Below are 57,671 nucleotides of genomic sequence, written 5' to 3' on the forward strand. Positions count from 1 at the left end.
ACGTTTTTGAGCAAAAGGTAAATCTCTAGAAATACATAATACTGTAGTATTCTCAAGATTACTTGCATTTTCGTTAAATTTTCTAACTGAGGTTGCGCAAGTTCCAGTATCGATACTTGGGAATATATTTAAAACCAATTTTTTTCCTGCAAAATTGCTCAATGTAGCAACCGAAAGGTCGTTTTGTACTAATTTAAAATCAGCTAGTTGCGAACCAACTTTTGGTAATTCGCCTGAAGTATGAATTGGATTTCCTCCTAATGTTATTGAAGCCATGATGTTCGTTTTTTTTGTGAGGTTCAAAAGTAATGATTAAAATTTGAATCTAAAAGAATTTGTTATCGGTTTAAGGATTGTTTCCTATCGTGAGTTTGTCTATACAAAGGGACATTTTTTTCAAAGTTTTTTCTCTTTGCGTGAAGATACCTTCCTCAAAGTTTTGAACCAAGCGTGAAAGGAACTACGATAAAAACTCAAGTTTAAAGTTGGTGTGCACATTTTTGTCATTTCGAGGGACGAGAAATCTTCACTAGTAGCTCGATAATTTAAGAAAAAAACCGAAAGTTAGTTTCTTGCGGAGATTTACTTCGTCTGTTCGCTTTCGCTCGAGTCTCGTCCCTCGAAATGACAAGTTTGGGATTATTTTGTGTAAAACTAAAGTTCCTTACAGCCTTGGTTTTGAACTTTGACAAAGGTTGTACTGAAGCTTTGTAGATTATGATTGTGGAGACGCACTGCGGTGCGCCTCTACAGTTACAATATCATTACTAATTTTATTTAACCGTATATCCTCAATTCTAGATGTAGCCTATACTCTATTCTCTCTCTTCTATCCTCTTTCTCCCCTGCGAGAGGGATGGACGCTGGCTACCGAAGTAGCGCAAACAGCCCGACAGCCTTAAGGAAAGGGGCGTATGTAGATTTGCATGATTTGCCCCTTTTTTTAATGGTGGCTCGCCCAAAGCTTAGTTATATCCATAAAAAAAACGCACCCCGTAAAGAATGCGTTTTTAGATAACCATTGTTTTTCTAACTATTTAAGCTAAATCAACTATTTATCGATTGACCCCAAAACACGTTTCATAAACGTATTTAAAGCTTCTTTTTTATCAGTTCCCTGAACTACCATTTTATGCACTTCTAATGCACCGTACATATTAGAAATTAATTCACCAATTACATCTAATTCTTCATCTTTTAAAGATGGAATTTCGGTCATTGCTTCCAAAACCTCAATAGTTTCAATGATGTAATCCTGATCATTTTCTTCTATAAACTGCGTTAATTGTTTTATTACTGGTAATTTCATATTTTAGACTTCTTAGATTTTTAGACATTCTTAGACCTTTTAGACTTTCTTGAAAATTTTAGACAACTTTATCAGAGGTCTAAAAGTATAAGCCAGTCTAACCCATCTTATTTAAGCAATTTCGTTTACTAACTCGATTAAAACTTCTTGTTTATTAGTTTGTGTCTCATTAACCAGTTTACCATTTACGAAAGTGGCAAATGTTGGTAAATTAGTAACATTTGCTAATTTTCTTGATTCTGGTGAATTTTCAGCATCAACTAAAACAAAAGTCAAATCTTCTTTTTCTGTCGCAAGTTTTTTGAATTTCGGCTTCATTATACGACAATTTCCACACCATGAAGCTGAATATTGCACGACAACTTTCTCATTTTTAGCAACTAAATCTGCTAAAGTATCTTCATTTAATTCGATTAACATATCTTTTGTTTTTTAAAGGTTCTAAGTCGCAAAGGCTCAAAGTGACAAAGTTTTGAAACTCTGCATTTGTTTGCCTTGTAACTTTTATTTTTTAAGGTTCAAAGTAGCAAAGGCTCAAAGGGACAAAGTTTTGAAACTCTGCATTTGTTTACCTTGTAACTTTTTTATTTTTTAAGTAGTAAAGTAGTAAAGGTTCAAAGTGACAAATTTTTAAAAATTTTGTAATTAGACGCAACAAAACTTTGTTGCTCTACACCTTTGAACCTTTGTACCTTTATTTTAAATTAGTTTGCGCTTAAGTACTCAGCTGTACTTAATCTGTCTGCGCTCATTGCTTCTTTTCCAGCTTCCCAGTTTGCAGGACAAACTTCTCCTTTTTCTTGGATATGTGTGTAAGCATCAACCATACGTAAGTATTCGTTTACGTTACGTCCTAATGGCATATCGTTTACACTTTCGTGGAAAATTTTTCCAGTTTCATCAATTAGGTAAGTAGCTCTGAAAGTTACATTAGAACCTTCGATGATAACTGAATCTGTTTCTTCGCTGTACTCTGTAGAATCAATATCTAAAATTCCTAAAATGTTAGATAAGTTACGGTTTGTATCAGCTAAGATTGGGTAAGTTACACCTTCGATTCCACCATTGTTTTTTGGAGTGTTTAACCAAGCAAAGTGTACTTCGTTTGTATCACATGAAGCTCCTATTACAATTGTATTTCTTTTTTCAAATTCTGGTAATGCAGCTTGAAAAGCATGTAATTCTGTTGGACATACAAAAGTAAAATCTTTTGGATACCAAAACAAAAGTACTTTTTTGTTATTGTTTACTGCTTCTTCAAAAATATTGATTTTCAAATTATCTCCCATTTCTGAGATGGCATCTACTGCAATACTTGGGAATTTTTTTCCTACTAAAGACATATCTTTCGCTTTTTAAGTTAATTATTTATTTGGTGCAAAAATAGTGCATAAATCAACCTAGAAGCAATAGGATGTGATTATAAAAATTTATCGATCAATAACCTTTACCTATACAAAACTTTTTAAAACCCGTAACTTATTGTAAGTCAATATTTACAGGTAATTCTCCGACACAGTTTTTATTTTCAATAATTTGAATTGCTGCATTTTTTTGAAATTCTACAAAATCCTGATACACCTCTACAAGCCCTAAAGCATGTTTCGCATTTGGAATAATTGGTAAAACATATGGATTACCAAAAACATACAGGATACATTTTTTTGACTTTAATAATTTACCTAATAGCTCTAAAACCGACTCTTCGATATCGAAATTATTAAGTGGCTTTGCTTTTGGCACAAACAAAGAAATGATGATTGTATCAAAGGGATCCAAATCCTTTTCGACTGTAGTAATAACAGTAGTATCTCCAGCTTTAATTGCAAACTCTGGACTTGCTAATTGTGTATTTAGTGCTTTGAAGAAATCATTATCTTCTGTTTTATACAAACTTAATTTTACAAGTGTATTATTTTTATGTGCCTCAAAAACAATTTCAGAATTGGAGTTATCAATTAGTTTGGTGATACTCTTTTGAGCAATTTTATCATTTAATAGCGCAGTTCTTTCAAAGTCTAAAACTCCTGAACTTATTGCTGCTTGATTAAGAATTCCTGCTTTTTCTTTACATTTCCATATTCTATTAAAGCTCTCTTCTATACGTGCTGGCGATGCCTTTTCTATAATCGCCTGAATTCCTTCTGGTACATTTTCTGCAAAACACAATACATCATTTCCTGCATTAAAAGCTTCCCATTCTAATTGCCCTTTTACATCATACAGTTTAGATACGCTATGCATATTTAAGGCATCCGAAATAACTAAACCATCATAACCTAATTGCTCACGCAACAAAGTTTGAATAATTGATTTTGATAAGGTAGCTGAAGTATCTTTTCCTGAATTTAAAGCTGGAACTGCTAGGTGACCAATCATAATCGAATCGACATTATCTTCGATACCTTTTATAAATGGGTATAATTCGTTTTCTAGTAATTCTTCCAGAGTTTCTTTTAAAACGGGTAATCCTAAATGCGAATCGACATTGGTATTTCCGTGTCCCGGAAAATGTTTCAAACAACCTAAAACACCTACATCCGACATTCCTCTTAAATATTCTAATGCAAAATGCGCTACCTTTTCTTTATTCTCTCCAAAAGAACGGTAACCAATAACTGGATTGTTAGGATTATTATTAATATCCGCCAATGGCGAAAGATTATATTGAATTCCAGCCGATTTTAAATCCAAACCTATTTGTTTCCCTACTTCGTAAACCAAATGTGATTCACTTTCTGGTAAAGCACCTAGTGTAATTGCATAAGGATATTGTGGCGTTTTTTCAACACGCATTGCTAATCCCCATTCCGCATCGATACTAATTAAAAGCGGAGTTGTCGCACATTTCTGGAATCGTTCGATACGCTCTTTTAACTGTTTGTAACTATCATCATTGAATACAATTTTTTTATTGCCTTCGTAATTTGTGGCTGCACTTGCACGACTATGAAAAAAAGTAAGTCCGCCAATATTATATTCTCGAATTAAACGTTCGGTTTCCTGAATGTTTTCTTCGGTATCGTTTATAAAAACTGCAGGAAAAAAAAATTGTCCTACTTTTTGTTGTACTGTTTGTGGTATTTTGTTCATTTGGTTATAGCTTTTTTTTCATGCATACACTATTATCCATCACATCATAAGGTGGATAATTTGGAATTATAACATATTCTTGTTTTTGATATAAAGCAATTGCTTCTGGCTGGTTAACTCCTGTTTCTAAAATGGTATATTTATATTTTACTTCAGCTGCCCATAATTCTAACTCCTTTAAAACAGCTGATGCGATTCCTCTTTTACGATAATCAGGATGCACAAACATACGTTTGATTTCGGCAACATCATTTTCCTTTTCTCTAAAAGCGCCACACCCAATTGCTACTTCGCCTTCATAAAGTACTATTGCATGCTTTATTGTGTCTATACCATTAAACTGATTATAAAAATCATGATCGGCTCCATCTCTAATTTTTAAATCCTGATTTAATAAAACTACCAAGTTTATAAAGTCGATATCTTCTGAATTTGTTCTTTTTAATGTAATCATAATACCAGATACTATAAAAAATTATTTTTACTTAAGTTTAGCCTTCTTTTGCTTGGCTAGCTGACTTTTAGTATGCAAGGCTTTTTCAAGTCTGTTTTTAAATCGAAAGAGTTTAGGCATTCCTTCAATTCTATCTTCAAGTGTAATTACTTCGTAAATTAAAATTGCTTTTTCTAATATTCGAATTTCATTATCGACATCATTTTGATTTTTATAAATAGTAGCCAGTCGGTCATAAGAGTGATTTCCTTTAAAACCTTCATTACTATTTTCTTCGTATAACGCAATTGCTTTCTCAATCTCTCCTGCTTTTTCAAATTCAATTGCTTTCAGGTTTCGTTCAACCTGGATGTTTTCATTGATTTCCATGGGCGTTATATTCTAATTAAATCTTATTCTATCTTCTTACCGAAATCTTGTGGGAAAATTAAAAATCTGGAAAGAATTACTCCTGGAATTGTGGCTAAAAATACCCAAATAAAGAAATTTCCATATCCTAAATATTCCTGAATATATCCACTTACCATTCCAGGCAACATCATTCCCAAAGCCATAAATCCTGTAGCAATGGCATAATGTGACGTTTTTGATTCCCCTTCGGCAACATAAATTAAATACATCATAAAGGCTGCAAAACCAAAACCATAACCAAACTGCTCTACAATTACCACTGCATAAATATAAAATACTGATGAAGGGTGAAAGTAAGACAACAAGATAAATCCAATAATTGGCAAGTGCATGGTTAGAATCATCGGAAGCATCCATTTAGTAAGACCATGTCTCGATATTGCAATTCCTCCTAAAACTCCTCCAAGCATTAAAGCAATTAATCCGAAGGTTCCATAAATTAGACCAATATCTTCTGTATCAAGTCCCATTCCTCCTTTTAGAACCTCTTTTTGAGTTCCTTTAGTTGAAACCAATTGATTTACAAAGTTTATTCTAGCTTTGTTTAGATTCTTATATTCTTTTGGGTCTTTATTTTCAACTTCTAGCAAAGGTTTTTTAGCATTTGCCATTTCTGCCGATATTGGCAATTTTGAATACAGTAATTGTAACTCTGAATCAGATAATTTATCTCCTTTGGCAACTTTTGAATTATAAACCGCTAATGCTTTCGCCTGACTTTCATCAGAACCTGATTCGACTAATTCATATTTTATCGGATCTACTAAAAATGGAGTTAGCATTTTCATCAATTGTGATTCTCCTAATCGAAATAACAAGATAAAAGCAAGTACTAAAACAATTTGTTTCTTTCTAAAGAAACTTGCAAAAACGGAAGCAAAACTTTGATTTGCAATTTCTTTGGCTGTTCCTGGAGTAGTATTTTCTGTTTTAGGTGTAGAAAAATAATTATATGCTGTAATAAGAGCCATTAGCAATCCCACAAAAATCATGGTATATGACCAGGCTTTGCGATTATCTCCAAATTTATGCTCCAGATATCCTGCCAAAAGCACGATTAATCCATTTCCGGCAAGCATTGAGATTCTATAAAAAGTACTTCTAATTCCTAAGAAAAAAGATTGTTGCTCTTTTGGTAAAACTAACAAATAGAATCCATCACTGGCAATATCATTAGATGCTGAAGCAAAAGCGGCAACCCAAAATATAGCTAAAGTTAGTATGAAGAAATTATTCAGCGGAATAGTTAGTCCTACTATTAAAAAAGCAATTGAAATAACGAATTGCATTGCCAAAAACCATTTTCGTTTCGTGCCATGTAAGTCGATAAAAGGGCTCCACAAAGGTTTAATAACCCAAGGCAGATATAATAAACTAGTATAAAGACCAATGTCTTCATTGGTAATTCCTAGATTTTTGTACATCAGTACCGAAACTGAAATAATTACTATATAAGGAAATCCTGACGCAAAATTCAATAATGGAATCCACAACCAAGGTTTATTATTTTCTGTTTTCATCTGTTATTTCAGCTACGTTTACTTTAAATCCTTTTTTTAAATCAATACTAGTTGGAGTGCTTTCGTTTGCATAGTAATCAATAAAAGTGATTGCACACGCTTTGTATTTTTTCATTGTTTTTTCTGAAAGAACAAAGTAAATAGAACCATCTATTTCATGAACTGTCAATTTATCAATAATCTGAGATGGATCATTAATATCAATTTTCGCCTCACTTTCTGCACCATAAACAACAACGTAACGCACCTTAGTATTCAACGGGTATTTAACATTAAATGAATAATTGATACTGTCTTTTGCAAATTCATTTACCACAGGAACATCAACAACAATCTTTTTAAGATTAGGAACTGCAGATGGAAGTGCTGGATATTTATATTGGTTTTCGGCTAAAAGACGTACGACATCTTGATTTTTATTAATCAATAATTTGGCACTAAAATAAGCACTTCCTGTTACATTCTTAAAACTTCTGGCATAATCAACCTGATTTGGTATTTCGGTTGCAAGATTCCAGCTTTTATCACTATCAGCTCTAATCTTATATGGACTGTGCCCAATATAGATAGCTGTGTTATTAGAATTCTCAGACCACCATTTTACCAGTTTCGAATAATTAGCTCTCGGATTATTCATACTCCAATACAATTGAGGTATAATGTAATCAATCCATTTTTGATCCATCCATAAAATAGGATCTGCATATAAATCATCATAATTAGATGTCGATTGAGTATCTGAACCTTTAGGGTCCTTTGATTTATTACGCCAAACGCCAAAAGGGCTAATACCAAATTGTACCCAAGGTTTACAGCTTTTTATTGTAGTCGAAATAGTTTGAACAAAATTGCTCACGTTTGCTCTACGCCAATCGGGTAAACTAAGTCCGTTGCCATATTTTTTATAAGAGGCTGTATCGTTAAATTGTTTTCCTGGTATAGTATATGGATAAAAATAATCATCAAAATGTATCGCATCGATATCGTAATTCTCTACAACTTCTTCTACGATAGTTGTTAAATGCTCCTGTACTTCTGGCAAAGCAGGATCGTAATATAATTTACCTCCATATTCAATCATCCATTCTGGATGTTTAATAACATCATGGTTAGAGTATAAACTATCTTTTTTTAAGTCAAACGTTGCTCTGTATGGATTCATCCAAGCATGAAACTCAAATCCTCTGTTATGCGCTTGCTCGATCATCCAAGCTAAAACATCATAATATGGTTTTGGTTCCTGTCCTTCTTTTCCAGTCAAATAACGCGACCAAGGAGCTAACTTTGTAGGGTAAATAGCGTCACCAACACTTCGAATCTGTACAATTACAGCATTAAAATTCAATTTTTTATAGGTATCTAAAATCTCAAGATAATCTGCTTTTTGCTTTTCAACATTATCAATTTTACTTTTTGGCCAGTCAATATTAACAACGGTAGCAATCCAAACTCCTCTAAATTCGTTTTTAGGATATCGCGATTTTTCTTGAGCACTTCCACTCCATCCTAAAAAAATAAAAAATAAAAAAAATAGTATTATGTGCTGATTTTTATGCATTTCAATCTTAATTTATACAGAATCCAAAAATAGTTTTTTTAGTGAAGTATAAATGATAATTTATTAATAAAAATTTATAACTCACAGAAATTTAAGCTTTAATATACACAAATAGCATTCGAAAATCATTAAACAACTATATATGAACCAGATATACTATTCTTGATTTTAGAATCTAATTTTAAAAACGCAGTTCCATTATTGTAAACTCTTGCCCCGATTTAAAAAAAGTATTCTCTGTATCTACTAATCCAAATTTCTCATAAAAAGATTTTTTGTTTACTCTAGCATTGCACCAAATACGCTTTACTCCTTTATCCTTAGCTTGTTGAAAAACATAATTTAGCAGTATTGTTGCAAAACCTTTTCCTTGCTCTTCAGTCAAAGTAGCTAATTTTCTAAATTGCATTTCGTTATTATCTTCAAAACAAGAAACAATCGCAACTAGTTTGGATTCATTATATACTCCAAAATGAATACCTAAATCATCTTCTTTTAATTGTACAAATTCTAAAGACATTGCTGGCCACATTACTTTATGCCGAATTGCCCATGTTTCAGAGGCAGGAATTTCTTTGATTGTCATAATTACTTTTTTAATTGGCTAAGGATTCAAATTTAGAATTAATTATTTTAACCCTCTCATAACAATACACCCCCTCAAGTAAACCTATTCTTTTGCTTATTTTTTTTACAGAATTAACCTATACTAAAATCCGATTCCATAATATATTTCTCTTTTTAAAATCCACCTAAAGAAATCTTATTCTATTAAAATTCAAAGAAATAATGCCAATACCAATAAAATCAATAAAAAAATAAAGAAGATATGTCTTTCGATTCTGACATATAATAATTAATTTTAATTGTTAAATAGTATACCCCCAAATAACCCTCCCTATGAAAAAGCTTTTTTTAATCACACTATTATGTATCAGTGCAAATTCATTTGCCCAATTACTACAATTCGGTCCTATCGTTTCTTCTAACATAACTTCAATCTCAACAAATGATTACAATTCTGATAGTTCAGGTAATTCAATAGGTTTTGGAGGTTTTGCAAGAGTAAATTTATTAATGCTTTATGGACAAGCTGAATTTGGATACGCACAATCTAAATTTACTGTATCTGAATCTGGTATCGCTAATACAGATTATAAATTATCTGGAACTGAAGCGACATTAATTGTAGGTTACAAAATTGTTCCTTTAGGTAAACTCGGAAATGTTAGAATATTTGGCGGTTACAACTGGAAAAACTACTCAAATATAGACAGAAACAACAATTTAAACTATATCGACGTTGTAAAAAACAACAACAGTCTCCTTGGTGGAGTTGGTGTTGATTTATGGAAATTCACACTAGACTATAGATATTTAGCAGGTGTTACAGATATTGATGCTTCTAATTTAAAAGTAAAAACTGCTGTTTCAAATATTAGCTTAGGATTTAAATTCTAGAAAACAATTTTATCATATAAAAAACGAGAACCTAATTAAAAATTAAGTTCTCGTTTTTTTTTTAATTATTTATTTAAAAATTTTACTGTTTCCCACTATCTTCTAATATTTTTCTTTTGTATTTTTATGAAATAAAACAACTATTAAAAACTATTTTTAACCTTAACCAATATTTAGAATGGGAAAATTTGTTATCACAAAAAGAACAAACGGAGAGTTTCAATTTAATTTAAAAGCTAACAACGGACAAACAATTCTTGCAAGCGAAGGATATTCAGCAAAAGCAGGCTGTTTAAACGGAATCGAATCGGTAAGAACCAATTCGCAAGATGATTCAAAATTTGACAGAAAAACATCAACTAACGGAAAGCCTTATTTTAATCTAAAAGCTACCAATGGTCAGATTATTGGAACTAGCGAAATGTATGAAAGCGTCTCAGCAAGAGATAACGGAATCGAATCGGTAAAAACCAATGCACCTACCGCAACAATAGATGACCAAACTGTTTAATAAAATATTTCTTAGAAGATCAAAACCACTCATTTCGGGTGGTTTTATTTTTTGGAGCATTTTCCAGCTCTCCGCTTTATCTTTTTATCTCCAAAAAAAGGAAGATAAAAAGGATGCCACTACAATCTCGGCTAGATCTCTCTCTTATATTATCGCATAACTAACCAAATTAGACACTAACTTTATCAATCCTTAACAAAACGTTAAAATATATAGAATTATTTTTTAAAATAAAAACTAATAATCAATAAGTTAAATTTATTTTTCGACTACATTTACTAATAAATTTAATATAAATTATGAAAACAGGAGTAGTAAAATTTTACAATGAAGCAAAAGGATTTGGATTCATTACAGAAGAAGGTACAGGACAAGACGTATTTGTTCATGCATCAGGCTTAAAAGAGCAAATTAGTGAAAATGACTCTGTTCAATTTGAAATAGTTGACGGAAAGAAAGGCAAAAATGCAGTTGAAGTTACAGTAGTTTAATACTAACAACATCAAAAATTGCATTAATTACGATTGCCTATTGGTTTAAATATGAAGATAAAGAATACTATTCGATACACTCCTCAATAATAAAACCCTACAAATCACTCACGACATTAGCAAAACAAAAAAATCCTGTAAACATTGTTTACAGGATTTTTTGTTAATAATAAAAACTTCCTCATATATTACCTACCCAAAACCAACTGTTTGCTTATAAATATTATATCCTTTTTTAGTTTTCCAACAAATAAATAATGTACAAACAACTACTACTCACAAAGCAAATCTTACAGATTGGTGTATACTATTTTATAACTATCTTTTTCTCTTGAATAAATTTTCAAATAAAATTGCTGTTATTTGCACCGCAAAGTTTATTAAAAATTGAATAAGCTAACCTTAATGGTCAAATTTAGAACTCAATATTTTTTTGAAAATTGAACTAAAATCAGTCATCATATTTACGTTATGGACAATAAAAAGTTTATATTAAGTTTAAAAAAAGGTAATGAAGCTTCTTTTAAGGAAGCTTATCTAAATTACTACGATAAACTAATAAACATTGCCAAGCGATTTAATTTTACTGTTCTTAGCCCACAGGATTTCGTTCAGGAGACTTTTTTACGATTATATAATAAAAGAGAATTACTCAATGAAGATGTTTTATTTGATAAACAATTGTTTACAATATGCAAAAACATCATTATAAATCATCTTAATAGAGAAAACAAACTAATTCAGCTTGATCCTCTGGAGTTTCAAATGGAGCAAGAAGATACTGAAACAGATATTTTTGAAGAAAGAAGAGAAAAATTATACAACTTCATAAATCTACTTCCCGAACAACAACAAAAAATATTCACTTTACACAAACTGGAAAACCTTAGTTATAAAGAGATTGCATCAATTACAGATCTTTCTGAAAAAACGATTGCCAATCATATTTATCTTGCCAGTAAATTTATTCGAAAAAAAATAGAAGAGCATTAGGAACTTTTATGTTCTCGTTTGTTATAGATATAAACGGAAACATAAAATGCGTACTGAATCTTATAAAACAGATGTTACAACCAAAGAAGATGCAAGCTTCATTGTAGTACTTCTGCAGTTTATCATTTCTGATTGTATAATGAATTTTGATTTGGATAATAGTGACCATATTCTAAGAATTGAAACTAATAGAGATATTAAAGAAATGGTTTATGGTGTTTTTAACAAACAAGGATTTTATTGCCAAAAACTTTAACGCACAAAAGATATGGACGAAAAGAAATTAGAAGAAGAATTAAAAAAATTATGGAATGAAACTCCCATTTCTCATTCTGACTCTGAAAAAGAGGCTTCTTGGGAACAATTCCAATCGAAGACATTCCCATCCAAAAAACAAAAATTTGGTTCATGGCGCCATTATGCAGCCGCAGCCGCTATTTTAATTTTTACTCTTATCGGGGTAGGTCTGTACTTTACTAATGACCCAATAAGTAACAATATTGAAATTGTGGAAAATACGATAGAAAACACCACTTCTATAATTAAAATTGTAGCCTTACCAGATAGTACAAAAGTAGAGTTGAGTCCAAATTCCAAAATTATGTATGCTACTAATTTTGCTGTTAATAGAAAAGTAGAAATTAATGGAGAAGCTTATTTTAAAGTAAAAAAAGACAAAAAACATCCTTTTCAGGTGTTTTGTAACGAAACCACAACTACAGTATTAGGTACCGCTTTTACAGTTAAAGGCTATCCTAAAAAAGAAGTGGCGGTAGAACTTTATGAAGGAAGTGTTGAGATGAGTGTAAAAAACCAAGATAAAAAATGGATACTTAAACCTGGTGAAAAATTCATCTACGGAAACGAAATCGCTTCTGTAACTGAATTTAATAGATTTTTAGATTTTGATAATGAAAAACTGAGCACAATCAGCACCTATATCGAGTCAAATTATGGTTATAAAGTAACCATTCCACAGGAATATTATAATCAAAGAATTACAGTTCGAATCAATAAAAAAGAAGATTTAAAAACAATTGTCCAATTAATATCAGAAATGTATAACCTAAACTTTGAAGTAAATGAAAAATTAAAACAGATTACTTTTCAGTAGAAAAGAAAAGGATGTCCTAGCCGCGAAACTAAACATCCTTCCCATAGTTCAGATAGCATAAAACTATCCATTTAATAATATTCAAAAATACAAAAATTCATGAAGCATATAATTTCAACATGCTTTTTTTTATTCAGTTGGTGTGTGTTCTCCCAAAACATAAACGTGACTGTAGACCAAACTGTGACCTTAAAAGATTTTTTTAAGCAAATTGAGAATCAAACCGATTTTAAATTCGCCTATACTGATCAAATTAATATCAGTCAAAAATATTTTACACATAAAAAGACTTATAAAAATATTGAGATAAAACAACTCATAAATGAACTTAATAAGACTGGTACAATTCAGTTTTCAGTAGTGGGTAATAATATTTTTGTAAAACAAAAAGTTACAAAAGGAGCCCAAAAAAATAAGCTAACAGGGCAACTTATTGATGAGAACAGGGAACCTGTTATTGGCGCAAATGTTTATATCTCAGAAATCGAAACAGGCGCTACAACTGATAAAAATGGAAAGTACACTATCGATTTAGACAACGGAACTTATACTGTTTTAGTTAGTTATGTAGGCTACAAGAATAAAAAAAAGCAAGTCACAGTTTCTGATGATACTAAAATTGATTTCAGCATGGAATCAGACAGTCACGAATTAGAACAGATAGTCATAACTACAAGTAAGGCAGTTGATGTGAAAAACACTCAGATGAGCGTTAATAAGCTTTCGATGGCCGAGATTAAAAGATTGCCTACGGCAATGGGTGAACCAGATCCTTTAAAATCATTATTGACTTTACCTGGTGTTACAAATGCTGGTGAAGCTTCGTCTGGTTTTAATGTTCGCGGTGGTGCCGCTGATCAGAATTTGATTCTTTTAGATGGTGCTCCAGTATACGGAGATTCTCATATGTTTGGTTTCTTTTCTATTTTTAATGCAGACGTTGTTAGCGGATTAGATTTATACAAAGGAGGAATTCCGTCTAAATTTGGAGGGCGTGTTTCCTCTGTTCTGGATGTAACACAGCAAACGGGAGATCTTAATGAGTATAAAATAAACGGAGGTATTGGTCTTATATCAAGTCGGCTTTTAGTACAAGGCCCTTTAAAAAAAGATGTTGGTTCATTTATTGTTGCTGGGCGCGCTTCTTATGCACATTTATTCCTGAAACTTACTGATATTAAGAGTTCTGTAATGTTTTATGATATTAATGCCAAACTTAATTATCGTTTAGGAGCCAATAATACAATTGCTTTTTCTGGTTACTTAGGGAATGATATATTTGATATTAATAACTTTTTTGCCAGTACCTACGGTAATACTATGGGAACGTTTAGCTGGAAACATAAATTTTCTGAAAAGTTAAATACAAACCTTTCTGTTTTTTACAGTGATTATAAATTTAATCTGCAAATACCATTTCAAAAATTTGAATGGGACAGTAAGATTACCAACTACGGGCTTAAATACAATTGGAATCACACCATATCAGACAATTTTAAACTTAACTATGGTATTGATGGTTTATATTATAATTTTAATCCAGGAACTGTACGCCCGTATGGTGTTAATTCGCAGTATAATTACAATCAATTAGATAAAAAATATGCTTTAGAAACGTCTGCATATTTGGATGTCGAGAATCAGATCACAGAAAAGCTGAATCTTCGTTATGGACTTCGTTACAGTACCTTTTATCGTTTAGGAGGCGAAAGTATCAGTACGTACGAAAATGGAGAAGCAGTAGTATACAATCCGTTATATCATATTTATGAAGAAGCAACTCCAACTGGAAGTACATACTACGGAAAAGGAAAAACCATTAGTAAGTTTAATAACCTTGAACCAAGATTGGCATTATCATATGCTTTTAATGACGAAACCTCAGTAAAGGCAAGTTACAACAGAATGGCGCAATATATTCATATGTTGTCTAATACCCGAGCTCCGTTGCCTATGACTATCTGGACACCAAGCGGTCCTTTTACAAAACCACAAATGCTGGATCAATATGCAGTAGGATTTTTCAAAAATTTTAAGGAACGTGAGTACTCCTTTGAGGGGGAATTATTTTATAAAAAAATTAAAAACCGTATCGATTATATTGATGGTGCAAATTTATTGGGTAACAATAATATAGAGCAGGATATCCTGAATGGAGAAGCAAGATCGTATGGTATGGAACTATTATACAGAAAAAATACAGGCCGCTTTACAGGATGGGTTGCTTATACTTTGTCTAAGGCAGAACAAAAAACGCCTGGCAGAACTCCTCAAGAACCAGGTATTGCTAATGGTGATTGGTATTTATCAGGATATGATAAATTACATAATCTGAATATTACTGCAAATTATGAATTCAACGCTAAATGGTCCTTTAATGCTAATTTTACTTTACAATCAGGTCAGCCAGTAACATATCCTAACGGGTATTATGAATTTGGGGAAAGATATGTACCTAATTATACGTTGAGAAATTCAAGCAGACTCCCTGCATATCATCATTTGGATATTGGCGCAACCTACACCCCTAAACCAGATAAAAAGAAAGGATGGCAAAGCTATTGGGTATTTAGTATTTATAATCTTTATAACAGACAAAATGCCGCATCGATGATGTTTTCACAAAATAATAATACAGGAGTTAATGAGTCCAAACAACTCTCTATTTACGGATTAGTACCTGGTGTTTCTTATAATTTTAAATTTTAATAGCATGCTAAGATTAAAAAAATACAATTTTAAAAGTAAAGGATTTACTTTATTTAGCTTTCTTTTTGTTTTACTTTTTCTGTCTTGTGACAAGGTTGTTGAGCTTGAATTAGAAACTGGAGAACCTAAAATAGTAATCGATGCTGAGATAATTTGGGAAAAAGGAACTAGCGGCAGTAAACAGACAATAAAAATAAGCAGAATGGCTCCTTATTACAGTGCCACTACACCAAAGGTTTCAGGAGCACAAGTAAGGGTCGAAAATAGTGATGGAGTTGTTTTTACATTTAATGAATCTGAGCCAGGAATATATATCTGTACTAATTTTGTTCCTGTAATTAATATGGAATATAAATTATTTGCACAAGTCGATGGACAAAGTTTAACAGCTATTGAAAAATTAGTTTCTGTGCCGCCAATTGACAGAATAGAACAGGAATTTATGCCAGATATAACAGGGCCTGATCTTATTGTAGTAGCATTTTATTATAAAGACCCAGCTGATCAGACTAATTACTATCTAACAGATTATAAAAGTGTTTTATCTCCTTTTCCAGAATACACATCAACAAGTGATGAATTTACTAATGGAAATGAATTAGCTGAAAAATTTTCAGATTCAGATTTAAAACCGGGAATAACACTTAATATAACACATCGTGGTATTACTAAGAACTTTTATAATTATATGAATCTAATTTTAGAGGTTACAAATTCAAACCCTTTTGCTGCAATACCTGGTAATATTAGAGGAAATATAATCAATACAACTGATTCTAATAATTTTGCTTTAGGCTATTTCAGGCTTTGTGAAGCAAACCGTATGACGTATACAGTAAAATAAAATTTTAATTGAAGGTTGATTTGTAACGGCATCTGGCATATATAAATCTATGTCAGATGCATATTTTAATTAAAAACAGGACAAAAAATTAAATTTTTGAATCCCTATGAAAAACAAAAAAGCCTGTAAACATTAAGTTTACAGGCTTTTTTTGTGGAGTCGCCGAGAATCGAACTCGGGTCCAAACAAGCAACTAAAGAGCTTTCTACACGCTTATTTCCTGATTAGATTTTCGATATTGTGCTCGGCCAGGAACAGCCACACAATACTTATCTTCTTAATTTCGAAATCCACCCGAAGCTCATGGAAATCTAGGTTTATTTTTACGGTTCCCCTGTATTGACCGCCACAAACCAAGGCTTTCAAGGAGAATCCAGCTTTCCTATCTGATAGGAACGTGGCTTAATCGTACTATAATTCGGATTATGCAGCTAAAGCGTAGTTATTTTCGCCGTGTAAAAGTGTTGAGATCTTATATTTACGAGCAAGGTCTCAATGCTCGACGTGCTTACTGTTCAATTCGACTTGCTGTCAAAACCAGTCGACCCCATTTCTTTTCAATAAAAAATTGAGATTGCAAAATTACGCTTTTTGAGCCATCAATCGAAATTAATTTCAAAAAAATATTCGATTTAATTTTAGCTCCTCAATTTATAACCCATATATTAGTCGAGATCTTTAAAAACAAAAGGATAATCTCCAAAGATCGGTGCCAATTTACGAACCGCATATGTTTTACGGGTAAATTTATTAGACAACGCAATGATAGTAACATTTTCTTTTTGAAGCGTTATATAAGATGACGTATTTCCATGCCACCATCCGTTATGGAAATAAAAATGTTGTCCCGAATACCAATTAATCATTCGAATACCAAGTCCATAATTTTTTTCTCCCTTGCGCTCATTACTATATCCTTCATAAACTTGTTTTAGTAATTCAGGTTTTAAAAAATTAGGAGCATTTCTTGCTCTATCAAATTTTAATAAATCACGAGGAGTTGAATAAACATTTTTATCCCCATAAACAGCATCCAGATAATCTATTCCAATTTCAACATTATTTCCTTTATATGATGGAACAGCTGTTTTTCTGTCTTTATCGATATCAAAAACATAAGTATGCGTCATTCCCAAAGGCTTAAAAATCATTTGAGTCATTGCCTCTTTATAACTAAGTCCTGTTATTTTCTCTATAATTAATGCTAACATCGCATAATTAGTATTACAATAGGTAAAACGAGTATTGGGTTTATACTCTAAACCAATATCTTTTGTAGCCATGATATTTAAAATATCCTGATTGGTTAATTGATTGTGCCTGTCCCAAATTGTTTTGTCCTTATCTGTAAAATAAGCATAATTACGCATTCCACTTCTGTGATTTAATAACATCCTTACTGTAATATCTTCATAAGGAAATGTTTTCAAAATGGTATTTACTTTTTGATCTAAATCAAATTTCCCTGCATTTACCAACTTTAAAACTGCTGTTGCAGTAAGTACTTTACTAACCGATGCTATATGCAACGGCGTATTCCTATCTATCTCCGTTTTTTGATTTTTATTCGCATAGCCTTCATATTTCTCATAGATAATCTCGCCGTTTCTTGCTACTAAAAATCCTCCATTCATGGAATTATTAGGCCAGTTCTTATTATAAAAAGAATCAACTTTGTTTTTTATTGTAGCTACATAGCTAGCAGGTAACTTTTTTTCATGAAGCAAAGGCTTCATCTTAGGGAGTGTATCTTCTACAGTTTCAGCAAGAGCTGCATTTGAACTTTTATCTTTTCCACAAGAGCTTAAAACTAAAATAAGGAAAAGGATTTGTGCTATATTTGCTTTTTTAATGAAATTCATGAGTTGGATTCTAGGGAAACAAATATATAGAATTGAATACTTTTGTTTATTTGCCTTTCTGAGATGAATTCTCATAATTTAACACAGTTTTAAGCTTGATTTTTATCAGTCCATTGAACATCAGCACATAATAAAATGAGCTTGGATATTTTTCAAAAAAAACAACAAAACTTTAACTATATTTGTTATATTTAAAACAAATTTAACCAATAAAGTTATATTTATACAAACCTAAACACCAATAAATGAAATTTGGAATTATAAAAGAGAGAAAAAACCCACCAGACAGAAGAGTTGTATTTGCTCCTAACGAACTGGCTCGATTGAAACAACTTTATCATGAAGCTACTGTAGCTGTAGAAAGTTCTGATATTCGAATTTTTACCGATATTCAATACAAAAGCTTAGGTATAACTGTTACCGATGATGTTTCGGATTGTGATGTATTATTTGGAGTAAAAGAAGTTCCTATCGAGAATTTAATTCCTGATAAGGCTTATTTCTTCTTTTCTCATACCATCAAGAAACAACCTTATAATCGAAAATTGCTACAAGCAATCTTAGAAAAAAACATCGAATTATACGATCATGAAACTATCGTAAACTCTCACAACCAAAGGCTTATTGGCTTTGGAAGATACGCAGGTATTGTTGGTGTATATAATGGAATTCGTGCATTCGGAATTAAATTTGAATTGTTTAAATTGCCTAAAGCAGAAACTTTATCTGGCAAAGAGGCTTTAATTGCTCATTTAAAACGCATTACACTTCCTCCTTTAAAGTTTGTTATTACTGGAACTGGAAAAGTAGGTAGCGGTGCTAAAGAAATCCTTGACGCCATTAAAATAAAAGAGGTAACTATTGACAATTACCTAACTAAAAATTATACTCAAGCAGTTTATGTTCAACTTGATGTTTTGGATTATAACAAACGTAAAGATGGTCAGCTTTTAGATTATACCGATTTTTACGAACACCCTCAGGAGTACGTTTCTGATTTTGAAAGATTCACTCGAGTAACTGATGTTTATTTTGCTGGGCACTTTCATGCAAATGCGGCACCAATGATTTTGTCTAGAGAAATGCTTCAGTCTAAAGATTGTAAAATAAAAGTCGTTGCCGATATTTCATGTGATATAAATGGCCCTATTGCCTGCACACTTCGCTCATCGACTATCGAAGAGCCTTTATATGGTTATTTCCCTGGTGAAGACAAAGAGGTTGATGTTTTTCATCCTGCTGCAATTGTGGTAATGGCTGTAGATAATTTGCCTTGCGAAATTCCAAAAGATGCTAGTGAAGGTTTTGGGGAACTTTTTATGGAACACGTAATTCCTGCCTTTTTTAACGGTGATAAAGATGGAATCTTACACAGAGCCAAAATAACAGAAAACGGTAAGCTAACGCCACGTTTTAGCTATTTACAAGATTATGTAGATGGGAAGTAATTTAATTATTAATTGTTGATAATTAAAGCCCTTCGACTACGCTCAGGGTGACAGTAATTATTGATTATAATAATGATCATTAAAGCTCTTCGACTACGCTCAGGATGACAATAGATGACATAAAAAACGAAACCCTGCAATGTTAATACATTGCAGGGTTTTTCATTTATTACGCATCATTAACAATTAACAATCCATAATTAACAATTAATTATTTAAGGCTTCCAACCATATCTTCTGGTTTTACCCAAGCATCAAAATCTTCTGCTGATACGTATCCTAAACGAACAGCTTCTTCTTTAAGTGTCGTTCCGTTTTTGTGTGCTGTTTGAGCTATTTCTGCCGATTTGTAATATCCAATTTTAGTATTTAAAGCTGTTACTAACATTAATGAATTATCTACTAATTCTTTAATACGTTTATAGTTTGGCTCGATACCTTGTGCACAATGCTCATCAAACGAAACACAAGCATCTCCTAATAAGCGTGCTGATTGCAAGAAGTTAGCTGCCATTACTGGTTTAAAAACATTCAATTCGTAATGACCTTGCATTCCTCCTACTGAAATAGCCACATCGTTACCCATAACCTGTGCACAAACCATTGTTAATGCTTCGCATTGTGTTGGGTTTACTTTTCCTGGCATAATAGATGAACCTGGCTCATTTTCTGGAATAATAATTTCTCCAATTCCTGAACGTGGTCCTGAAGCTAACATACGAACATCATTAGCAATTTTATTTAAAGAAACTGCCAATTGTTTTAATGCTCCATGAGATTCAACAATTGCATCGTGAGCTGCAAGTGCTTCAAATTTATTTTCTGCTGTTACAAACGGATGTCCTGTAAACTCAGCAATATACTCAGCTACTTTTACATCGTATCCAGCTGGTGTGTTTAAACCTGTTCCTACTGCCGTTCCTCCTAAAGCAACTTCTGATAAGTGCGCTAAGGTATTTTTAACTGCTTTTAGTCCATAAGTTAATTGAGCTGCATATCCTGAAAGTTCTTGTCCTAAAGTAAGCGGTGTTGCATCCATAAGGTGCGTACGTCCGATCTTTACAACATTTTTATATTCAACTGCTTTTGCATGAAGTGTATCTCTTAATTTTTCAACTCCAGGAATAGTAATCTCCACAACTGCTTTGTAAGCTGCAATGTGCATTCCTGTTGGAAAAGTATCGTTTGATGATTGTGATTTATTTACATCATCATTTGCTTTTATGAATTGCTCTCCTTCTCCAATTTCAAATCCTTTAAGAACTTGTGCGCGGTTTGCAATTACTTCGTTTACGTTCATGTTACTTTGAGTACCTGAACCTGTTTGCCAAATTACCAACGGAAATTGATCATCTAATTTGCCTGCTAATATTTCGTCACATACTGCAGCAATTGCATCTCTTTTTTCTACTGGCAAAACACCTAAATCATGATTTGCAAAAGCAGCTGCTTTTTTTAAGTAAGCAAATCCTTCAACAATTTCTTTTGGCATTGATGCTGCTGCTCCAATTTTAAAATTATTACGAGAACGTTCTGTTTGTGCACCCCAATATTTTTCTGCTGGAACTTGCACCTCTCCCATGGTGTCTTTTTCTATTCTAAATTTCATTTTAGTGTATTTATGTGTGTTATTATATAAAAATCTGATGTTTGATAATAATATTCTATAGCCCAGATGGAAGTGGCATCCTTTTTTAGGGCATTTTAGCCCAAAAAAGATATAACGAACAGCTGGTAATTGCTCCAGAAGTAAATTCTAGGCATATTCATTTTAAATTGACCTCAAAAATACGGATAATTACTATTTTATAAAAATTGATTTAGTTTTTTATTGGTAAGAAAAAATATTAGGCCTACATTTGTGCCTACATTCAAAAATTCCGGAAAACATGTTTGAATTTTCACAGTATTTAGGCTTTTTACTTTTCTTAACCATTCTAACTATAGGGTTTTGGTTAATGTTTTTTCTTGTAGGTTTCGTTCAATATTGGATTGGTGGAGCTTTATGGGAAATGTACAAAGAAAGAAAAGCAAAGAAAGAGCAATCAATTTAAAATTAATTTGATTACTACATAAAAAAAGGGCCCGTTTTTACGAGTCCTTTTTTTTATTTATGATACTTCCTTATCCAAGAAATTCTCATACGCCATCATTATTCTCCCCCTTAGGTTCTTTTTAACTACCAATTGATTTTCTGTGGTACAATCAACTTTGAATTGATTCTTGCACAACACATTATTTACATCAGTATACGTATCTAAAATTAATTTGATTACTTCATAAAAAAAAGGACCCGTTTTCACGAGTCCTTTTTTATCTACTGTATTTGCCTATCCAGGAAATTCTCCTCCGCCATCATTATTCTCTCCTTTAGGTCCTTTTTCTCTTTCATTTTTAGGCTTATTGAATCTATAAGTAAATGAAAGATTAAATTGTCGCTTGCGAAATTGCATTTCTCCATATGAAGTTTGATTCTCTAAATAAGTATATGACTTCATTATTCTAGAATTAAAAATATCACTTATGTTAAATGCTACTGTTGCTTTATCTTTAAGAATGTCTTTACTAAAAGCAGTATTCATACCAAACATAGCCAAGTTTTTTCCTTGAGCCGTTTTTTGTTCTCCGTTATACATTCCTGTTAACTGCCAATCAATTTTATATGGTAAAGTTAATTTTGAATTGATTCTTGCATACCAAGAATTTGCTTTGTTATCCAGATTTTGTGTAACAACAACATTGTTTGCATCTATATAACTGTGCTCACCCGTAGTTTCTACGTTATAAAGATTAAAGTTACTGTTTATTCTCCACCATTTAAACGGCGTGTAATTAAGCGTAAATTCGAAACCGAATTTTTGTTCTTTTCCTAAGTTAATCGGTTTGCTTAGAATAACTGGTATTCCATTTTCTAATTTACCTGTTGGAGATCTCACAAACGCAAATACGTCTTTTGTATCTTCAAAATAAGCTGAAGTATTAAATGTTACTTTATCCCAACGTTTGATATATCCGATATCATATTTATCTGTTAGTGATGGATCTAAATCTGGATTCCCTTGAAAAATATTAATATTACTTGAGAAATTTGAAGCTGGGTTCATAAAACGCCCTCTTGGTCTTGATAAACGTTTGCTGTAACTAGCTGTAAAATTACTTTGATCTGATATTTCATAACTAAGAAATGCGCTTGGAAAAAAGTTATTGTATTTCTTTGTATTGAACTCTTTAGTATCTAACAAATTAACCTGAATATCAGTATCTTCCCAACGCAATCCTAAAAGGTATGAAAATTTTGTATCTTTAATTTTCGATCCAAATTGTGTGTATATTGCATTTATATTTTCTTTATATTCTAAAGTGTTTGATAAACTATTTATTCTGTCACCTAACTCATCTAAAACAAAATATTTATTATTTAGATCACCAAAGCTTCCTTTGTATCCAGCCTCAAATCTACTTCCTTCACTTATCGGAAGTACATAATCTGCTTGTAATTGTACTTGTTTTTGAACCTGATCATTTAAGGTGTTGTTAAACCCACGATTTCCTGTGATTATACTATTATTATCATCCGTGTTTCTTGAAATCGATGCATCTACAGTAAGTTTATGCCCTTTATCATTGAAGTTCTTTATCAAATTTGATGTATACTCTACGTTTTCACTAGCCGAAACACCATCATTTAAACGGTATGTTGCTTTTGTAAAATTACGATTAGCATCAAATTCATTATAATTAATTAAATCTGTATCGTCTCCTGAATTTTTCTGGTAATTTATAGCATTTGTCCAAAAAGTGGTTGGGTTAATTATCCACTCTACTCCTGCTCTTCCGTTGAAATTTTTCCTAATTCTTTCGGTATCTCTAGTTTCATCTAGAAAACTTTTAGTTGTCCCATCAGGGTTAAAATACTCTGAATTAGTTAAACCTCCCCCTTCATTGGTTCTGTAGTTATAACCAGCTGTAGTGAAATAATTTACTTTTTCGGTTTTATAATTTGCATTTGCACTTACTCCGTAGGTTTCGGGAATTCCTGTTGAAGCAATAAAAGTTCCGTTAAATCCTTGATTTTTTCCTTTTTTAAGGACAATATTTATTAATCCTGAGCCTCCTTCAGCATCGTAACGCGCTGATGGATTTGTAATCACCTCAACTTTATCTATCGCATCGGCTGGAATTTGTCGTAATGCTTCGGCTACATTTATCGCATTTGATGGTCTTCCATCAATTAAAATTCGAATGTTATCACTTCCTCTTAAACTTACATTTCCTTCTGTATCAACAGAAACTGACGGTACATTATCAAGAACATCACTTACTGTTCCGCCCTTTACGATCATATCCTGACCTACGTTATATACTTTTTTGTCTAGCTTAATTTCAACTGTAGATTTCTCAGCACGAATTACAACTTCGTTTAGTTGATTAGCATCTTCTGATAATGCTAGCTGCCCTAGGTTGGTATTCTCTGTAATTTTCTTTTGTTTAATTTCGATTACCTTAAATGAAATAAACTCAATTTTAATATCATAAACGCCTGGGGTGGCATCTACACTAAATTCTCCTTTATTATTGGTAATTCCTCCTGCAAGTGCTTTGGGATTTTTGGTATTCACCAAAGTAATTGTAGCATATTCAAGTGGTTGGTTAGTTGTTTTTTCGACAACTTTACCGGTAACTTTAACTTTCAGCCTTTCTGCTCCAGGTTGTTGGGCAAAACTGAAAATACTTGTAAAAAATAATACAAGCATGATTAATTGATTCTTTTTCATTTTGGGTAGTTTCTATTTGGCTTTTAGACTGCAAATGTAACTGGTGGTTTAAAATGAAAAATCATAATAATATGTTAATAAGCTTCTTTATAACGTTTCTAAAAAAGGCTTTACCAATTCTAAATCTCTTCCTATTATAGCTTTACCGTCTTTAACTACAATTGGTCTTTCGATTAAAATAGGATTATCGACCATTGCCTGAGTAATTTCGTCATCAGTCATTGTTTTATTTTTGAAATTATCTATCCAGATTTTTTCTTTGGTTCGAACTAATTCTATTGGCTTTAAACTTAATTTTTGAAGCAATTCTTTTAACGCATCAAATGAAGGCGTATCGATAAGGTAAGGAATTATCTCAAAGTCTTGTTTTGTGTTTTCAATAAAAGCCAGACAATTTCTTGATTTCCCGCAACGTGGGTTGTGATATATTTTTATCATTTTTATTTTTTTAAAGAAGTAAAGATATTTGGAATAAAAAAAGGTAAATTAGTGCAAGCAAAAATAAGGTTTATGCAATAAATCGAAGTACTATTTTAAATTTAAATACATGTTTCTAGAGCAAGGAGTTAAAAACGAAAATAAATTTTGGAAATATTTACTAGGTTCTGTTTTTATAATAACAGCATCCTTTGTTGGTCAAATTCCGCTTACGCTTGCTATAGCATACGAAACTCTTGTTAATAAAATCCCGTATCCGACTAGCGAAGCTGGAATAATGACAATTTTTGAATCTAATGTAACCTTATTTCTTATCTTGATTTCATTTGTATTTGCTTTGGCAGGAGTTTACTTTGCAGTACGCTATATACATCATCAAACTTTTTTATCGGTAACCACCTCCAGGCAAAAAGTCGATTGGAATCGTATCGTGTTTTCATTTGGACTTTGGGGCATTTTTACTGCTATACTTACCGTTTTGTTCTATTATCTGAATCCTGAAGATTTTATAATTAATTTCAAACCTATTCCATTTGCTATTTTATTTGTAATCGCAACTATTTTAATTCCTATTCAAACGAGTACTGAAGAATATGTTTTTCGTGGTTATTTAATGCAAGGATTTGCAAATTTGGCTAGAAACAAATGGTTTCCACTCCTAATGACTTCTGTTATATTTGGAGTGATGCATATTTTTAATCCCGAAGTTTCTAAAATGGGATATATTATTATGATCTATTACATTGGCACGGGCCTATTTTTAGGAATCATCACTTTAATGGACGAAGGCATAGAACTTGCCCTTGGTTTTCATGCTGCCAATAATTTAGTAGGGGCGCTATTGGTCACCTCGGATTGGTCGGTATTCCAAACACATTCTGTTTTTAAAGATATTTCCGAACCTTCTGCTGGTGTCGATGTTATTTTACCTGTAATTGTTATTTATCCTATCATGCTATTTATTTTTAGCAAAAAATACAACTGGACAAATTGGAAAGAAAAACTAACTGGTGAGATCACAATTAAAAATTAAGTCTAAAACAATTAAACTATAACCAAACTCAAATGTCAAAAATAACATATAAAAACGTCCACAATTTCTTCAAATTAAATGGAGACCATTTTAATGGAGAAGACTTGTCACAAATAGCCTATAGCTTCGTCAAAGAAGGTCAAGCCTATGAAAGAGCTATTGGAGAATTTATTTTAGATTGGTTTGATAATAAATCTTATATCGAGATAACTACTTCGGGAACAACTGGAGCTCCAAAAGTAATTCAGCTACAAAAGCAAGCCATGATTGAGTCGGCTCTTGCTACGGGAGATTTCTTTGATTTACATCCTGGAAACAAAGCGTTACATTGCTTACCTACTCAGTATATTGCTGGAAAAATGATGATCGTAAGAAGTTTAATTCTAGGATTAGATGTTGATTTTGTTGCGCCTAGCCTCCATCCGCTTACAAACAACAATACTAAATACGATTTTGTAGCAATGGTTCCTTTGCAGGTTCAAAACTCTTTAACTGCACTTAAAAATGTAAAAAAACTTATTATAGGTGGCGCAGCAATGGATGCAACACTCATAGAAAGTGTATCAAAACTAAAAACTAAAGTGTATGAAACTTACGGCATGACCGAAACTATTACACATATCGCAGCTAAACAAGTTGGTGAAAAAGCTTTTACGGTTTTACCTCATGTAAAAATAACTCAAGACGACAGAAATTGTCTTGTTATTAATGCTCCAACAATTTCTAATGAAACGATCGTAACCAATGATATCGTTGAACTTGTAAATGATCACCAGTTTGTCTTTTTAGGAAGAATTGACAACGTTATTAACAGTGGTGGTATAAAATTGATTCCAGAGCAAATTGAAGGAAAACTTTCTGGAAAAATTAATGCTCGCTATTTTGTTACTGGCGTTCCTGATACTGCTCTTGGAGAAAAATTAGTTTTGGTTATCGAAGGTGAAAAACAACCTATTGACGATTCCATTTTTAATAGTCTAGATAAATATCAAAAACCTAAAGAAATTGTTTTTGTTCCTCAATTTAAAGAGACTGAAAACGGAAAAATTATTCGCAAGAAAAGTTACCTGTATAATTTATAGTATTTACAGCTACTAAAGTAAAAAACGACATTTAGAGAACTTAATTTCTTAATGTCGTTTTTATTTAAATTCTAAACAAATTAATTACATTTTACATTTCACAAGAATCAGTAATTAAGTGTCAATCCAAATCCCCAACCCATATCGCTATCGTAATGCGTAGAAATTCCTGAGTTTTTGGTCAGTATATATTTTAAGCCTCCCATATATTCTTTATCTGTATTTACCATAAAAGCCATTCGTATTCTTGGCGAAATTGGAATATCTTCTCTAGATAGCTGGAATCTGACATTACCATCTGTAAAAACCTCAGCTTGAGCGATTACTAGCCAAGGTAGTGTATAATCAGCACCTATACTTAATACGGAACGATTGTCTTTTGTGTTTTTTTGCCCAAAAGCGTTTTTTTCGACCTCATCATGTCCAAATTTTCTATAACGCCAATCAAATCCTATAAATGGCATGAACCATTGATTCTTGCCAATATATCGCCCTATATGCGTTTCAGTTTCATAACCATGCTTATCATTATACCCTAATCTCCACTCAGTGCCAAAGCTCCAACGTGCATTTTGTACCATTGCTCTACCATCATTCCCATTGGTTGCAAAATCATTCTCGGCCATAAGATGGCTCATATTACTTTCTTTTTGTAATTCTCGATATGCCCATTCTTTGTTGGGCAATAACGGATTTGGTGCTGAATTTTCGTAACTAAAAACACGATTCATTCCCGCCATCATATGATATAAAATATGACAATGAAAAAACCAATCTCCATCAGCATTAGCGCTAAACTCAATTGTATCTGTTTCCATTGGCATAATATCCAATACATTTTTTAATGGAGCATATTCGCCTTGTCCGTTTAATACTCTAAAGTCATGCCCGTGTAAATGCATCGGGTGACGCATCATCGAATTATTGTACAATACGATTCGTAATGTTTCTCCTTTTTTTATTAAAATCTTATCCGATTCCGATAAGACTTTATTATCCATACTCCACAAATAGCGATTCATGTTTCCCGTTAGCTCAAAACGTAGTTCTCTAACTGGAGCATCTTTGGGCAATGTAGTTACCGTTGGCGATTTAAGCATGCTGTAATTTAATGTTACAATAGCTTCAGAACCTGTTCCCATATTATGGTTTGAATGATCCATTTTTTCTCCATCATTCATTTTCATTGGTTCTTTGGATGTATGTTTCATTTCTTTAGATCCACTTCCTGTAATTTCAGGATACATTACAGCATTCATATCCATCTTTTGCAAGCTCATCCCCATTCCCATTTCGTTCATAGTTCCGTCCATGTTCATCATGCCGTTCATCATTTTCATTCCCTCAAAATAATCGAGTTTTGGCAAAGGGCTTGTTAATTGTTTTATTCCCTTTCCTAGATAAATTGAAGTCGATTTTGTTCGGTCTTCTGGCGTAGCCAAAAACTCAAATGCTGTATCATCGGCTGGGATTGTTACCACAACATCATACGTTTCAGATACTCCAATAATCAGTCTGTCTACCTCTACAGGAACTACGTCATTTCCATCATTGGCAACAACCATAATTTTTCCTCCAGCATATGTTAGCCAAAAATAAGACGAAGCTCCTCCATTAGAAATTCGCAATCGTACTTTATCTCCCGCTTTAAATGGTCCCGGAAATTCATTTTCTTTTTTTCCGTTAATTAAAAATGCATCATAATAGACATCACTTACATCCATTGCCATCATACGTTTCCATTCGTTATTGACTTTGGTTTTAAAATGACCTGCCTTTATAGCTTCGGTATAACTTTGAGTTGTTCCTTTTTTAATCGCAAACCAATCTGAAGCATTGTGCAACATTCTATGCACATTATCTGGATTATAATCTGTCCATTCACTTAGCATAACAGGAATTGTAGGCAAATCATCAATCCCTTTTCTAAAATCAGGATCATCTGTTTTTTTCTTCATTATCAATGAACCATACATTCCAATTTGCTCTTGCATTCCGCTATGGCTATGGTACCAATGTGTTCCGTTTTGAATAACTGGAAATTTATACACATATGTTTCCCCTGGTTTTATTGGCATTTGTGTCAGGAAAGGAACACCATCTTCCTGATTTGGTAAAAATATACCGTGCCAATGCAAGGATGTACTTTCTTTTAACTGATTATGCACATGTATTTCGGCAATATCTCCTTCGGTAAAAGTGAGCGTTGGCATCGGAATTTGCCCATTAACAGCAATTGCTCTTTTGGATTTTCCTGTAAAATTTACCAGCGTATCTTTTACATATAAATCATACCTTACGATTTTTTGTGCTGTTGTACTTATCGCGAATAGCAATAATATAAGTGTTGAATAAATTTTCATCTTTTAGCTTTTAAAGTTTTAAACTTCTTAATCGCAATGCATTCACAATAACTGATACCGAACTAAAACTCATTGCCAAAGCTGCAATCATAGGAGAAAGCAATATTCCGAAGAACGGATATAAAACTCCCGCAGCAACGGGTACACCTAACACATTATAAATAAAAGCAAAGAATAGGTTTTGTTTGATATTGCTCATTACTGCGTGGCTCAGGTTTTTTGCTTTTACAATTCCTTGCAAATCTCCTTTTACCAAAGTAATCTTGGCACTCTCTATCGCTACATCTGTTCCTGTTCCCATCGCAATCCCAATATCCGATTGTGCCAAAGCCGGTGCATCATTTATACCATCTCCCGCCATAGCTACAATTTTTCCTTCAGCTTGTAATTTCTCGATTACTTTTAATTTGTCTTCTGGCAAACAACCTGCTTGAAAAGAAGTTAAATGCAACTCGTCGGCTACTGCTTTAGCTGTATTTACATTATCTCCTGTAAGCATGATTACTTCAACTCCTTGGCGCATTAATTCTTTTATAGCTGCTGCACTCGTCGTTTTTATTGCATCAGTTATCGTTACAAATCCCACTACATTTTTATCTACTGCGATGTACGAAACTGTTTTTCCTAATTTTTGTTCGGTAATAATTTTCTCTTCGATAGCGCCAGAAACAATTGCTCCTACCTGTTCCATTAATTTTTTATTCCCTAACGCAACCTTTTTACCAATAGCAGTTCCAATAACTCCTTTTCCTGCGACGTTTTCAAAATCATCGACTTTCGTCAAAGAAACATTTTTAGTCTTAGCAAATTTTACTACGGCTTCTGCCAAAGGATGCTCGCTATATTGATTTAAAGATGCAATGTATTGTAGTAGTTCATCCTCTGAATATTGTAGCGCAACAATCTTTTCTACTGAAGGTTTTCCCTCCGTAATTGTTCCCGTTTTATCAGTAATTAGAACATTTACTTTATTCATGTTCTCTAAAGCTTCAGCATTTTTTATCAGAATTCCTGATTGAGCCCCTTTTCCAACTCCAACCATTACAGACATTGGTGTAGCTAAACCTAATGCACAAGGGCAAGCAATTATCAATACAGCAATCGCATTAATAAATCCGTAAACCATAGCTGGTTCTGGACCAAATTTTGCCCAAATGAAAAAGGTAAGTATAGAAATAACAACTACAATTGGTACAAAATATTTAGCAATACTGTCGGCTAATTTTTGAATTGGTGCTCTAGAGCGACTTGCATTATTAACCATTTGTATAATTTGAGAAAGCAAAGTTTCTGAACCTACTTTCTCAGCAATCATAACAAATGATTTATTTCCGTTGATAGTTCCTGAAGATACCGCATCTCCTATCTTTTTATCTACAGGAATAGGCTCTCCAGTAATCATCGATTCGTCTATTGTGCTTTCACCATCTGTGATTTTTCCATCTACAGGAATTTTATCTCCCGGTTTTACTCGTAATAAATCTCCTTTTTTAATATCGTGAATCGCAATTACTTTATCAACTCCATCTATTACAAGAGTTGCTTCTGTTGGTGCCAATTTCAATAATTCTTTTATCGCTCCACTAGTCTGACTATGCGCTCTTGCTTCTAACAATTGCCCTAATAAAACTAGCGTAATAATTACCGTTGCTGCTTCAAAATAAAGATGAATTGTTCCGTGCCCTGATTTAAATTCTTCTGGAAAAACCTCTGGAAAAAACATTCCTACAATACTAAATAAAAATGCCATTCCCGTACCAATCGCGATAAGGGTAAACATATTTAAATTCCAAGTTACGATTGATTTCCATCCGCGAACAAAAAACATCCAACCTGCGTAAAATATCACTGGAAGCGAAAAAATTAACTGTACCCAATTCCATTTTCCAACATCCATTATTTTTAACAACGGATTGTCGTGCATCATCTCAATCATCGCAATAAAAAAGATAGGAACAGTAAAGAGTATTGCAATTTTCATTTTTTGCAATAACTCTTTATATACCTTATTCTCTTCGGTGTCGGTTGGCTCCATTGGTACTAAATCCATTCCACAGATTGGACACGCACCAGGTCCATTTGTTACGACTTCCGGATGCATTGAGCATGTATATTGCTGAATCTGAACAGCTGCAGGTTCTTGTACTAAATCCATCCCACATACTGGGCAATTTCCTGCCTTATCATACATTTTATCACCTTCACAATGCATTGGACAATAATACTTACCTCCAGCATGATTATGCGGTATCGCTACTTTTTTATGATCATGCTTATGATCATGTCCGTCAGCACTACAACATGATTTCGTTTCAGGTTTTTCATGTCCATGATTCATATTCATTTCAATGGTGTACTTTCCAACCGCAGTTAATGCTTCTTGCAGTTCTTCCGTCGGAATATGCTTTTCCATCGTAATCGTTGCTAATGGAGGATTCAAAGTAACATTTGCCTCGATTCCTTCGATTGCATTTAATGTTTTTTCTACTTTAGTCCGGCATCCATCGCAAGTCATTCCTGTAATTGTATAAGTATGAGTCATTGCTTTATTTTTTTATGAATTTTATTTTAACAAATTTCTAAAATATTGCTTTTATAAGCTTGTACAATTTTGGTAATGATTTATAAGATTTACAAATCCTCTATTTGTTTGCGTTTTTTATTCTTTAACTGTTTATAATAACTTGGAGAAAATCCAGTCACTTTTTTGAATTGATTACTCAAATGTGCCACACTACTATATTGAAGCTGAAAAGCAATTTCGCTTAAGCTTTGCTCATTGTATATAAGCAACTCTTTTACCTTTTCTATTTTTTGAGAAATAAAATATTTTTCAATAGTTGTCCCTTCTACTTCTGTAAAAAGATTGCTTAACGAGTTATAGTCGTGTTGCAATTCATTTGATAAATAATGAGATAAATTGGTAGTAAGATCATTATTCCTATGATGTACCAAATCGATAATCAAGACTTTAGTTTTCTCGATAATTTTATTTTTTTTATCACCAATAAGTTCAAATCCTAAAGAATGCAAGACTTCTACCAAATTCTCTTTTAAAGAATCTATTTCTGTTTCTTGTATTTCTACTTCTCCTAATTCTACTGTAACTGGATGAAGCCCGAGTTTTTCCAACTCCGACTTCACAACCATTTTACAGCGGCTACAAACCATGTTTTTAATGTATAACTTCATTATTTGATAGTTTCTACAGTACTTCCACAGCTCAGCATTTTCGAACCATAATATGGATTCTTAATAGCACTTTCTTTACTCAACCAATTGGCACCTTTACCATTATTTGCCATTGGGCAAAACTGATAATAGGTTGGTGTTTCTTCTTTTGAAACTTTTAATAAAGCATATACGTTTTTAGATAATGTTCCAAAATGATCTCTTTGATGCGTTGTATCTTTTGTATCAGCAATATGTTCGGCATCTTCTTTTAAACTTTTTAAAACTTTCATCCAAACCATATGTACTTCCATTGGTAAACTTTCCATTTTTACTCCATTTATAGCTGTAACTAATGTTTTAGCTTTCGCCGAAGCTGTAGCTCCATCTGTTTTTACCAATGCATCTTTGATTCCAAAATAAGCCTCAAAAACTGGGTTTAAAGCTTTCTCTTTTAAATCAACATCTGAAGAAGTCATATTGTGGTTTGAATGCATATCATGATTCATTTTCTTTGCAGGAGGAACCATTGCCATTTTTTTAGTATTTCGCTCATATTGACAGCATTCAGGAAGTTTTGCATAAACATCATTTGGTGCTAAAAATTCATTGCTGTCATACCCTGCTAACGCAACACGCTTTAAAATCTCCTCTTTATTTGTTTTGGTTGCATCGTAGGTAAGCGTTGCCATTTTAGTATTTTCATTCCAATCTACTTCGGCAATATTTTTTAAGTTCCCTGCCTTTTCAATTACTTTTTTACACATCTCGCAGTTACCAAATATTTTTACTGTTTCAGTTTTTGCATTTTTTATTTTTGCATCACACGCAGTGAATGATAGCAATGCAACGACCGCTACCAATAAAGTTTTTATTGATTTCATTTTTCTATGATTTATATAACAAGAGTTCGCAAACTCTTGTACGTTATTTAATATTGTTTTTTTTTGAACACCTAAAGTTAACGTTTTCTAGTAGACGCACTTATGGCTGTCACAGAAAACTTTTAGCTTATTTTTGGTGGGGACCAAATCGTATAAAAACCTGAAGATAAAGCATCTTCATGAGCATCGAAAAATTGTTTTTTATTAGAAAAATTAAAACAATTCAATGTAATTTCCTCTTGTTTTTCAGAACTAAGTACCGAAATAACCGTAACACAACGGCAATTAGAATGGCTGCATTTATCACCACAACCTTCTTTTCCTTTTTTATTGGATTGAGAACCACAACATCCATCAGTTGACTTTGTCTGCGATTTTTCAGTTGTATGTTTCTTTTTTTCAGATTTCATACCACACGCTTCTGCTTGTATTGGCATCAAAAAGAGACCAAACAAGAAAATAAAAAAGAATATGTGAGTTTTTGAAATCATCTAAAATTTTGAAAACCAAAGATACAATATATTTTTTTTAATGATCAAATTATGGAGTGCTGTGAAAATGGAGTGCGGATAACACGGATTTACCAAAGCAAAGACGCGGATAAAAACGGTTTTTTTCTCACAAACTTGTCTTTCTGAGGAACGAAGACACGAGCGATAGCGAACTGGCGAAGCAATCTTCGCAAGAAACTAAAACAAAGTAGCTCTAGATTGTCGAGCTGTTCCTCAGAAAGACAATATTATGGTTATATTTTGATTGATTCATTTAAGAAAATCCGTATTTATCAGCGTTTTCGCGATAGCGAATCTGCGTCATCCACGTTCCCTTTTTCTAGACAATCAAAGATAAACCCAATTTATACTAACAAAAATCACACTTCAATTGTGATAACGTCTTTGAGTTTTGTTGAAAATTTTGGAGATAATCTATCTTGTTTCATTTTCCATTGTCGCCCTAATGATTGTACTCCAAATTTAACTTTGTTATCTCCAAAACTCAAATTCATTTTATCGATAACACTCATCAATGGCTGATGTTTTGGATTGGATGTATTAAATAAATTAAGTTGGGTTTCATCATTTGGCGTTAAGCCCATAACAACAACTCCTGCTCTTTTATATGAATATCCTGTTTTATAAATCTCCTTTAATCCCTTTTGAGCTGCTTGATTCAACTCGATTGTTGAATTCGTTGGGAAATCTGTATTTATAGTAATACTACGGGAATATTGCGATTGATCGTTTGCCAAATAATTCGTCTGTATAAAAACGGTTACCATATTGCAATGACAGTTCTGGCGTCTCAATTTCTCAGCACACGAAGCTGTAAAAGTGCTTACTCGTTCTGAAATTTCGTCGTAAGTGGCATATTTAGTTTCGAACGAACGCGTGGTTGCAATCATTTTTTTGTTTCGAGGCCCTTCTAAATCAAGTGTTGGTTTCCCCTCTAAATCATGTTTTAGGCGAAGTCCTACCACTGCCATTTCTTTACGTACCCAAGCATCAGATAATTGTGTGAATTGATATGCTGTTAAGATGTTTTTTTGTTTCAAGCGTTTTGCGTGCTTTCTACCTATTCCCCAAACATCTTCTATTTTTGTCCACTTTAATGCTTTGATTCTTTTTTCTTCAGTATCGATTATGTAAACATTCTGAGTTCTTTCGGCAAATTTTCTTGCAATTTTATTAGCTACTTTAGCCAAAGCTTTTGTTGGTGCAAAGCCTATACTTACAGGAATCCCAGTGCCTTTTGTAACTTTTTTTCGAATACTGATTCCCATCTCATTAAAATCGAACAATTCAAAACCAGTAAATTTTAAAAAAGCTTCATCGATGCTATATAATTCGATATCGGGAGTATAAGTTCTAAGCAAATTCATTACCCGATTACTCATGTCTCCATACAATGCATAATTAGATGAATACACATAAATATTCTTCTCTTTGAAAAGTGCTTCAAATTTAAATGCGGGTGCTCCCATCGGAACTCCTGCTAATTTAGCTTCATCAGAACGCGCAATAACACAACCATCATTATTAGAAAGGATAACTACTGGTTTTCCTATCAAATGTGGTTCGAATACCCTTTGGCAAGAGGCATAAAAATTATTACAATCAACTAAAGCGAACATTTTATATTATATGAGATTATTTTTTTTTTGCAGAACCTCTGTTTGTGTTTAGACATACTGCAGAGCGTCTCTACAATTCCTAGATTATGTATTTTTCTTAACTACGAATTTTTACTAATATATCTTTGTCAAAGTTTTTAATTTTGACAAAGATTGTAATCCATAAACTTGTCATTCTAAGAAAAATTAAAACGATTTTATCGAATGAATTACGATTCCCCAAATTAAAAGTTCATTTTCTGAGGTTACCTTTATCGGTTCATAATCTTCATTTTCGGCAATAAGCCAAACCGTATCTTTTTCAATTTTAATACGTTTTACAGTAAATTTTCCATCAACTTGACAAACTGCAATTTTATTATTTTGAGGTTCTAGACTTTTATCTATAATCAATAAATCACCATCATTGATTCCGACATCTTTCATAGAATGCCCTTTTACTTTGGCAAAAAAAGTAGTGTCTTTGTTTTTAATAAATTCTTTATTGAGATCTATTGTTAACTCAATAAAATCATCAGCTGGAGATGGAAATCCAGCACTAATTCCCACATCAAAAAAAGGGATTTCTAATTTTGATGAATAATCAGGAATGTAAAATTCTAAAGTTGTATCGTCGTTATCTAAGCTTCGTAATTTCATAGCTTCACAAAATTACGGAAGTTATATTTTGCTGTTACTATTTAGTACTAAATAGTTATCAACGTCCATCTATTTTTTAATTATTTGGAGATATTTTCTTGCTTAATCTTTTTCTGAATTTATGATACGTATTATGGTATTTATTGTGGCTTGGATATTTACGATAGGAAGTAAGGTTATTAAAGATTAGGGCCACAACAAGTAATATTATAACTCCTGTTAATACTGGTGAGAAAACATACCAATATCCCATGTCTTTCATCTGGCTAGAGCCAGTCACTGCTATAAGTGCGGTTGCCCCTCCTGGTGGATGTAATGTTTTGGTTATTTGCATACAAACAATAGAAAGCGATACGGCCAAAGGCGCTGTAATCCAGATAATGTCTGGTGCTAATTGCTGTACTGTTACTCCTATAAATGCTGAAATAACATGACCGCCAACAAGGTTACGTGGTTGCGAAAACGGGCTTCTAACTTCTCCATAAACCAAAACACTCGAAGCTCCAAATGATCCGATTAAATACACTAAATCTGAACCTGTAAAATGTTGTGTTTGCACAAAAGCAATTAATCCGATACCAACAAATGAGCCTACAAATGACCAGAATATCTCCTTAGAATTAATTAAAGTTTCTTTGTAAAGTATGTATCTTGTTTTGCGGTAGCTTCTTTTTATTTTGTCAACACCCATAAATTATTTATTTTGATATGCTTGGTAAAAATGTATAAACAGTATGCGGATAAATCATTTTTGCTGTGTACTTAGAGATCAAGCAAACAACTAAGATTGGTAAAAATAATGTGTAATCATTCGTTAGTCCGCAAACTAAGAAGATTGCAGTAAATGGTGCATGAATACTAGCACTTAAAACAGCAGCCATACCAATTACCATAAAATTTAAAGGAATAACCTGTGCGTTAAAAAATGTATTTAAAACAGATGCTAAAAGCAATCCTAAAAAGGCTCCTATAAAAAGGCTCGGTGCAAAAACACCACCATCGCCACCAGAAGCTAAAGTTATAGAAGTAACAATAGGTTTTAAGATCAGAATACTAATAAACGTTAATGTCAATGTAAGTGTTAACGGAATTGCCGAATTTCTAAAAATTCCATTTATGGCGTGATAGCCTTCTCCATAAAGCTGTGGAAATACAAATAAAGAAACACTCAATACAATTGAGCCTAAAATGATTTTATAATAATGTGTTTCTATTTTAGAGAACTGTCCTTTAAAAAATAAGACACAACGGGTTAAATAAACCGAATTGATTCCTGCCAAAATACCTAAAAGGATAAAATATGGAATCGCTTTTAAATGCCAAGTTGTGATTGTTACAGCAAATAATGGTCCTTCATTTAAAACTGTTATTAACCCAAAAGCTATCGAAACTGCAATTAAATTGGAGATTAAAAAAGCTCTCGTTACTTTTCTTGAAATTACTTCGATTGCAAATAAAATCCCCGCAATCGGACTACTAAATAATGCTGTAACTCCTGCTGCAACTCCTGCACAAATTAATTCGGTTTTGTACTGACGAAAAACATTTTCTTTTTGTTGCGCTACCGAACCAATAGCTGCAGTTGCCACGACTGTAGAAACTTCAATCCCAGTTGATCCTCCAAAAATAACGGTCAATAAACCATTAATAAAGTGCGATGGAATTTTATAAATCGGTAAGTTTTTAGACTTAGATTGCGTGCTTTCAAAAACTTCTTTAATCCCTTTGTTTTCTTTTTTCTTGAATAAATATTGACGAAGAAAATAAATTATCGAAAGTCCAAAAACTGGAAAAACAACATAAAAAATTGGATTTACAGTAGCTTGATGAAAAAATATTTCTTCGTAATACTCCGTTATTTTCTTGAGAGAAATTCCTAAAAATGCAGAGAGAAAACCAATTAAAATAGAAACAATAACTAATTTTCGAAATTTAATAAATTGATGATTCTTTTTGATTTTCGCCGTTTTGTTCATCAGAAGTTTGAAGTTTAAACTCACTTTTAATAAGTGGTTTGCAAATTTAAAGAAATAGAACCATAATCGTTTTAAATTATAGCAATATTGCTTTTTTTTAACAGTAACGTAAGAAAATTACCTTTCGTAAAACTCTATTGGTAAATCATCTGGATCTGCTATAAAAGTAAATCGTTTATCTGTAAACTCATCCACTCGAATTGCTTCACAATCGATATTTTTTGATATTAAAAATGATACAGTCTCATCTAAATTCGAAACTTCAAAAGCCAAATGCCGTAAGCCTGTTGCTTCTGGTCTCGAAGTCCGTGCTGGTGGATTTGGAAACGAAAATAGTTCAATAACATAATTTCCGTTTAAAGCTAAATCAAGCTTATACGACTGACGTTCTTCGCGATAAACTTCTCTGATTATAGTTAAACCTAGAATCTCTGTATAAAACAATTTGGACTTGTCATAATCACTACAAATGATGGCAATATGATGAACTTTATTTAGTGAAAGCATTAGTTATTATTTTCTGATTCTTGATTTAATTTTCGGATAACTTTTGCCGGATTTCCAACTGCAAGTGAATTATCAGGAATGTCTTTTGTAACAACCGACCCAGCACCAATAACACATCCATTTCCAATGGTTACTCCAGGGCAAATTACCGAGTTTCCTCCAATCCAGCAATCATCCCCAATTGTAACTCCTTCTGCAAAGTGCAGTGTTTTTCTTGTTTCAGCATCAAGCGGATGGGTGGCTGTATAAATTTGAACATTTGGAGCCAACATCACATTTGAACCAATATTTATAGGAGCACAATCTAAAATAACACAATTTACATTAAAATAAACGTTATCTCCACAATTAATATTATAGCCATAGTCACAAAAAAAAGGCGGTTCTATGTAAAAATTTTCGCCAGTATTAGGAATTAATTCAGCAATTATTTTTCTTGCTTTTTTGGTAACACGATACTCAGTAATATTTAAGCGATGTAATAGTTTTTTTGCATTTGTTCTGTCTTTTCTCAGGTCAGGATGGCCTGCAATGTAGTATTCTCCTGCGATCATTTTTTCTCTTTCAGTTTTCATAATAAGGCAATATAATTGTATATAGTATTGATAATTAATTGATTTTCTATTCTTCAGATTTAAGATTTAATTTTCTAATCACTTTAGCTGGATTCCCAACTGCCAGGGAATTATCTGGAATATCTTTTGTCACAACAGATCCTGCTCCTATTACACAACCTTTTCCAATAGTCACTCCTGGACATATTACTGAGTTTCCTCCAATCCAGCAATCATCTCCTATAGAAATTGGTAACGCATTTTCGAGTATTTTTCTTAATTCGGCGTTAAGCGGATGCGTAGCCGTATAAATTTGAACATTAGGTGCGAAAAACACATTTGATCCAATATGAACTGGAGCGCAATCTAGAACAACGCAGTTTACATTAAAATACACATTGTCACCACAAGAAATATTATATCCATAATCACAATGAAAGGGTGGCTCTATATAAAACCCCTCACCTACATTTGGAATTAATTCTTCTAAAATCAGCTTAGCTTTTTTAGTCAAACAGTATTCGGTTACATTCAAACGATGTAATAAATTTTTAGCTTTTCTGCGTTCTTTTACTAAAATCGGATCTCCCGCTAAATAGTAATCTCCTGCAATCATTTTTTCCTTTTCAGTTTTCATTAATAGTACTATATTTTTTTCTTATTATTTTTTTATATAAAATATTTCTTAAATCTTAAAGTAACTTTTTAAGAATAACTATTTGCCCCAAATGATACACATCGTGTTGGATAATTCCATGAATGTGCTCATAATAGGTATGTCCGTTACTTGGATATATTTTATCTAAATCAGAGTCATCAAAATCTTCTAAAAATGAATTCCAAAATTCTTGTGATTTTTCCAGACTTTGAAGTGATTGCTCCCAAGCCGCCTCAGAAGAATCCAAAATTGGCACAAAATAATTATGATCAGGAGTGATGACAGTTTCTCCCTGAACACGTCTTAAAATGTTTCTCCTCCATTGTATAAGATGATTGACAATTTCCCAAATCGTATTTAAATTAGGATTTATTTTTCTGTAAGCCTGCTCTGCACGCACATTTTTTAAAGTATCTACCAAAGTGACTTCTAGCCACGGATCGCCATTATAAATGGACTGATATAGATTCGAAATTCTTCTGTTTTCTGACATAATAAATCATTTTAAAACACATAAGCGAATATACAAATAAGTAATTTACAACTCATCCTTGAATTTCCACAATTGGGTTATTTAAAATTTTTTAACTAAAACTGGTAAAATACATTTGCTTTATCAAAATCAAAAAAAAATGAAAACCAAGTTTCAAAAATTAAATAAAAATGAACTATTATCAAAAAACCAATCGCTTTTTACAATAGCATTTTTACTAATAAGCTCGATACTATTTGCTCAAAATACTCTTTCTGGAAAAGTAGTAGATGCAAAAGGAAAACCAATTACAGGTGCTAACATCTATATAGATGGCACTTATGATGGAGCTACGAGTGCAGAAAACGGAGAATTCTCTTTTACTACTGAAACTAAAGGAAATCAAATATTAATAGTAAGTTTTTTAATTTACGAAACTTCAACCACATCAATAGATGTTGCCAATTATAAAAATCAAACCATAAAGCTAAAAGAAAACGTAAATTCATTAGACGCTGTTATTATCACTGCAGGAACAATGGAATCTGGAGATAAAGCTAGAGTTTCTGTTTTAAAACCTCTGGATATTGTTACCACTGCTGGATCTGCTGGAAATATTATTGCTGCTTTACAAACCTTGCCAGGAACTCAAAGTGTAGGCGAAGATGGTCGCTTATTTGTTCGTGGTGGAGAAGCAAGTGAAACACAAACATTTGTTGATGGCGTTAGAGTTTCTCAACCTTATGGAGCATCAGTACAAAATTTACCAACCCGTGGTCGTTTCTCTCCTTTCCTATTTAGTGGGATTGCTTTTTCTACAGGAGGTTATTCCGCAGAATATGGAGAAGCGCTATCTAGTGTATTGTTATTGAATACTCAGGACGAACCTGATCAAAATAAAACAGACATCGCCATGATGACTGTAGGATTAGGAGTTGGAAATACCCAGAAATGGAAAAAAAGTTCTTTGAGCGTAAATGTAAATTACATTAATCTAGCACCTTATCAAGCTGCAGTAAAGCAAGATGTAGATTGGAATAGACCGTATCAATCGCTATCTGGAGAGAGTGTCTATCGCTATCATTTTAAAAACGGAATTTTTAAATTATATACCGCTTTTGATACTTCTAAAATTGACCTTAACCAGAAAAACATAAATTTTGAAAATCCTATTCGAGTGAATTTAGTTAATAATAATTTTTACTTAAACACGGTTTATAATGGAACATTTGGCAGTAACTGGCAAATTACTTCAGGATTAAGTTATGGATATAGCAACAATAAAAAAGACATTGATCTAGCTCACATCAATGATGATGAAAACGCAGCTCACCTTAAATTAAAACTAAGAAAGAGTCTTTCAAACCGAGTAAAACTATCATTTGGTGCCGATTATTTTATTACTAAATACAGCGAAGATTTTCAGGATAATTTACCACCTACAATTACTAATGGGTACGACTCGAATATTGCTGCTATTTATGCAGAAACCGAAGTTTCTTTTTCTAGTAAACTAGCTGCAAAAGTTGGACTTAGAGCCTCTAATAACAGTTTACTCGATGAAACAGCATTAGCACCAAGAATTTCATTGGGATACAAAATAGCAAAAAACAGCCAGTTCTCAATTGCTTATGGAGACTTTACACAAACTCCTGTTGTAGATTATATCAAGTACTCTAAATACCATCAGTTTGAAAGTGAAAAAGCAGCTCACTATATTTTAAACTTTCAGTACAATAAAACAGGGCGTACTTTTAGAGCCGAAGCTTATTACAAGGATTACAGCAATCTTGTAAAATACGACACACAAACCATTCAATACAACTCTGTTTTTAGTAATGATGGTACTGGTTATGCTAAAGGATTGGATATCTTTTGGAGAGATAGCAAATTATATAAAAATCTAGAATACTGGATTTCCTACTCTTACATTGACACCAAAAGAGATTATAAAAATTTTCCAACTAGTGCTACTCCAGATTTTGTTGCTGACCAAACGTTATCTGTTGTGACCAAATATTTTGTTACAGATTGGAAATCTCAAATTAGTTTAACAAATAGTTTTAGTACTGGAAGACCATACAATAATCCAAATGAAACAAAATTTATGAACGGAAAAACAAAATCATATAATAGTTTGAGTCTTAGCTGGGCTTATTTATTGACTACTCAAAAGATTTTATACTTCTCTGTTTCGAATGTTTTAGGTACTCAAAATGTATTTGGTTATGATTATGCAAAAAATCCAGATGCGACTGGAACATACAATAGACAAGCCGTTACACCTACTGCAGATCGTTTTTTCTTTATTGGCTTCTTTTGGACTATTAGTCAAAATAAAAATGAAAATCAGTTGAAGAATTTATAGAAAGAGGTTCAAAGGTTTTCCTAGTATTGTGCTGAGAAGGTTCAAAGGGACAAAGGTTTCACCAATATTGTGAGGAAAAGATTCTGAGAAACTAAGTTCTCAGAACCTAAAAAACTTAGAAACTTAAAAAAAAACCTTTGTCCCTTTGAATCTCCTATTTAAACCTTTGAACCTTCCTTAAACAACTCATCCCTAAAATTCAACAACTCAGTAACATTAAATTTAAAGAAAATAAAATCTACAATACTTTTGAAGTATAAACTAACAAGTGTTTCAATCATCAAAAAATAACTAATCTTTAAAACCAGAAATCATGACAAAATTAATTATAGCGATTACATTATTCATTTGCAACATTTTAACTGCTCAAACACAATTTGAACAAGGAATGGGTAAAGCATTTGGGCTTTGGAAAGAAGGAAAAAACACAGAGGCATCTGATTTATTCGAAAGAATTGCTGCCGCCGAGAAAGCAAGCTGGTTACCCAATTATTATGTAGCATTAGTAAATACAACATCAGCATTTAAAACGCAAGACAAAACACAAATAGACTTATTACTTACTAAAGCACAAAATGCATTAAATGTTGAACTAACAAAAGACTCTAATAATGCTGAACTCTATGTTTTGCAAGCTTTAATTTATACTGCTTGGGTTGTAGCTGATCCTATGACCAACGGAATGAAATATTCTGCTAAGACTATGGAAATGTATGATAAAGCAGAAGCATTGGCTCCTGAGAATCCTAGAGTTGTTTTTGGGAAAGCCGATTTTCAATTGGGTGGCGCAAAATGGACAGGAATTGACACCAAACCTTTGTGCGCACAAGTTGACAAAGCTATTAGTCTTTTTGCTACTTTTAAACCTGAAACTCCTTTTTCTCCAAAATGGGGTTTAGACAGAGCACTTGAAGTTCAAAAGACTTGCAAATAAATAATTAAAAACAAATAATCTCTAAAAAACAAATAATGCATTTAAAACCGCACATAATTAAAGCTTTATTTATTGGTGTAACAATTTTTATAGTATCCTTCTTAATCAAATTCATCTCATTTGGAACCGAAGTCTTTACTCCTTATTTATTTACTGCTTTTTTATACTGCATGCTATATAGCACTGTATTATACATCGTTAACGCATCATTATTTGCTTTTTTAGACAAGGTATTCAAAGCCAATCCTTATTCTTTAAAACGTATAATTATTGGCTTTATCAGTTCTTTTTTCTGTTCGTTATTAGCCATATTTGTTCTCCGTATTTTTTTGAAAGTTATCATAGATAAACATTCAATAACCGAGTTTTTAGTTAATGAAGATTTAGCAAATTATATAGAGTCTTCTATTATTACTTTTATTGTATTAGTCGTTTTTCATGCCTTACACTTTTACAAAATATATAATGAGAACCGAGTTAAGGAACAAAAAATAATTGCCGGTACTGCTTCTGCAAAATTTGAAACTTTAAAAAACCAGATTGATCCACATTTTCTCTTTAATAGTTTAAATGTATTAAGTTCATTGATAGAAGAAAATCCAGAGAATGCTCAACGTTTTACAACCTCACTGTCGAAAATTTATCGTTACGTTTTAGAACAAAAAGACAAAGAACTTGTATCGGTAGAAGATGAATTAGCCTTTGCTAAAACATACATGAATTTATTAAAAATGCGCTTCGAGAATAGCTTGTTCTACGAATTACCAACTGAAGGTATTAATCCAGATGCAAAAGTAGTTCCCCTATCATTACAGCTTTTACTAGAAAATACCGTAAAACATAATGTAGTAAGCGAACAAAAACCATTACATATTCGAATATTTATCGAAAAGGATTATTTAGTCATTCAAAATGATTTTCAGAAAAAGGAAGTTTTGCAAGACCGCCAAGGTGTAGGATTGCAAAATATAGTAAATCGTTATGGTATTATTACCAATAGAAAAGTGTTGATTGAGCAAAATACAACAACATTTACTGTCAAAATACCTATTTTAACTAAACAAATTAGTTTCATGGAAACAACAACTGATTATAATGAAAACAATGCTTATTATAGAGCAAAAAAACGAGTTGAAGAACTTAAAGGTTTTTATGGGAATTTAATTTCTTATTGTTGTGTAATACCGTTTTTAGTTTTTATCAATTTAAAATTCTCTCCAGGATTTCAATGGTTTTGGTTCTCTGCTTTAGGATGGGGATTTGGATTAGCAATGCATGCTCTTAAAGTATTTGGATATAGCTCAAATTGGGAAGAAAGAAAAATTCAGGAAATCCTAAGAAAAGAAGAGAACAAACAAAATTGGAAATAATCATGGAGACAAATCGAAATGAACTTGACAAAAATGAGTTACGAGAACTGGCACGTAAAAAAGTAAAAAAAATTAAAGGGTTTTATCTGCATTTATTCTTTTACGCTCTCGGTCTTATAATTTATCTATTGAAAGTATATGCCGGAATACGATTTGATTTTTTCCCTTTAAAATACTTCAATAGTTTTGTAATGACAGTATGGACAATAGTATTTCTATCATTGACTGTTGATTTATTTCTTACTTATAGAATGTTTGGAAGAAATTGGGAAGAACAAAAATTGAATGCTATTCTAGAAAAAAAGCAGTCGATAAAAAATATAAAGACAGTAGATACATATCATAATAAATATGATGACTGTTATCTTGAAGCTAAAAAGACTGTAGAAAATATCAAAGGATTTTACGGCAACCTCATCTCTTATATTGTAGTAAACATTTTTTTACTCATCATTAACTTGGTTTATTCTCCTGAGTATTTATGGTTTTACTGGCCTTTAATGTGGTGGGGATTAGGAGTCGTAATTCATGGATTAAAAGTCTTTAGTGTCTTTCCTGTTTTTGCAAAAGACTGGCAGGAAAAAAAGATAAAAGAATTAATGGATAAGGAGAAATCTAGAAATGAGAAATGGCAATAATTTTTTAAATTAAATAAAATAAAATGGGACGATTTAGAAGGCAGCTATTTGACAATTATAGCAATTATAATGAGAACACAACAAATAACGAACGTTACAACATAGTTTACAGAAGAGTAAAAAGAATAAAAGGTTTCTACACACACTTAACCGTATATATTCTGGTAAACATATTTATTCTGATTCCTGAAACAAACCAAGGAATCTTTGGGAATGAAGAATTCTGGAGATGGGAAAACTTCTCAACAACTCTATTTTGGGGAATTGGTCTTGCTATACATGCATTATCGGTATTTGGAAAAGATCTTTTTTTTAGTGTAAACTGGGAAGACAGAAAAATAAAAGAATACATGGAAAAAGAAGCCAACAAAAAATGGGAATAATTTATCACATTTGTAACTAAACAAAAAGATTAAAATTCATTTCCAATTAAATTTTTACTACTACTTTTAACCAACCAAAACTATTGCCAAACCAAAATGAAAACAATAATCATAGAAGACGAAAAACCAGCCGCTCGGTTATTACAACGCAAACTTGATAAAATAGACGTTTCAGTAACTGTAATGCTTCACTCTGTTGTTGAAGCCATTGATTGGTTTTCTAAAAATGAACATCCTGATTTAATTTTTCTTGATATTCAATTATCTGACGGATTATCGTTTGAAATTTTTGAAAAAATAGATATTAAAAGTGCTGTGATTTTTACAACTGCTTATGATGAGTATGCCTTAAAAGCTTTTAAGCTCAATAGTATCGATTATCTCCTAAAACCAATAGACGAGGATGATTTAGATGTGGCAGTTGCTAAATTTAAATCTCGTTTACCAAAAACAGAAAACATTACTCAAAACATTGAAATTGATTTTGCACAGATCAAAAAGATGCTTTCAAATCCACTTGAAAAAGTTTATAAAAAAAGATTCACCGTTAAAGTTGGACAACATTTAAAAGTTATTGGAACGGATGAGATAGAATGTTTTTTTAGCGAAAACAAAGGAACTTATTTACACACTTACGATAATCGAAATTACTTAATAGATACAACCTTAGAAATTTTAGAGCAAGAACTTGATCCAAAAGATTTTTATCGTGTGAGTCGAAAATTTATCGTTCCACTTCCTGCTATCAAAGAAATTGTATTGTACAGTAATTCTCGTTTAAAAATAATCTTACCTACTTATAAAGAAGATGAGGTAATTGTAAGTCGTGAAAAAGTTTCTGATTTTAAAAACTGGATTGGCTAATTATAATAGTTTTTTTACCACTCCTGATAGCTATCGGGATAAAAAGAATTAAATAGATTTTAAACCCTTGCGTATCCTTTCGTGAACTTTGCGGTTAATTTAAAGAAGGTACAGAGGTTCATAGTTACAAAGGTTCAAAGGGTAAAACTTTGCCCTCTTTGCGTAAAAATTTGCGCTCTTTGCGGTTAATTTAAAGAAGGTACAGAGGTTCATAGCTACAAAGTTTCAAAGGGTAAAACTTTGCCCTCTTTGCGGTTAAATTACTATACTACAGGGTAAAAATACTTTCTAATTCCTATCATTACAAAGATCAAGACAGAGTAACCAATAAAAAAAGGAGCTATATATTCAATCCCATTCATTGCTAACATGAGTGCAATAAGCAATAACTGAAACCCTAAACCGTATAAAGAAACGAAGGTCATAAACCAGTTCGGAAATGTTTTAACCTTATACGCATCACTATCAAGTGTGTGGATTATTTTATCAAAAAGACCATACACAATTGTATAAACTTGATGCAAAAAAATAACTGATTTTTGGTTTTCTCCTGGTAAAGCTTTAGGAATTTTATCTTCGAAAATCTTACTGGTTCTATCTCCTCCTACTGATTTATTTCGCAGAATCACATAGTAATAATTGTATAATGTCCCTTGCAGTTGTATACACAAAAAAGCAAGAATTGTAATAGGCAGAGTCGTTTTAGAAACGTAACAGATACTTATTAAAAACCAGAAATTCAAAATAATATCAAATATGCTATCGAGATATCTTCCTGTATAAGATGGTGTGTTTTTTATACGTGCCAATTCTCCATCAGCAGCATCAATAATAGATTTTAATATTATAAAAAAACCTGCCCAATAAAAATACTTTTCCAGAATACAATAAATCGCAATCAACCCCGAAATTCCAAAAAGCAATGTTACATCAATAGGTGTAAATCGTGTGTTTTGTAACTTTTTTGCAAAAAACCTCCCTAAAGGTCTTCCATAATCTGATAAATCATAAAATTTATCTTGTGCTGCAAGTTTAGTCATCTATGTTTTTATAAACAAAAGAGTTGCGACAATATAGTCAGTTGTAATTTACGAATAAAATTAATACTTATTTACTTAATCTGTGCAATGTATATGTCATTGCACTTAAAAGGAAAAACGCCATAATTTGGTGAATTAAACCTAATGCAAGTGGCACATGATATAAAAGTGTAAAAACACCTAAAATAAACTGCAAAAACACAAAAACAACTAATATTTTAATTCCTGTAGATTGCGTCTTATTAAGAGCAAATTGTGTGCTTTTAAAGTATAAGAAAAGAATTATAGCCACAACAACATAAGCAAATGTTCTATGTACAAACTGTACACCACTTTTACCTTCTATCAAATTTTTGATAAGTGTAGGTTGCTCAATGAAAACAGAGTCATGAATAAATTCTCCATCGCTCATTAATGGCCAATGATTGTGAATTAATCCAGCATTTAACCCAGCTACAAATCCTCCATAAATTATTTGTATCAAAAGAAAAACTAAAGCTATCCTAGCAATATTACGAAGAGTGACATTAATGGTAATTTTATTTCTCTCAGGATAAATTAAATCCAGCGCCACCCATAATGTGTAGGCAAAAGTTACAAAAGCAAAAGTTAAATGCAGTGAAAGTCTAAAATGACTTACATCTGGATTATCAATTAAGCCGCTTCGTACCATAAACCATCCCAGGAAACCTTGGAAACCACCCATTGCCAGAAGAACAATACATTTTTTTATTGTAGAACTGTCTAATTTTTTCTTGATTAAAAAATAAATAAAAGGAATAAAGAAAACCAGTCCAATGATACGTCCGATAAAACGGTGAAACCATTCCCAGAAATAAATCATTTTATAATCTGAAAGCTGAAAATCATTATGAATATTTATCTTTTGATATTCTGGAAACTTTTTATATTGCTCAAAAGCCTCATTCCACTTTGCCTCACTCATAGGTGGAAAAGTATCTGTTACCAAGTGCCAATCGGTCATTGATAATCCTGAGTTTGTTAATCGGGTAATCCCCCCTACAACAACCATTAAAAACAATAAAAAACATCCTGACAAAAGCCAAATGATTACTGATTTATTTTCTCTTTTCATTTTTTTCTTTGAGATGCAAAATTGCAAAGCTGCAAAGTTACAGAGTCTCCTATTTTGGGTTAATAAATGAACTTTTTATATTTAAGTTCTCTAATATATTTTAATTAAAGTTCTAAGGTTTTGAAACACTAAATTCTTTATTTCTTTACAAAGACTTAGTGCTGTGCGCCTTTGAATCTTTATTCCTTTGCAACTTTAACCAATCCAAGCTTTTCTCCTTTTTTCAGCATAAATTCGTATGCTGCTTCGTATTCATTTGGAATTTCACCTTCTAGAATAGCTTCTTTTATGGCTTCTTTTAGCATTCCGATTTCTTTAGAGGGCTTTAAATTATAGATTTCCATAATCTCTTCTCCAGAAATTGGTGGCTGAAATTTTCGAACATGGTCGCGTTCTTCAACCTCAACAATTTTCCTTCGTACAACTTCAAAGTTTTTATGGTATTTCTTGAATTTACCAGGATTTTTAGTTGTTATATCAGCTTCACATAAAGTCATTAAATTCTCTACATCTTCACCAGCATCAAAAACTAAACGACGCACTGCACTATCTGTCACAATATCTTGTGATAATACAATTGGTCGCGAACTCATGATAACCATTTTTTGCACAAATTTCATTTTGTTATTCAATGGCATATGCAAACGCTCAAATATCTTTTTGACCATTTTTCCACCTAAAAACTCATGCCCATGAAACGTCCAGCCTTGTTTTTTGTTAAAACGTTTCGTTGGTGCTTTTCCAATATCATGTAATAAAGCTGACCAACGCAACCAAACATCATCTGTATTTGGACAAATATTATCGACAACCTCAAGTGAATGATAAAAGTTATTTTTATGTGTATGCCCTTCTATTTCCTCTACCTGATTCAAAGCTGTTAATTCAGGTAAAATAATATCAAGAAGTCCTGTTTGGAATAATAGTAAAAAACCAATTGAAGGTTTATCTGTAGAAAGGATTTTATTTAATTCATCAACAATCCGCTCACCCGAAATGATCTTGATTCGCTCAGCATTTTTAGTAATTGATTTCAATGAATTTTCTTCAATTTCAAATCCAAGCTGATTTGCAAATCGAATAGCTCTCAACATACGTAAGGGATCATCAGAAAAAGTAATGTCTGGATCCAGAGGAGTTTTGATAATTTTATTTTCTAAATCGGTTAATCCATCAAAAGGATCTGATAAATCTCCGAAAGTATCTTTATTCAAAGATAATGCTAATGCATTTATAGTCAAATCACGACGGTTTTGGTCGTCCTGAAGCGTCCCATTCTCTACAACAGGATTACGGCTTTCAAAATGATAGGATTCTTTTCGTGCACCAACAAATTCAATTTCAGTATCTTCAAAACGCAACATTGCTGTTCCATATGTTTTAAAAACCTGTACTTTTGGTTGTTTAGGTAATAATTCTGAAACTTTTAATGCCAATTCTATTCCACTTCCTACAGCAACTATATCAATGTCTTTTTTGGAATCCCGATTTAAAAGCAAGTCTCTTACAAACCCTCCAATTACGTAACTTTCTACATTAAGTTCTTGAGAAGCTTGCGAAATAATTTCGAAGATTTTATTTTGAAGAGCCCCTTTATAATTTATTTTTTTAGCCACGAATTCTCTAATTTTTATAAAATAACAGTAAAATAATATATAGATAATTTTACCATGCGCAAATTTACAACATACTATACGCCTTTTATAATCTAAAGCACACTTTTTTTGTTTTTTAGCATTTCCAGCTATATAATTTCATTAAAAAGTAATTTTTATAAAAAAAACAGATATAAATAAAATTGTTTCTACCTGTTTTATATTCATTGATATAATAGATCTATATTAGTATCAAACAAATCAATCTATATCCGTTATTTTTTTGATTTCTATTTGTACTTTTGAGACTGTACAAAAAAGTAGAAAATGAAAATTGTTATATCGCCTGCAAAGTCTTTAAATTTCGAAAAAGAATTACCAACTTCTCAATATACTGAAGCTAGCTTACTAAAAGAAGCCAGACAAGTTCATAAAGTTTTAAAACAAAAAAATCCTTCCGAATTATCTGAATTAATGCATATTTCAGATAAATTGGCTCAACTAAACTGGGAACGTAATCAGGAATGGAAAACTCCTTTTACTCCCGAAAATGCCCGCCCAGCAATATTTACTTTTGATGGTGATGTATATACTGGCTTAGATGCTTATACAATTCCTGTAGAAAAACTAGATGTTCTACAAGATAAACTACGCATATTATCTGGCTTATATGGTATTTTAAAACCATTGGATTTAATTCAGGCTTACCGACTAGAAATGGGAACTAAATTACCCATTGGTGAAGCAAAAAACCTATATGAATATTGGAAAGAAACTGTTACAAAAACATTAAACAAAGAACTCAAAAAGGATGAGTTGTTTGTAAATCTTGCGAGTAATGAGTATTTCTCGGCTGTAGATGTTAAGGCATTAAAAGTTCCTGTAATCACTCCCGACTTTAAAGATTATAAAGATGGAAAGCTTAAAATAATTAGTTTCTTCGCCAAGAAAGCAAGAGGAATGATGGTGCGTTACATTATAGATACTGATGCCGAAACTATTGATGATTTAAAAGGTTTTAACTATGAAGGATATCATTTTGATGCAAATCTTTCAAAAGGCAATCATTTGGTTTTTACACGATAAAAACAAAGCCTATTATAAAACAAAAACCGTCTCTTTCTTTATAGAATCAGACGGTTTTTATTTATATAAATCTAAAATTATTATTTAGCTATCCATGTATTATTACTTGGTGTTGCATCTACAAAAATCCCTCCATCGACAGTAATCGATTTGATTTTTTTAGCGGCATTAAAAGTAACTTTAGCATTTTTTTGGTTAGTTTCCCATATTGCAGGTGTTTGGTGAAATGACTCTTTTGTATTGTCTGTATATATAACATTTACATCAAAAGGAATTGCAAATCCGCCTTTATTATTAATCGTTACAATAGTTTTCTTGGCTTTAGTATCTACTTTATCTAAAACAATATCAATATAGTTATTCGTAAAAAACCAATTATTAAAAAACCAGTTCAGGTTTTTCCCAGAAGCACTATTAAATGAATTAAAATAATCCCACGGAATTGGATGTTTACCGTTCCAATTATCCATATAAGCATGCAATGATTTTTTGAAAAGATCGTCACCAAGTAAATCTTTTAAAGCCAAATAAGACAATGATGATTTACTATAGGAATTATTGCTATATCCAGCACCTGAAACTTGTGTTGACATTGATATTATTGGCTGATCTTGTTCTGTAGATGGATCATTGATGTATTTATTTACTCTGAATTTTTTATAAAACTCATCTGCAGCTTCTTTGCCTCGTTGCGATATACCAATTAAATATTCGAATGTAGTAGCCCAGCCTTCATCCATAAATGCATAACGTGTTTCGTTTGTTCCCATATAAAAAGGGAAATAAGAATGTGCTACTTCATGATCCTGAACCAATTGTGCAAAAACGGGATCTCCCATTTGAGAATCGTTGCACATCATTGGGTATTCCATATCGGCAAAACCCTGAAAAGCAGTCATTTTAGAAAATGGATAAGGGATTCCTGGCCAATTATTAGAAAACCAATCTAATGCATATCTGTTATTTTTTACAGAAACAACAAAATCAGTTCCTTTTATATCATAAGCGGCCTGAACACTTGCACGGCGATTTGTTTTATTATCTACAACAACACTACTTGCATCCCATAAATAATGATCGCTTAATCCAATACAAACATCTGAAATGTTTTTAGCTTCAAATTTCCAAATATTCCAATCGTTCTGCTTAGTAACGATACCACTTGTCATTTCTTGCTCATTTGCTATATGCAAAATAGCATCAGTAATATATGATTGCTTTAATCGTGCTGAAAATTCTGGTTGTAAAACCTCATCTGGGTTCAATAAATCTCCTGTTCCATAAACCACATAATTTTTAGGTGCCTTTACAGAATATACATAATCATTGAAATCATTATAAAACTCTTGGCGGTCTGTATGTGGCAACATATCCCATCCGTTATAATCATCTAAAACTGTAACACGTGGATAACTATAAGCTACAAAGAATGTTGTGTTATCTATTTGTCCTTCTCTTCCACTTTCTTTAGATAATGGATAATACCAATCAATGTTAATTGTGATTTTAGAATGTGGAAGCATTGCTTTATTCATTTTTACACGCCCTATTGTTTCCCAACTTCTACCATCTTCTTTATAACTTTCGCCTTCAATTTTTAAAGATGTAATCGTTAATCCATCGCTCAAAAAATCATCACTAACATTTCCTCCTCTTGGTGAAGAGGGCTTATGAAGATTATTTACAAATCGAATTGGTAAATATCTTAACGTATCGTTACTATTGTTTTCATAAATAATAGTTTCTGTTCCGCTTACAATTTTAGTATCTGGATTAACAGTCAAATCTATCGTGTATTTACCATGATTCTGCCAATAGTTTTTCCCAGGTTTCCCATCCATAGACCGGGTTCCCTTTGCATAGGCTTCTTTTATATTTCTTGGCATATATAATTCTTGAGCAAAACTATATTGCGCTATGCATAGAGATGCAAATAATAACAATTGAGATATTTTTCTTTTCATAATTGGTAATTGGTTTTAATAATTATAAATCGCATTCTTAATATTAGTTCTGAATGTGATTACATTGTTACAACTATTCATCAAATTTATCCTCTTATTTTATATTTCTATCCAAATGAACAACTTGATCACACAAACAGAATCACTTACTAAATTAAACAAAAAAACCGCCTTATTCCCAAAAGGGTCAAGACGGCTTTTAAACATTAAAAAATAGCTACTACAAGATATAATCGGTATTTATAAAATTCGATTCTTTACTATTTAATAATTCTTGCAAAATGGCATTATTGTAATCATTATCTTTTGATGCTACGAAGGTTCTAATAGAGAACGAACGCAGTGCATCGTGAATACTTAAGGTTCCTACAGCCGAATCTTTACGACCTGTAAACGGGAAAACATCTGGCCCTCTTTGGCAAGAACTATTCAGGTTTACTCTGCATACTAAATTTACCAATGTATCAATAAGTGGTGCAATCGTTTTGATGTCTTTACCAAACAAACTCACTTGTTGTCCGTAATTTGACTCAGCCATATCGTTTAAAGGTTCTTGAATATCCTTAAAAGTTAAGATTGGTACAACTGGTCCAAATTGTTCTTCGTGATATACACGCATTTTTTTATTTATAGGAAATAAAACAGCAGGGAATATATAATTCTCTGTATGCAATCCTCCTTTTTCATTAATTATTTTTGCTCCCTTATGTGTTGCGTCATGAATTAATTCCTGTATATAATGTGGTTTTTCTGGCTCTGGAAGTGGCGTCAGTGAAACCGATTTATCCCACGGATTCCCAAAAACCAAAGCATCTACTTTTGCTGCAAAGCGTTTATTAAATTCTTCAGCTATAGATTCGTGTACATATAAAATCTTCAAGGCTGTACAACGTTGTCCGTTAAACGACAATGTTCCTGTTATACATTCCTGAATTGCCAAATCTAAATCGGCATCAGGTAAAATTATCGCAGGATTTTTGGCTTCTAGTCCTAATACTAAACGTAGTCTGTTTTTATTCGGATGTTGATCCTGCAATGCAATAGCCGATTTACTATTTCCGATTAAAGCCAGAATATCAACTTTACCAGATTTCATAATTGGCGATGCCACCTCTCTGCCCCTACCATATACAATATTGATTACTCCTTTTGGGAAACTGCTTCTAAAAGCTTCTAATAAAGGTGACAACAATAAAACACCATGCTTTGCTGGTTTAAAGATTACAGGATTCCCCATAATCAATGCCGGAATAAGTAATGAGAATGTTTCATTTAATGGGTAATTATAAGGTCCAAGACACAATACAACTCCTAATGGTCCTCTTCGCACCATGGCATTTATACCTTGTACTTTAGAGAAACTTGCTCCACGTGTATTTAACTCTTTATAACTTTCGATAGTATCGTAAATATACTCTACCGTTCTATCAAATTCTTTCTCAGAATCTCCTAATGATTTTCCGATTTCCCACATCAATAGTTTCACAACTTCGGCACGGGTAGTTTTCATTTGAGAAACAAAATTCTCCATGCATTTTATTCGATCCACAACTTTCATTGTAGGCCATAAACCTTGTCCTTTGTTGTAAGCTTCAGTTGCTGACTCAACAACTTCCATAGCTTCGTGTTCTCCCATAAAAGGAATAGATCCCAATAAGGTTGGTGTATATTTTTCTGTAGAAGAAATTGTAGAAAATACAGGTGTGGTTTGCCCTTTCCATTTTTTTAATTCTCCATTTACAAGATAGGTATCCTGTACCAATGGAGTATTTATTTGGTATTCCTCTGGTATAAAATTCATTATTTGGTTATTTTAGTTTTTGGTTATTAGTTTTTATAAAACAAAAAAGAGGCACGCGCCTCTTTTTTGTTTATGGTGTTACAGTATCTCCTTCCCAGGCCAGTATCCCTCCTAATAAATTGTAGGCGTTATCAAACCCCATTTCATTCATTATTTGACATGCTTTAGCACTTCTGGCTCCAGAACGGCAATACACATAATAGTTTTTATTTTTATCTAATTCTTCTAGCTCATATATAAAAGCCTGTCCTTTATTGATATCAATATTAAGAGCATTCTCTATATAGCCATCATTATATTCGTCTTCAGTTCTTACATCAAGTATAACTGCATTTTCGTCAGCTTCAAATTGAGCTACCCAATCTTCTTGTGATAAATTCATGATATCGTATTTTTAGGTAAAATTACAACGTTTTTAGCAAACAATAAACCCTGTATTTGCAAATTATATTATAATTCATAGAAAACGTTTTAGCAAACATATAATAATCAATGAATTCTAGCTTCTACAAATTATTTTCAAAAATATAGTCTACAAAACCCATAGAAAATAGGATATTATTATTTGCAAAAATTGGCTGTTAAACATAATCTTCATCTAATTAATACCATAATAATCGGCTATATTTGTAATAAATTATAGTTTTAAAAGTCAATTTCATAAAAAAATACAAATCAAGTTTCATGAATCAAAACAAATTAATTAGTGAAATTTGTGGCAAAAAAAATAAAATCTCAATATATAGAGTTTTTAAAATTTCACCATTAAGAGGTTAAGCTTCATTAAGCAGTAGTCTTAATTTTTCTTAATATCTTAATGGTAAAAAACTCTTCTTAGTGTTTAAAAAATCAACTCATGCAAAACCCTTTAAAAAATATTTTTCCAAATTTCTCTAATGAATTAATTTCAGCTATCGAAGACAATGCTACTATGCAGGATTCAGAAGCTGGAACAATTTTAATGCGAACTGGACAATACATAAAAAATACCGTTTTAATAACTAAAGGTAAAATCAAAATATATCGTGAAGGCGAAGATGGCGGTGAGTTTTTTATGTACTACTTACAACCAGGTCAAGCTTGTGCTATATCTATGATTTGTGCTACCAAAAGCGAAAAAAGTCAAATTATGGCTAAAGTAGTCGAAGATGTTTCAGTAGTCATGATTCCGCTAAACTTAATGGATAAATGGATGATGGAACACAGAAGCTGGTACGAGTTTGTAATAGAAACATACAGAAACCGATTTGAAGAAGTTCTAGAAGTTGTAGATAGTATCGCTTTTCGATCTATGGATGAACGCTTAGAATTTTATCTCAAGCGCCATAAAGATTCTTGTGGCTGTAACGAATTAAAAGCATCTCATCAGGAAATTGCTACTGAACTAAATACATCAAGAGAAGTAATCTCACGCTTATTAAAAAAAATGGAACAACGCGGTTTGGTAAAACTGAACCGAAACCAAATTGAACTTTTGAAATAAGTTTATTTGCCACAGATTAAAAGATTTTTAATGATTATTTTTTTAGCAAAAATGGGCTCGCTAAATCTAAATTAACGCAATTGAAAGCTAGAGTAGATTCAAATAAAAAGAAGTTTTACGTCTTTGCTCCATCTCTTGCAAAATCAAACAACAAAAATCCTTTTAATCTGTGAAATCTGTGGCTAAATAATAAAACTTCTTATGTGATAAATGTTACTGTGCCTTACATTTTAAGAAACAACCTTTGTATCAAAACAAACATCAATGGAATATTTAGGTTATTTTGCTTCAATTATCATAGGAATATCATTAGGCTTAATTGGCGGTGGAGGATCTATACTTACTATTCCAATTTTAGTTTATTTGTTCAAGATAAATCCAGGGCAAGCAACTACCTATTCTTTATTTATTGTTGGTTTAACAGCTTTATTTGGGAGTTACAGCCATTATAAAATGGGAAATCTCAAACTAAAATCGGCACTTTATTTTGCTATCCCATCCGTTATTTCCATATTGATTATACGAGAAGTAATCTTCCCTCATATCGCAGCAACATTATTTTCTATTGCTTCCTATACTGTTTCTAAG

The 57,671-nt window shown here is 32.2% G+C and carries 55 protein-coding genes and 1 other RNA gene (2 of these 56 cut by a window edge); 21 read left to right on the top strand and 35 right to left on the bottom strand.

The annotated features are described in order from the left end of the window. From tpx to LPB87_RS12820, 10 genes are all read right to left on the bottom strand, one after another. Positions 1–276, bottom strand: partial view of a thiol peroxidase gene (tpx, locus tag LPB87_RS12775; RefSeq protein ID WP_230728143.1) — the 5' portion only. The gene continues 222 nt to the left of window position 1, outside the view; only the first 276 of its 498 coding nucleotides appear in the window; its start codon is at positions 274–276; its stop codon lies off the left edge, out of view. A gap of 775 nt (positions 277–1,051) precedes the next feature. Then, positions 1,052–1,309 (bottom strand): hypothetical protein, encoded by a 258-nt coding sequence (locus tag LPB87_RS12780; RefSeq protein WP_035621165.1) that lies wholly within the window; start codon positions 1,307–1,309, stop codon positions 1,052–1,054. A gap of 111 nt (positions 1,310–1,420) precedes the next feature. Then, entirely contained in the window at positions 1,421–1,729 is a 309-nt protein-coding gene (locus tag LPB87_RS12785) for a thioredoxin family protein (RefSeq protein WP_129539367.1), read from the bottom strand. A gap of 284 nt (positions 1,730–2,013) precedes the next feature. Next, positions 2,014–2,652, bottom strand: coding sequence for a peroxiredoxin (locus LPB87_RS12790; protein ID WP_129539368.1), 639 nt, complete (start codon positions 2,650–2,652; stop codon positions 2,014–2,016). Between the two features lie 136 nt (positions 2,653–2,788). Further along, complete coding sequence (locus LPB87_RS12795) at positions 2,789–4,402, bottom strand: glycoside hydrolase family 3 N-terminal domain-containing protein (protein ID WP_230728144.1); 1,614 nt, start codon at positions 4,400–4,402, stop codon at positions 2,789–2,791. 4 nt (positions 4,403–4,406) lie between these two features. Next, positions 4,407–4,856 (bottom strand): GNAT family N-acetyltransferase, encoded by a 450-nt coding sequence (locus tag LPB87_RS12800; RefSeq protein WP_230728145.1) that lies wholly within the window; start codon positions 4,854–4,856, stop codon positions 4,407–4,409. 27 nt (positions 4,857–4,883) lie between these two features. After that, positions 4,884–5,225 (bottom strand): hypothetical protein, encoded by a 342-nt coding sequence (locus LPB87_RS12805; protein WP_129539371.1) that lies wholly within the window; start codon positions 5,223–5,225, stop codon positions 4,884–4,886. 23 nt (positions 5,226–5,248) lie between these two features. Then, the gene (locus LPB87_RS12810) at positions 5,249–6,787 is read right to left on the bottom strand and encodes an MFS transporter (protein ID WP_230728146.1); all 1,539 of its coding nucleotides are present in this window, start codon (positions 6,785–6,787) and stop codon (positions 5,249–5,251) included. Further along, complete coding sequence (locus tag LPB87_RS12815) at positions 6,771–8,345, bottom strand: family 10 glycosylhydrolase (protein ID WP_230728147.1); 1,575 nt, start codon at positions 8,343–8,345, stop codon at positions 6,771–6,773. The genes LPB87_RS12810 and LPB87_RS12815 overlap by 17 nt, the downstream gene beginning before the upstream one ends. Before the next feature lie 181 nt (positions 8,346–8,526). Beyond that, a complete protein-coding gene (locus tag LPB87_RS12820; protein ID WP_129539374.1) occupies positions 8,527–8,931 on the bottom strand; it encodes a GNAT family N-acetyltransferase in 405 nt (134 codons plus the stop codon). 314 nt (positions 8,932–9,245) lie between these two features. Between LPB87_RS12820 and LPB87_RS12825 the strand changes: the two genes are divergently transcribed. From LPB87_RS12825 to LPB87_RS12860, 8 genes are all read left to right on the top strand, one after another. Further along, positions 9,246–9,806, top strand: coding sequence for an outer membrane beta-barrel protein (locus LPB87_RS12825; RefSeq protein WP_129539375.1), 561 nt, complete (start codon positions 9,246–9,248; stop codon positions 9,804–9,806). A gap of 178 nt (positions 9,807–9,984) precedes the next feature. Then, positions 9,985–10,317 (top strand): YegP family protein, encoded by a 333-nt coding sequence (locus LPB87_RS12830; protein WP_230728148.1) that lies wholly within the window; start codon positions 9,985–9,987, stop codon positions 10,315–10,317. A 299-nt stretch (positions 10,318–10,616) separates the two neighbouring features. Beyond that, positions 10,617–10,808 (top strand): cold shock domain-containing protein, encoded by a 192-nt coding sequence (locus tag LPB87_RS12835; RefSeq protein WP_129539377.1) that lies wholly within the window; start codon positions 10,617–10,619, stop codon positions 10,806–10,808. Positions 10,809–11,279: 471 nt separating this feature from the next. Further along, entirely contained in the window at positions 11,280–11,801 is a 522-nt protein-coding gene (locus tag LPB87_RS12840) for a sigma-70 family RNA polymerase sigma factor (protein ID WP_129539378.1), read from the top strand. A gap of 46 nt (positions 11,802–11,847) precedes the next feature. After that, positions 11,848–12,057, top strand: coding sequence for a hypothetical protein (locus LPB87_RS12845; protein WP_035628035.1), 210 nt, complete (start codon positions 11,848–11,850; stop codon positions 12,055–12,057). A gap of 12 nt (positions 12,058–12,069) precedes the next feature. Continuing rightward, positions 12,070–12,915 (top strand): FecR family protein, encoded by an 846-nt coding sequence (locus LPB87_RS12850; RefSeq protein ID WP_230728149.1) that lies wholly within the window; start codon positions 12,070–12,072, stop codon positions 12,913–12,915. Positions 12,916–13,014: 99 nt separating this feature from the next. Continuing rightward, the gene (locus tag LPB87_RS12855) at positions 13,015–15,624 is read left to right on the top strand and encodes a TonB-dependent receptor (RefSeq protein WP_230728150.1); all 2,610 of its coding nucleotides are present in this window, start codon (positions 13,015–13,017) and stop codon (positions 15,622–15,624) included. Between the two features lie 4 nt (positions 15,625–15,628). Beyond that, positions 15,629–16,468, top strand: coding sequence for a DUF4249 domain-containing protein (locus LPB87_RS12860; protein ID WP_230728151.1), 840 nt, complete (start codon positions 15,629–15,631; stop codon positions 16,466–16,468). Positions 16,469–16,619: 151 nt separating this feature from the next. Here the strand turns inward: LPB87_RS12860 and ssrA are convergent. After that, positions 16,620–17,017: a transfer-messenger RNA gene (gene ssrA / locus LPB87_RS12865) on the bottom strand. Positions 17,018–17,133: 116 nt separating this feature from the next. Further along, entirely contained in the window at positions 17,134–18,330 is a 1,197-nt protein-coding gene (locus tag LPB87_RS12870) for a serine hydrolase domain-containing protein (protein WP_129539382.1), read from the bottom strand. A gap of 245 nt (positions 18,331–18,575) precedes the next feature. Between LPB87_RS12870 and LPB87_RS12875 the strand changes: the two genes are divergently transcribed. Further along, complete coding sequence (locus LPB87_RS12875) at positions 18,576–19,778, top strand: NAD(P)-dependent oxidoreductase (RefSeq protein WP_129539383.1); 1,203 nt, start codon at positions 18,576–18,578, stop codon at positions 19,776–19,778. Positions 19,779–19,989: 211 nt separating this feature from the next. Here LPB87_RS12875 and fumC read toward each other — a convergent pair whose 3' ends face one another. Then, positions 19,990–21,387 carry a class II fumarate hydratase gene (gene fumC / locus LPB87_RS12880; protein WP_129539384.1) on the bottom strand — a complete coding sequence of 466 codons (1,398 nt, stop codon included), beginning with the start codon at positions 21,385–21,387 and terminating at the stop codon, positions 19,990–19,992. 280 nt (positions 21,388–21,667) lie between these two features. On the opposite strand from fumC, the gene LPB87_RS12885 reads away from it, so the two are divergent. Next, on the top strand, positions 21,668–21,832 hold the full coding sequence (locus LPB87_RS12885) for a hypothetical protein (protein WP_035621077.1): 165 nt from the start codon (positions 21,668–21,670) through the stop codon (positions 21,830–21,832). Between the two features lie 57 nt (positions 21,833–21,889). Here LPB87_RS12885 and LPB87_RS12890 read toward each other — a convergent pair whose 3' ends face one another. The 3 genes from LPB87_RS12890 to arsC form a co-directional block, all read right to left on the bottom strand. Further along, positions 21,890–22,081, bottom strand: a complete 192-nt coding sequence (locus LPB87_RS12890) for a hypothetical protein (protein ID WP_230728152.1) — start codon at positions 22,079–22,081, stop codon at positions 21,890–21,892. 27 nt (positions 22,082–22,108) lie between these two features. Next, entirely contained in the window at positions 22,109–24,553 is a 2,445-nt protein-coding gene (locus LPB87_RS12895; protein WP_230728153.1) for an outer membrane beta-barrel family protein, read from the bottom strand. 87 nt (positions 24,554–24,640) lie between these two features. Then, on the bottom strand, positions 24,641–24,991 hold the full coding sequence (arsC, locus tag LPB87_RS12900; RefSeq protein WP_230728154.1) for an arsenate reductase (glutaredoxin): 351 nt from the start codon (positions 24,989–24,991) through the stop codon (positions 24,641–24,643). Positions 24,992–25,100: 109 nt separating this feature from the next. Between arsC and LPB87_RS12905 the strand changes: the two genes are divergently transcribed. Both LPB87_RS12905 and LPB87_RS12910 read left to right on the top strand, forming a co-directional pair. Beyond that, positions 25,101–26,024, top strand: a complete 924-nt coding sequence (locus LPB87_RS12905; protein ID WP_230728155.1) for a CPBP family intramembrane glutamic endopeptidase — start codon at positions 25,101–25,103, stop codon at positions 26,022–26,024. Positions 26,025–26,056: 32 nt separating this feature from the next. Beyond that, entirely contained in the window at positions 26,057–27,106 is a 1,050-nt protein-coding gene (locus tag LPB87_RS12910) for an AMP-binding protein (RefSeq protein WP_230728156.1), read from the top strand. A 107-nt stretch (positions 27,107–27,213) separates the two neighbouring features. Here LPB87_RS12910 and LPB87_RS12915 read toward each other — a convergent pair whose 3' ends face one another. From LPB87_RS12915 to LPB87_RS12975, 13 genes are all read right to left on the bottom strand, one after another. Further along, positions 27,214–29,469: a multicopper oxidase domain-containing protein gene (locus LPB87_RS12915; protein ID WP_230728157.1), complete on the bottom strand. Its 2,256-nt coding sequence runs from the start codon at positions 29,467–29,469 to the stop codon at positions 27,214–27,216. 10 nt (positions 29,470–29,479) lie between these two features. Then, a complete protein-coding gene (locus LPB87_RS12920; protein ID WP_230728158.1) occupies positions 29,480–32,011 on the bottom strand; it encodes a heavy metal translocating P-type ATPase in 2,532 nt (843 codons plus the stop codon). Positions 32,012–32,100: 89 nt separating this feature from the next. Continuing rightward, a complete protein-coding gene (locus LPB87_RS12925) occupies positions 32,101–32,661 on the bottom strand; it encodes a helix-turn-helix domain-containing protein (RefSeq protein WP_129539390.1) in 561 nt (186 codons plus the stop codon). Further along, positions 32,661–33,524 (bottom strand): DUF3347 domain-containing protein, encoded by an 864-nt coding sequence (locus LPB87_RS12930; protein WP_230728159.1) that lies wholly within the window; start codon positions 33,522–33,524, stop codon positions 32,661–32,663. Before LPB87_RS12930 ends, LPB87_RS12925 begins: the two co-directional genes overlap by 1 nt. Positions 33,525–33,646: 122 nt before the next feature. Then, entirely contained in the window at positions 33,647–34,015 is a 369-nt protein-coding gene (locus LPB87_RS12935) for a hypothetical protein (protein ID WP_230728160.1), read from the bottom strand. Positions 34,016–34,395: 380 nt separating this feature from the next. Beyond that, a complete protein-coding gene (locus LPB87_RS12940) occupies positions 34,396–35,655 on the bottom strand; it encodes a Y-family DNA polymerase (RefSeq protein ID WP_230728161.1) in 1,260 nt (419 codons plus the stop codon). 186 nt (positions 35,656–35,841) lie between these two features. Beyond that, positions 35,842–36,294, bottom strand: coding sequence for a translesion error-prone DNA polymerase V autoproteolytic subunit (umuD, locus tag LPB87_RS12945; protein WP_230728162.1), 453 nt, complete (start codon positions 36,292–36,294; stop codon positions 35,842–35,844). A 76-nt stretch (positions 36,295–36,370) separates the two neighbouring features. Then, positions 36,371–36,985: an HPP family protein gene (locus LPB87_RS12950; protein WP_129539394.1), complete on the bottom strand. Its 615-nt coding sequence runs from the start codon at positions 36,983–36,985 to the stop codon at positions 36,371–36,373. Between the two features lie 7 nt (positions 36,986–36,992). Then, a complete protein-coding gene (locus tag LPB87_RS12955; protein ID WP_129539395.1) occupies positions 36,993–38,270 on the bottom strand; it encodes a chloride channel protein in 1,278 nt (425 codons plus the stop codon). 117 nt (positions 38,271–38,387) lie between these two features. Then, positions 38,388–38,777 carry a VOC family protein gene (locus tag LPB87_RS12960; RefSeq protein WP_230728163.1) on the bottom strand — a complete coding sequence of 130 codons (390 nt, stop codon included), beginning with the start codon at positions 38,775–38,777 and terminating at the stop codon, positions 38,388–38,390. Continuing rightward, entirely contained in the window at positions 38,777–39,352 is a 576-nt protein-coding gene (locus LPB87_RS12965) for a sugar O-acetyltransferase (protein ID WP_230728164.1), read from the bottom strand. Before LPB87_RS12965 ends, LPB87_RS12960 begins: the two co-directional genes overlap by 1 nt. Before the next feature lie 46 nt (positions 39,353–39,398). Further along, a complete protein-coding gene (locus LPB87_RS12970; RefSeq protein ID WP_230728165.1) occupies positions 39,399–39,968 on the bottom strand; it encodes a sugar O-acetyltransferase in 570 nt (189 codons plus the stop codon). Between the two features lie 55 nt (positions 39,969–40,023). Next, positions 40,024–40,482 carry a DinB family protein gene (locus LPB87_RS12975; protein WP_230728166.1) on the bottom strand — a complete coding sequence of 153 codons (459 nt, stop codon included), beginning with the start codon at positions 40,480–40,482 and terminating at the stop codon, positions 40,024–40,026. 139 nt (positions 40,483–40,621) lie between these two features. On the opposite strand from LPB87_RS12975, the gene LPB87_RS12980 reads away from it, so the two are divergent. The 6 genes from LPB87_RS12980 (at position 40,622) to LPB87_RS13010 (ending at position 47,018) form a co-directional block, all read left to right on the top strand. Then, positions 40,622–42,829: a TonB-dependent receptor gene (locus tag LPB87_RS12980; protein WP_230728167.1), complete on the top strand. Its 2,208-nt coding sequence runs from the start codon at positions 40,622–40,624 to the stop codon at positions 42,827–42,829. A 313-nt stretch (positions 42,830–43,142) separates the two neighbouring features. Further along, positions 43,143–43,763 (top strand): hypothetical protein, encoded by a 621-nt coding sequence (locus LPB87_RS12985; RefSeq protein ID WP_129539400.1) that lies wholly within the window; start codon positions 43,143–43,145, stop codon positions 43,761–43,763. A gap of 35 nt (positions 43,764–43,798) precedes the next feature. After that, a complete protein-coding gene (locus tag LPB87_RS12990; protein WP_129539401.1) occupies positions 43,799–45,133 on the top strand; it encodes a 2TM domain-containing protein in 1,335 nt (444 codons plus the stop codon). A 2-nt stretch (positions 45,134–45,135) separates the two neighbouring features. Next, the gene (locus tag LPB87_RS20780; RefSeq protein WP_347349723.1) at positions 45,136–45,771 is read left to right on the top strand and encodes a 2TM domain-containing protein; all 636 of its coding nucleotides are present in this window, start codon (positions 45,136–45,138) and stop codon (positions 45,769–45,771) included. Between the two features lie 23 nt (positions 45,772–45,794). After that, the gene (locus LPB87_RS13005) at positions 45,795–46,154 is read left to right on the top strand and encodes a 2TM domain-containing protein (protein ID WP_230728168.1); all 360 of its coding nucleotides are present in this window, start codon (positions 45,795–45,797) and stop codon (positions 46,152–46,154) included. Between the two features lie 96 nt (positions 46,155–46,250). Next, positions 46,251–47,018 carry a LytTR family DNA-binding domain-containing protein gene (locus LPB87_RS13010; RefSeq protein ID WP_230728169.1) on the top strand — a complete coding sequence of 256 codons (768 nt, stop codon included), beginning with the start codon at positions 46,251–46,253 and terminating at the stop codon, positions 47,016–47,018. 263 nt (positions 47,019–47,281) lie between these two features. On the opposite strand, the gene LPB87_RS13015 is transcribed toward LPB87_RS13010, so the two are convergent. The 3 genes from LPB87_RS13015 to LPB87_RS13025 all read right to left on the bottom strand — a co-directional run bounded on the left by LPB87_RS13015 (position 47,282) and on the right by LPB87_RS13025 (position 50,758). After that, positions 47,282–48,058 carry a CDP-alcohol phosphatidyltransferase family protein gene (locus LPB87_RS13015; RefSeq protein ID WP_230728170.1) on the bottom strand — a complete coding sequence of 259 codons (777 nt, stop codon included), beginning with the start codon at positions 48,056–48,058 and terminating at the stop codon, positions 47,282–47,284. A gap of 67 nt (positions 48,059–48,125) precedes the next feature. After that, positions 48,126–49,154 (bottom strand): COX15/CtaA family protein, encoded by a 1,029-nt coding sequence (locus LPB87_RS13020; RefSeq protein ID WP_129539405.1) that lies wholly within the window; start codon positions 49,152–49,154, stop codon positions 48,126–48,128. 179 nt (positions 49,155–49,333) lie between these two features. Continuing rightward, entirely contained in the window at positions 49,334–50,758 is a 1,425-nt protein-coding gene (locus LPB87_RS13025) for an HD domain-containing protein (protein ID WP_129541093.1), read from the bottom strand. Positions 50,759–51,076: 318 nt separating this feature from the next. Between LPB87_RS13025 and yaaA the strand changes: the two genes are divergently transcribed. After that, positions 51,077–51,835, top strand: coding sequence for a peroxide stress protein YaaA (gene yaaA, locus LPB87_RS13030; protein WP_129539406.1), 759 nt, complete (start codon positions 51,077–51,079; stop codon positions 51,833–51,835). Positions 51,836–51,915: 80 nt separating this feature from the next. Here the strand turns inward: yaaA and LPB87_RS13035 are convergent, their stop codons facing one another. The 3 genes from LPB87_RS13035 to LPB87_RS13045 form a co-directional block, all read right to left on the bottom strand. Beyond that, on the bottom strand, positions 51,916–53,799 hold the full coding sequence (locus LPB87_RS13035; RefSeq protein WP_230728171.1) for a M1 family metallopeptidase: 1,884 nt from the start codon (positions 53,797–53,799) through the stop codon (positions 51,916–51,918). Positions 53,800–54,019: 220 nt separating this feature from the next. Continuing rightward, positions 54,020–55,600, bottom strand: coding sequence for an NADP-dependent glyceraldehyde-3-phosphate dehydrogenase (locus LPB87_RS13040; protein ID WP_129539408.1), 1,581 nt, complete (start codon positions 55,598–55,600; stop codon positions 54,020–54,022). Between the two features lie 70 nt (positions 55,601–55,670). Beyond that, positions 55,671–55,982, bottom strand: coding sequence for a rhodanese-like domain-containing protein (locus tag LPB87_RS13045; RefSeq protein WP_129539409.1), 312 nt, complete (start codon positions 55,980–55,982; stop codon positions 55,671–55,673). 474 nt (positions 55,983–56,456) lie between these two features. Between LPB87_RS13045 and LPB87_RS13050 the strand changes: the two genes are divergently transcribed. After that, positions 56,457–57,083, top strand: coding sequence for a Crp/Fnr family transcriptional regulator (locus tag LPB87_RS13050; protein WP_230728172.1), 627 nt, complete (start codon positions 56,457–56,459; stop codon positions 57,081–57,083). Positions 57,084–57,347: 264 nt separating this feature from the next. Further along, on the top strand, positions 57,348–57,671 hold the 5' portion of the coding sequence (locus LPB87_RS13055) for a sulfite exporter TauE/SafE family protein (protein ID WP_230728173.1). Its footprint extends 462 nt past the window's final position; only the first 324 of its 786 coding nucleotides appear in the window; it begins with the start codon at positions 57,348–57,350; its stop codon lies beyond the right edge, outside the window.

The sequence above is a fragment of the Flavobacterium sp. EDS genome (assembly GCF_020991525.1).
In the GTDB taxonomy this organism is placed as follows: Bacteria; Bacteroidota; Bacteroidia; order Flavobacteriales; family Flavobacteriaceae; genus Flavobacterium.

Excerpts from the sequence above, each read along its gene's own strand:
- LPB87_RS12970 (WP_230728165.1), bottom strand. The coding sequence starts at position 39,968 with ATGAAAACTGAAAAGGAAAAAATGATTGCAGGAGATTACTATTTAGCG.
- LPB87_RS12930 (WP_230728159.1), bottom strand. The coding sequence starts at position 33,524 with ATGAAATCAATAAAAACTTTATTGGTAGCGGTCGTTGCATTGCTATCA.
- LPB87_RS12820 (WP_129539374.1), bottom strand. The coding sequence starts at position 8,931 with ATGACAATCAAAGAAATTCCTGCCTCTGAAACATGGGCAATTCGGCAT.
- arsC (WP_230728154.1), bottom strand. The coding sequence starts at position 24,991 with ATGATAAAAATATATCACAACCCACGTTGCGGGAAATCAAGAAATTGT.
- LPB87_RS12860 (WP_230728151.1), top strand. The coding sequence starts at position 15,629 with ATGCTAAGATTAAAAAAATACAATTTTAAAAGTAAAGGATTTACTTTA.
- LPB87_RS12875 (WP_129539383.1), top strand. The coding sequence starts at position 18,576 with ATGAAATTTGGAATTATAAAAGAGAGAAAAAACCCACCAGACAGAAGA.
- LPB87_RS12990 (WP_129539401.1), top strand. The coding sequence starts at position 43,799 with ATGCATTTAAAACCGCACATAATTAAAGCTTTATTTATTGGTGTAACA.
- LPB87_RS12780 (WP_035621165.1), bottom strand. The coding sequence starts at position 1,309 with ATGAAATTACCAGTAATAAAACAATTAACGCAGTTTATAGAAGAAAAT.
- LPB87_RS12850 (WP_230728149.1), top strand. The coding sequence starts at position 12,070 with ATGGACGAAAAGAAATTAGAAGAAGAATTAAAAAAATTATGGAATGAA.
- LPB87_RS12895 (WP_230728153.1), bottom strand. The coding sequence starts at position 24,553 with ATGAAAAAGAATCAATTAATCATGCTTGTATTATTTTTTACAAGTATT.
- LPB87_RS13050 (WP_230728172.1), top strand. The coding sequence starts at position 56,457 with ATGCAAAACCCTTTAAAAAATATTTTTCCAAATTTCTCTAATGAATTA.
- LPB87_RS12975 (WP_230728166.1), bottom strand. The coding sequence starts at position 40,482 with ATGTCAGAAAACAGAAGAATTTCGAATCTATATCAGTCCATTTATAAT.
- LPB87_RS20780 (WP_347349723.1), top strand. The coding sequence starts at position 45,136 with ATGGAGACAAATCGAAATGAACTTGACAAAAATGAGTTACGAGAACTG.
- LPB87_RS12925 (WP_129539390.1), bottom strand. The coding sequence starts at position 32,661 with ATGAAGTTATACATTAAAAACATGGTTTGTAGCCGCTGTAAAATGGTT.
- LPB87_RS12940 (WP_230728161.1), bottom strand. The coding sequence starts at position 35,655 with ATGTTCGCTTTAGTTGATTGTAATAATTTTTATGCCTCTTGCCAAAGG.
- fumC (WP_129539384.1), bottom strand. The coding sequence starts at position 21,387 with ATGAAATTTAGAATAGAAAAAGACACCATGGGAGAGGTGCAAGTTCCA.
- LPB87_RS12825 (WP_129539375.1), top strand. The coding sequence starts at position 9,246 with ATGAAAAAGCTTTTTTTAATCACACTATTATGTATCAGTGCAAATTCA.
- LPB87_RS13035 (WP_230728171.1), bottom strand. The coding sequence starts at position 53,799 with ATGAAAAGAAAAATATCTCAATTGTTATTATTTGCATCTCTATGCATA.
- LPB87_RS12835 (WP_129539377.1), top strand. The coding sequence starts at position 10,617 with ATGAAAACAGGAGTAGTAAAATTTTACAATGAAGCAAAAGGATTTGGA.
- LPB87_RS12960 (WP_230728163.1), bottom strand. The coding sequence starts at position 38,777 with ATGCTTTCACTAAATAAAGTTCATCATATTGCCATCATTTGTAGTGAT.
- LPB87_RS12830 (WP_230728148.1), top strand. The coding sequence starts at position 9,985 with ATGGGAAAATTTGTTATCACAAAAAGAACAAACGGAGAGTTTCAATTT.
- LPB87_RS13040 (WP_129539408.1), bottom strand. The coding sequence starts at position 55,600 with ATGAATTTTATACCAGAGGAATACCAAATAAATACTCCATTGGTACAG.
- LPB87_RS13045 (WP_129539409.1), bottom strand. The coding sequence starts at position 55,982 with ATGAATTTATCACAAGAAGATTGGGTAGCTCAATTTGAAGCTGACGAA.
- LPB87_RS12785 (WP_129539367.1), bottom strand. The coding sequence starts at position 1,729 with ATGTTAATCGAATTAAATGAAGATACTTTAGCAGATTTAGTTGCTAAA.
- LPB87_RS12980 (WP_230728167.1), top strand. The coding sequence starts at position 40,622 with ATGAAAACCAAGTTTCAAAAATTAAATAAAAATGAACTATTATCAAAA.
- LPB87_RS12920 (WP_230728158.1), bottom strand. The coding sequence starts at position 32,011 with ATGACTCATACTTATACAATTACAGGAATGACTTGCGATGGATGCCGG.
- LPB87_RS12840 (WP_129539378.1), top strand. The coding sequence starts at position 11,280 with ATGGACAATAAAAAGTTTATATTAAGTTTAAAAAAAGGTAATGAAGCT.
- LPB87_RS12790 (WP_129539368.1), bottom strand. The coding sequence starts at position 2,652 with ATGTCTTTAGTAGGAAAAAAATTCCCAAGTATTGCAGTAGATGCCATC.
- LPB87_RS12795 (WP_230728144.1), bottom strand. The coding sequence starts at position 4,402 with ATGAACAAAATACCACAAACAGTACAACAAAAAGTAGGACAATTTTTT.
- LPB87_RS13010 (WP_230728169.1), top strand. The coding sequence starts at position 46,251 with ATGAAAACAATAATCATAGAAGACGAAAAACCAGCCGCTCGGTTATTA.
- LPB87_RS13020 (WP_129539405.1), bottom strand. The coding sequence starts at position 49,154 with ATGAAAAGAGAAAATAAATCAGTAATCATTTGGCTTTTGTCAGGATGT.
- LPB87_RS12955 (WP_129539395.1), bottom strand. The coding sequence starts at position 38,270 with ATGAACAAAACGGCGAAAATCAAAAAGAATCATCAATTTATTAAATTT.
- LPB87_RS12810 (WP_230728146.1), bottom strand. The coding sequence starts at position 6,787 with ATGAAAACAGAAAATAATAAACCTTGGTTGTGGATTCCATTATTGAAT.
- LPB87_RS12935 (WP_230728160.1), bottom strand. The coding sequence starts at position 34,015 with ATGATTTCAAAAACTCACATATTCTTTTTTATTTTCTTGTTTGGTCTC.
- LPB87_RS13005 (WP_230728168.1), top strand. The coding sequence starts at position 45,795 with ATGGGACGATTTAGAAGGCAGCTATTTGACAATTATAGCAATTATAAT.
- LPB87_RS12870 (WP_129539382.1), bottom strand. The coding sequence starts at position 18,330 with ATGAATTTCATTAAAAAAGCAAATATAGCACAAATCCTTTTCCTTATT.
- LPB87_RS12885 (WP_035621077.1), top strand. The coding sequence starts at position 21,668 with ATGTTTGAATTTTCACAGTATTTAGGCTTTTTACTTTTCTTAACCATT.
- LPB87_RS12915 (WP_230728157.1), bottom strand. The coding sequence starts at position 29,469 with ATGAAAATTTATTCAACACTTATATTATTGCTATTCGCGATAAGTACA.
- LPB87_RS12855 (WP_230728150.1), top strand. The coding sequence starts at position 13,015 with ATGAAGCATATAATTTCAACATGCTTTTTTTTATTCAGTTGGTGTGTG.
- LPB87_RS13015 (WP_230728170.1), bottom strand. The coding sequence starts at position 48,058 with ATGACTAAACTTGCAGCACAAGATAAATTTTATGATTTATCAGATTAT.
- LPB87_RS12965 (WP_230728164.1), bottom strand. The coding sequence starts at position 39,352 with ATGAAAACTGAAAGAGAAAAAATGATCGCAGGAGAATACTACATTGCA.
- LPB87_RS12815 (WP_230728147.1), bottom strand. The coding sequence starts at position 8,345 with ATGCATAAAAATCAGCACATAATACTATTTTTTTTATTTTTTATTTTT.
- LPB87_RS12845 (WP_035628035.1), top strand. The coding sequence starts at position 11,848 with ATGCGTACTGAATCTTATAAAACAGATGTTACAACCAAAGAAGATGCA.
- umuD (WP_230728162.1), bottom strand. The coding sequence starts at position 36,294 with ATGAAATTACGAAGCTTAGATAACGACGATACAACTTTAGAATTTTAC.
- LPB87_RS12985 (WP_129539400.1), top strand. The coding sequence starts at position 43,143 with ATGACAAAATTAATTATAGCGATTACATTATTCATTTGCAACATTTTA.
- LPB87_RS12800 (WP_230728145.1), bottom strand. The coding sequence starts at position 4,856 with ATGATTACATTAAAAAGAACAAATTCAGAAGATATCGACTTTATAAAC.
- LPB87_RS12805 (WP_129539371.1), bottom strand. The coding sequence starts at position 5,225 with ATGGAAATCAATGAAAACATCCAGGTTGAACGAAACCTGAAAGCAATT.
- LPB87_RS12950 (WP_129539394.1), bottom strand. The coding sequence starts at position 36,985 with ATGGGTGTTGACAAAATAAAAAGAAGCTACCGCAAAACAAGATACATA.
- LPB87_RS12905 (WP_230728155.1), top strand. The coding sequence starts at position 25,101 with ATGTTTCTAGAGCAAGGAGTTAAAAACGAAAATAAATTTTGGAAATAT.
- LPB87_RS12910 (WP_230728156.1), top strand. The coding sequence starts at position 26,057 with ATGTCAAAAATAACATATAAAAACGTCCACAATTTCTTCAAATTAAAT.
- yaaA (WP_129539406.1), top strand. The coding sequence starts at position 51,077 with ATGAAAATTGTTATATCGCCTGCAAAGTCTTTAAATTTCGAAAAAGAA.